Source organism: Pseudomonas migulae NBRC 103157 (assembly GCF_002091715.1).
Taxonomy (GTDB): domain Bacteria; phylum Pseudomonadota; class Gammaproteobacteria; order Pseudomonadales; family Pseudomonadaceae; genus Aquipseudomonas; species Aquipseudomonas migulae_A.
This window is the reverse complement of sequence record NZ_BDAG01000002.1, coordinates 171,928-226,455: the sequence shown is the minus strand read 5'-3', so window position 1 is coordinate 226,455 and position 54,528 is coordinate 171,928. Positions and strand designations below refer to the sequence as shown.

At 58.0% G+C, this 54,528-nt stretch carries 61 protein-coding genes and 5 tRNA genes (2 of these 66 cut by a window edge); 38 read left to right on the top strand and 28 right to left on the bottom strand.

The window, feature by feature from the left end; genetic code table 11:
* The 9 genes from purF to PMI01S_RS03210 all read left to right on the top strand — a co-directional run.
* A protein-coding gene (gene purF, locus PMI01S_RS03250) for an amidophosphoribosyltransferase (protein WP_007935163.1) crosses the window boundary here: on the top strand, positions 1-1,071 show its 3' portion. 435 nt of this gene lie to the left of the window's left edge; only the last 1,071 of its 1,506 coding nucleotides appear in the window; its start codon lies off the left edge, out of view; its stop codon occupies positions 1,069-1,071.
* A gap of 132 nt (positions 1,072-1,203) precedes the next feature.
* Positions 1,204-2,415: an O-succinylhomoserine sulfhydrylase gene (locus PMI01S_RS03245; RefSeq protein WP_084317999.1), complete on the top strand. Its 1,212-nt coding sequence runs from the start codon at positions 1,204-1,206 to the stop codon at positions 2,413-2,415.
* Complete coding sequence (locus PMI01S_RS03240; RefSeq protein ID WP_084317998.1) at positions 2,412-3,188, top strand: SDR family oxidoreductase; 777 nt, start codon at positions 2,412-2,414, stop codon at positions 3,186-3,188. The genes PMI01S_RS03245 and PMI01S_RS03240 overlap by 4 nt, the downstream gene beginning before the upstream one ends.
* 257 nt (positions 3,189-3,445) lie before the next feature.
* Positions 3,446-3,521, top strand: a tRNA-Val gene (locus tag PMI01S_RS03235).
* 54 nt (positions 3,522-3,575) lie between these two features.
* Positions 3,576-3,652, top strand: a tRNA-Asp gene (locus PMI01S_RS03230).
* Between the two features lie 102 nt (positions 3,653-3,754).
* A tRNA-Asp gene (locus PMI01S_RS03225) sits at positions 3,755-3,831 on the top strand.
* A 249-nt stretch (positions 3,832-4,080) separates the two neighbouring features.
* Entirely contained in the window at positions 4,081-4,590 is a 510-nt protein-coding gene (locus PMI01S_RS03220; RefSeq protein ID WP_084317997.1) for a sigma-70 family RNA polymerase sigma factor, read from the top strand.
* Positions 4,587-5,531, top strand: coding sequence for a FecR domain-containing protein (locus tag PMI01S_RS03215; RefSeq protein ID WP_084317996.1), 945 nt, complete (start codon positions 4,587-4,589; stop codon positions 5,529-5,531). The genes PMI01S_RS03220 and PMI01S_RS03215 overlap by 4 nt, the downstream gene beginning before the upstream one ends.
* Positions 5,532-5,598: 67 nt before the next feature.
* A complete protein-coding gene (locus PMI01S_RS03210; RefSeq protein WP_084317995.1) occupies positions 5,599-8,016 on the top strand; it encodes a TonB-dependent receptor in 2,418 nt (805 codons plus the stop codon).
* Positions 8,017-8,187: 171 nt separating this feature from the next.
* On the opposite strand, the gene aldA is transcribed toward PMI01S_RS03210, so the two are convergent.
* Genes aldA through PMI01S_RS03190 form a run of 4 tightly spaced genes read right to left on the bottom strand, consistent with a single transcriptional unit; the run spans position 8,188 to position 12,939 of the window.
* Complete coding sequence (gene aldA, locus PMI01S_RS03205) at positions 8,188-9,612, bottom strand: aldehyde dehydrogenase (protein WP_084317994.1); 1,425 nt, start codon at positions 9,610-9,612, stop codon at positions 8,188-8,190.
* A gap of 14 nt (positions 9,613-9,626) precedes the next feature.
* Positions 9,627-10,427, bottom strand: coding sequence for an aldolase/citrate lyase family protein (locus PMI01S_RS03200; RefSeq protein WP_084317993.1), 801 nt, complete (start codon positions 10,425-10,427; stop codon positions 9,627-9,629).
* A gap of 14 nt (positions 10,428-10,441) precedes the next feature.
* Positions 10,442-11,626: an L-rhamnonate dehydratase gene (gene rhmD, locus PMI01S_RS03195; RefSeq protein ID WP_084317992.1), complete on the bottom strand. Its 1,185-nt coding sequence runs from the start codon at positions 11,624-11,626 to the stop codon at positions 10,442-10,444.
* Positions 11,627-11,643: 17 nt separating this feature from the next.
* Entirely contained in the window at positions 11,644-12,939 is a 1,296-nt protein-coding gene (locus tag PMI01S_RS03190; RefSeq protein WP_084317991.1) for an MFS transporter, read from the bottom strand.
* 125 nt (positions 12,940-13,064) lie between these two features.
* On the opposite strand from PMI01S_RS03190, the gene PMI01S_RS03185 reads away from it, so the two are divergent.
* The gene (locus PMI01S_RS03185) at positions 13,065-14,006 is read left to right on the top strand and encodes a LysR family transcriptional regulator (RefSeq protein ID WP_084317990.1); all 942 of its coding nucleotides are present in this window, start codon (positions 13,065-13,067) and stop codon (positions 14,004-14,006) included.
* A 132-nt stretch (positions 14,007-14,138) separates the two neighbouring features.
* On the opposite strand, the gene PMI01S_RS03180 is transcribed toward PMI01S_RS03185, so the two are convergent.
* Positions 14,139-15,422 carry an NAD(P)/FAD-dependent oxidoreductase gene (locus PMI01S_RS03180; protein WP_084317989.1) on the bottom strand — a complete coding sequence of 428 codons (1,284 nt, stop codon included), beginning with the start codon at positions 15,420-15,422 and terminating at the stop codon, positions 14,139-14,141.
* Between the two features lie 183 nt (positions 15,423-15,605).
* Between PMI01S_RS03180 and PMI01S_RS03175 the strand changes: the two genes are divergently transcribed.
* From PMI01S_RS03175 to PMI01S_RS03165, 3 genes are all read left to right on the top strand, one after another.
* A tRNA-Val gene (locus tag PMI01S_RS03175) sits at positions 15,606-15,682 on the top strand.
* Positions 15,683-16,255: 573 nt separating this feature from the next.
* A complete protein-coding gene (locus PMI01S_RS03170) occupies positions 16,256-16,828 on the top strand; it encodes a TetR/AcrR family transcriptional regulator (RefSeq protein ID WP_084317988.1) in 573 nt (190 codons plus the stop codon).
* A complete protein-coding gene (locus tag PMI01S_RS03165; protein ID WP_084317987.1) occupies positions 16,825-17,802 on the top strand; it encodes a DMT family transporter in 978 nt (325 codons plus the stop codon). Before PMI01S_RS03170 ends, PMI01S_RS03165 begins: the two co-directional genes overlap by 4 nt.
* 160 nt (positions 17,803-17,962) lie before the next feature.
* On the opposite strand, the gene PMI01S_RS03160 is transcribed toward PMI01S_RS03165, so the two are convergent.
* From PMI01S_RS03160 to PMI01S_RS03135, 6 genes are all read right to left on the bottom strand, one after another.
* Complete coding sequence (locus tag PMI01S_RS03160; protein WP_084317986.1) at positions 17,963-18,145, bottom strand: DUF2256 domain-containing protein; 183 nt, start codon at positions 18,143-18,145, stop codon at positions 17,963-17,965.
* The gene (locus tag PMI01S_RS03155; RefSeq protein ID WP_084317985.1) at positions 18,142-19,680 is read right to left on the bottom strand and encodes a cryptochrome/photolyase family protein; all 1,539 of its coding nucleotides are present in this window, start codon (positions 19,678-19,680) and stop codon (positions 18,142-18,144) included. The genes PMI01S_RS03160 and PMI01S_RS03155 overlap by 4 nt, the downstream gene beginning before the upstream one ends.
* 25 nt (positions 19,681-19,705) lie before the next feature.
* Entirely contained in the window at positions 19,706-20,011 is a 306-nt protein-coding gene (locus PMI01S_RS03150) for a DUF6482 family protein (protein ID WP_084317984.1), read from the bottom strand.
* Between the two features lie 14 nt (positions 20,012-20,025).
* A complete protein-coding gene (locus PMI01S_RS03145) occupies positions 20,026-20,736 on the bottom strand; it encodes an SDR family oxidoreductase (RefSeq protein ID WP_084317983.1) in 711 nt (236 codons plus the stop codon).
* Between the two features lie 33 nt (positions 20,737-20,769).
* Positions 20,770-21,327, bottom strand: coding sequence for a GTP cyclohydrolase I FolE (gene folE, locus PMI01S_RS03140; RefSeq protein ID WP_090473967.1), 558 nt, complete (start codon positions 21,325-21,327; stop codon positions 20,770-20,772).
* A gap of 79 nt (positions 21,328-21,406) precedes the next feature.
* Positions 21,407-21,853, bottom strand: coding sequence for a thiol-disulfide oxidoreductase DCC family protein (locus PMI01S_RS03135; RefSeq protein ID WP_084317981.1), 447 nt, complete (start codon positions 21,851-21,853; stop codon positions 21,407-21,409).
* Between the two features lie 215 nt (positions 21,854-22,068).
* On the opposite strand from PMI01S_RS03135, the gene PMI01S_RS32315 reads away from it, so the two are divergent.
* From PMI01S_RS32315 to PMI01S_RS03120, 4 genes are all read left to right on the top strand, one after another.
* Complete coding sequence (locus tag PMI01S_RS32315) at positions 22,069-22,188, top strand: MarR family transcriptional regulator (RefSeq protein WP_139273003.1); 120 nt, start codon at positions 22,069-22,071, stop codon at positions 22,186-22,188.
* Between the two features lie 357 nt (positions 22,189-22,545).
* Entirely contained in the window at positions 22,546-23,091 is a 546-nt protein-coding gene (locus PMI01S_RS03130) for a chalcone isomerase family protein (RefSeq protein WP_084317980.1), read from the top strand.
* A gap of 19 nt (positions 23,092-23,110) precedes the next feature.
* Positions 23,111-23,635, top strand: coding sequence for a DUF3833 domain-containing protein (locus tag PMI01S_RS03125; protein ID WP_084317979.1), 525 nt, complete (start codon positions 23,111-23,113; stop codon positions 23,633-23,635).
* 552 nt (positions 23,636-24,187) lie between these two features.
* Positions 24,188-24,559, top strand: coding sequence for a hypothetical protein (locus tag PMI01S_RS03120; protein ID WP_084317978.1), 372 nt, complete (start codon positions 24,188-24,190; stop codon positions 24,557-24,559).
* A gap of 53 nt (positions 24,560-24,612) precedes the next feature.
* Here PMI01S_RS03120 and PMI01S_RS03115 read toward each other — a convergent pair whose 3' ends face one another.
* Entirely contained in the window at positions 24,613-25,329 is a 717-nt protein-coding gene (locus PMI01S_RS03115) for an alpha/beta fold hydrolase (RefSeq protein WP_084318056.1), read from the bottom strand.
* 88 nt (positions 25,330-25,417) lie between these two features.
* Between PMI01S_RS03115 and PMI01S_RS03110 the strand changes: the two genes are divergently transcribed.
* A complete protein-coding gene (locus tag PMI01S_RS03110; RefSeq protein ID WP_084317977.1) occupies positions 25,418-25,873 on the top strand; it encodes a DUF2214 family protein in 456 nt (151 codons plus the stop codon).
* A gap of 181 nt (positions 25,874-26,054) precedes the next feature.
* Here the strand turns inward: PMI01S_RS03110 and csrA are convergent, their stop codons facing one another.
* On the bottom strand, positions 26,055-26,246 hold the full coding sequence (csrA, locus tag PMI01S_RS03105) for a carbon storage regulator CsrA (protein WP_008028241.1): 192 nt from the start codon (positions 26,244-26,246) through the stop codon (positions 26,055-26,057).
* Positions 26,247-26,496: 250 nt separating this feature from the next.
* Between csrA and PMI01S_RS03100 the strand changes: the two genes are divergently transcribed.
* Positions 26,497-26,862, top strand: a complete 366-nt coding sequence (locus PMI01S_RS03100) for an SPOR domain-containing protein (RefSeq protein WP_084317976.1) — start codon at positions 26,497-26,499, stop codon at positions 26,860-26,862.
* Between the two features lie 92 nt (positions 26,863-26,954).
* Here PMI01S_RS03100 and PMI01S_RS03095 read toward each other — a convergent pair whose 3' ends face one another.
* The 3 genes from PMI01S_RS03095 to PMI01S_RS03085 all read right to left on the bottom strand — a co-directional run bounded on the left by PMI01S_RS03095 (position 26,955) and on the right by PMI01S_RS03085 (position 29,185).
* The gene (locus PMI01S_RS03095; protein WP_084317975.1) at positions 26,955-27,644 is read right to left on the bottom strand and encodes an endonuclease; all 690 of its coding nucleotides are present in this window, start codon (positions 27,642-27,644) and stop codon (positions 26,955-26,957) included.
* Positions 27,645-27,648: 4 nt separating this feature from the next.
* Complete coding sequence (locus tag PMI01S_RS03090; RefSeq protein ID WP_084317974.1) at positions 27,649-27,939, bottom strand: DUF1654 domain-containing protein; 291 nt, start codon at positions 27,937-27,939, stop codon at positions 27,649-27,651.
* Positions 27,940-28,096: 157 nt separating this feature from the next.
* On the bottom strand, positions 28,097-29,185 hold the full coding sequence (locus tag PMI01S_RS03085) for an asparaginase (RefSeq protein ID WP_084317973.1): 1,089 nt from the start codon (positions 29,183-29,185) through the stop codon (positions 28,097-28,099).
* Between the two features lie 346 nt (positions 29,186-29,531).
* Here PMI01S_RS03085 and PMI01S_RS03080 point away from each other — a divergent pair, with 346 nt between their 5' ends.
* From PMI01S_RS03080 to PMI01S_RS03045, 8 genes are all read left to right on the top strand, one after another.
* Positions 29,532-29,981: a hypothetical protein gene (locus PMI01S_RS03080; RefSeq protein ID WP_084317972.1), complete on the top strand. Its 450-nt coding sequence runs from the start codon at positions 29,532-29,534 to the stop codon at positions 29,979-29,981.
* Between the two features lie 185 nt (positions 29,982-30,166).
* Positions 30,167-31,123, top strand: coding sequence for a sugar ABC transporter substrate-binding protein (locus tag PMI01S_RS03075; RefSeq protein ID WP_084317971.1), 957 nt, complete (start codon positions 30,167-30,169; stop codon positions 31,121-31,123).
* A 55-nt stretch (positions 31,124-31,178) separates the two neighbouring features.
* A complete protein-coding gene (locus PMI01S_RS03070; RefSeq protein ID WP_084317970.1) occupies positions 31,179-32,732 on the top strand; it encodes a sugar ABC transporter ATP-binding protein in 1,554 nt (517 codons plus the stop codon).
* Positions 32,729-33,706, top strand: coding sequence for an ABC transporter permease (locus PMI01S_RS03065; protein ID WP_084317969.1), 978 nt, complete (start codon positions 32,729-32,731; stop codon positions 33,704-33,706). Before PMI01S_RS03070 ends, PMI01S_RS03065 begins: the two co-directional genes overlap by 4 nt.
* Before the next feature lie 3 nt (positions 33,707-33,709).
* Positions 33,710-34,729 (top strand): LacI family DNA-binding transcriptional regulator, encoded by a 1,020-nt coding sequence (locus tag PMI01S_RS03060; RefSeq protein ID WP_084317968.1) that lies wholly within the window; start codon positions 33,710-33,712, stop codon positions 34,727-34,729.
* A 58-nt stretch (positions 34,730-34,787) separates the two neighbouring features.
* Positions 34,788-35,705, top strand: coding sequence for a ribokinase (gene rbsK, locus PMI01S_RS03055; RefSeq protein ID WP_084317967.1), 918 nt, complete (start codon positions 34,788-34,790; stop codon positions 35,703-35,705).
* Positions 35,702-36,106, top strand: a complete 405-nt coding sequence (gene rbsD, locus PMI01S_RS03050; RefSeq protein ID WP_084317966.1) for a D-ribose pyranase — start codon at positions 35,702-35,704, stop codon at positions 36,104-36,106. Before rbsK ends, rbsD begins: the two co-directional genes overlap by 4 nt.
* Before the next feature lie 43 nt (positions 36,107-36,149).
* Positions 36,150-37,178, top strand: coding sequence for a nucleoside hydrolase (locus PMI01S_RS03045; protein WP_084317965.1), 1,029 nt, complete (start codon positions 36,150-36,152; stop codon positions 37,176-37,178).
* A 32-nt stretch (positions 37,179-37,210) separates the two neighbouring features.
* On the opposite strand, the gene PMI01S_RS03040 is transcribed toward PMI01S_RS03045, so the two are convergent.
* Positions 37,211-37,423, bottom strand: a complete 213-nt coding sequence (locus tag PMI01S_RS03040) for a hypothetical protein (RefSeq protein ID WP_033061806.1) — start codon at positions 37,421-37,423, stop codon at positions 37,211-37,213.
* 132 nt (positions 37,424-37,555) lie between these two features.
* Here PMI01S_RS03040 and PMI01S_RS03035 point away from each other — a divergent pair, with 132 nt between their 5' ends.
* Positions 37,556-37,861 carry a hypothetical protein gene (locus PMI01S_RS03035; protein WP_084318055.1) on the top strand — a complete coding sequence of 102 codons (306 nt, stop codon included), beginning with the start codon at positions 37,556-37,558 and terminating at the stop codon, positions 37,859-37,861.
* A gap of 165 nt (positions 37,862-38,026) precedes the next feature.
* Positions 38,027-38,347, top strand: a complete 321-nt coding sequence (locus tag PMI01S_RS03030; RefSeq protein WP_084317964.1) for an I78 family peptidase inhibitor — start codon at positions 38,027-38,029, stop codon at positions 38,345-38,347.
* Between the two features lie 72 nt (positions 38,348-38,419).
* Here the strand turns inward: PMI01S_RS03030 and PMI01S_RS03025 are convergent, their stop codons facing one another.
* Entirely contained in the window at positions 38,420-38,632 is a 213-nt protein-coding gene (locus tag PMI01S_RS03025) for a cold-shock protein (protein WP_003179963.1), read from the bottom strand.
* A 291-nt stretch (positions 38,633-38,923) separates the two neighbouring features.
* Positions 38,924-39,226, bottom strand: coding sequence for a hypothetical protein (locus PMI01S_RS03020; RefSeq protein WP_084317963.1), 303 nt, complete (start codon positions 39,224-39,226; stop codon positions 38,924-38,926).
* Positions 39,227-39,599: 373 nt separating this feature from the next.
* Here PMI01S_RS03020 and thrS point away from each other — a divergent pair, with 373 nt between their 5' ends.
* The 9 genes from thrS (at position 39,600) to PMI01S_RS02975 (ending at position 47,056) form a co-directional block, all read left to right on the top strand.
* Positions 39,600-41,522 carry a threonine--tRNA ligase gene (gene thrS, locus PMI01S_RS03015; protein WP_008023971.1) on the top strand — a complete coding sequence of 641 codons (1,923 nt, stop codon included), beginning with the start codon at positions 39,600-39,602 and terminating at the stop codon, positions 41,520-41,522.
* Positions 41,522-42,073, top strand: coding sequence for a translation initiation factor IF-3 (gene infC / locus PMI01S_RS03010; protein ID WP_172435341.1), 552 nt, complete (start codon positions 41,522-41,524; stop codon positions 42,071-42,073). Before thrS ends, infC begins: the two co-directional genes overlap by 1 nt.
* 60 nt (positions 42,074-42,133) lie before the next feature.
* The gene (rpmI, locus tag PMI01S_RS03005; RefSeq protein WP_002553160.1) at positions 42,134-42,328 is read left to right on the top strand and encodes a 50S ribosomal protein L35; all 195 of its coding nucleotides are present in this window, start codon (positions 42,134-42,136) and stop codon (positions 42,326-42,328) included.
* Positions 42,329-42,356: 28 nt separating this feature from the next.
* Positions 42,357-42,713, top strand: a complete 357-nt coding sequence (gene rplT, locus PMI01S_RS03000; protein ID WP_007905879.1) for a 50S ribosomal protein L20 — start codon at positions 42,357-42,359, stop codon at positions 42,711-42,713.
* Between the two features lie 109 nt (positions 42,714-42,822).
* On the top strand, positions 42,823-43,839 hold the full coding sequence (pheS, locus tag PMI01S_RS02995) for a phenylalanine--tRNA ligase subunit alpha (protein ID WP_007905876.1): 1,017 nt from the start codon (positions 42,823-42,825) through the stop codon (positions 43,837-43,839).
* A 26-nt stretch (positions 43,840-43,865) separates the two neighbouring features.
* Complete coding sequence (gene pheT / locus PMI01S_RS02990) at positions 43,866-46,247, top strand: phenylalanine--tRNA ligase subunit beta (protein WP_084317962.1); 2,382 nt, start codon at positions 43,866-43,868, stop codon at positions 46,245-46,247.
* A gap of 3 nt (positions 46,248-46,250) precedes the next feature.
* Positions 46,251-46,553, top strand: coding sequence for an integration host factor subunit alpha (gene ihfA, locus PMI01S_RS02985; RefSeq protein ID WP_002553164.1), 303 nt, complete (start codon positions 46,251-46,253; stop codon positions 46,551-46,553).
* Positions 46,534-46,890, top strand: coding sequence for a MerR family transcriptional regulator (locus PMI01S_RS02980; RefSeq protein ID WP_003179985.1), 357 nt, complete (start codon positions 46,534-46,536; stop codon positions 46,888-46,890). The genes ihfA and PMI01S_RS02980 overlap by 20 nt, the downstream gene beginning before the upstream one ends.
* 89 nt (positions 46,891-46,979) lie before the next feature.
* Positions 46,980-47,056, top strand: a tRNA-Pro gene (locus tag PMI01S_RS02975).
* Positions 47,057-47,242: 186 nt separating this feature from the next.
* Here the strand turns inward: PMI01S_RS02975 and PMI01S_RS02970 are convergent.
* From PMI01S_RS02970 to PMI01S_RS02930, 9 genes are all read right to left on the bottom strand, one after another.
* Complete coding sequence (locus tag PMI01S_RS02970; protein ID WP_084317961.1) at positions 47,243-48,025, bottom strand: tyrosine-protein phosphatase; 783 nt, start codon at positions 48,023-48,025, stop codon at positions 47,243-47,245.
* Between the two features lie 29 nt (positions 48,026-48,054).
* Positions 48,055-48,540 carry a MaoC family dehydratase gene (locus PMI01S_RS02965; protein WP_084317960.1) on the bottom strand — a complete coding sequence of 162 codons (486 nt, stop codon included), beginning with the start codon at positions 48,538-48,540 and terminating at the stop codon, positions 48,055-48,057.
* A gap of 186 nt (positions 48,541-48,726) precedes the next feature.
* Positions 48,727-49,488: an SDR family NAD(P)-dependent oxidoreductase gene (locus tag PMI01S_RS02960; protein WP_084317959.1), complete on the bottom strand. Its 762-nt coding sequence runs from the start codon at positions 49,486-49,488 to the stop codon at positions 48,727-48,729.
* Between the two features lie 320 nt (positions 49,489-49,808).
* Positions 49,809-50,429, bottom strand: a complete 621-nt coding sequence (locus PMI01S_RS02955; RefSeq protein WP_159439521.1) for a TetR/AcrR family transcriptional regulator — start codon at positions 50,427-50,429, stop codon at positions 49,809-49,811.
* A 124-nt stretch (positions 50,430-50,553) separates the two neighbouring features.
* Positions 50,554-51,531: a DUF7064 domain-containing protein gene (locus PMI01S_RS02950; RefSeq protein ID WP_084317957.1), complete on the bottom strand. Its 978-nt coding sequence runs from the start codon at positions 51,529-51,531 to the stop codon at positions 50,554-50,556.
* Between the two features lie 25 nt (positions 51,532-51,556).
* Positions 51,557-53,056, bottom strand: a complete 1,500-nt coding sequence (locus PMI01S_RS02945) for a phosphotransferase family protein (protein WP_084317956.1) — start codon at positions 53,054-53,056, stop codon at positions 51,557-51,559.
* 35 nt (positions 53,057-53,091) lie between these two features.
* On the bottom strand, positions 53,092-53,379 hold the full coding sequence (locus PMI01S_RS02940) for a cytochrome C oxidase subunit IV family protein (protein ID WP_084317955.1): 288 nt from the start codon (positions 53,377-53,379) through the stop codon (positions 53,092-53,094).
* A 4-nt stretch (positions 53,380-53,383) separates the two neighbouring features.
* Positions 53,384-53,983 (bottom strand): cytochrome c oxidase subunit 3 family protein, encoded by a 600-nt coding sequence (locus PMI01S_RS02935; RefSeq protein WP_159439522.1) that lies wholly within the window; start codon positions 53,981-53,983, stop codon positions 53,384-53,386.
* A gap of 105 nt (positions 53,984-54,088) precedes the next feature.
* Positions 54,089-54,528, bottom strand: the 3' portion of a protein-coding gene (locus tag PMI01S_RS02930; protein WP_084317953.1) for a hypothetical protein. 388 nt of this gene lie beyond the right edge of the window; the window shows 440 of its 828 coding nt (coding positions 389-828); the start codon falls outside the window, past its right edge; its stop codon occupies positions 54,089-54,091.

Genomic DNA, 54,528 nt, shown 5'->3' with positions numbered 1-54,528 from the left:
CAGCCGACCGAAGAAGACGTGTTCGCCGCCGTGACCGACGTGCACAACCGTTGCGTGGGTGGTTACGCCGTTGTTGCGATGGTGACCGGCTACGGCATCGTCGGTTTCCGCGACCCGCACGGCATTCGCCCGATCGTCTTCGGCCAGCGTCATACCGACGAAGGCGTCGAGTACATGATCGCCTCCGAAAGCGTGTCCCTGGACGTGCTCGGCTTCACCCTTATTCGCGACCTGGCGCCGGGCGAAGCGGTCTACATCACTGAAGACGGCAAGCTGCATACCCGTCAGTGCGCAACCAACCCGTCCCTGACTCCGTGCATCTTCGAACACGTCTACCTGGCGCGTCCGGACTCGATCATCGATGGCGTCTCGGTTTATAAAGCCCGTCTGCGCATGGGCGAGAAGCTCGCCGAGAAGATCCTGCGCGAGCGTCCGGATCACGACATCGACGTGGTCATCCCGATTCCGGACACCAGCCGCACCGCGGCGCTGGAGCTGGCGAACCACCTGGGCGTCAAGTTCCGCGAAGGCTTCGTGAAGAACCGCTACATCGGCCGGACCTTCATCATGCCGGGCCAGGCCGCACGGAAAAAGTCCGTACGCCAGAAGCTCAACGCCATCGAACTGGAATTCCGCGGCAAGAACGTGATGCTGGTGGACGACTCGATCGTTCGCGGCACCACTTGCAAGCAGATCATCCAGATGGCCCGCGAAGCCGGCGCGAAAAACGTCTACTTCTGCTCCGCGGCACCGGCCGTTCGCTACCCGAACGTCTACGGCATCGACATGCCGAGCGCCCATGAGCTGATCGCTCACAATCGTTCGACTCAGGATGTGGCTGATCTGATCGGCGCAGACTGGCTGATCTATCAGGACTTGCCTGACTTGATCGAAGCGGTGGGTGGCGGCAAGATCAAGATCGACAAGTTCGATTGCGCGGTGTTTGATGGCCAGTACGTCACCGGCGACGTCGACGAGGCTTACCTGAACAAGATCGAGCAGGCACGTAACGATGCCTCCAAGGTCAAGACGCAGGCAGTCAGCGCGATCATCGATCTGTACAACAACTGAGTAAACGACCGGCCTGTAGGAGCATGGCTTGCCCGCGAAGCTTTTGGCGTTCCCAAAGGCCCCTTCGCGGGCAAGGCATACTCCTACAGGCCGGTTTCGTGTCTATTACCGAGTAGGGCAAGGAGTGACAGCATGAGTCAGGATTGGGATGCCGGTCGGCTGGACAGCGACCTCGAAGGCGTAGCGTTCGATACCCTGGCCGTACGCGCCGGTCAGCACCGTACGCCGGAAGGCGAACACGGTGATCCGATGTTCTTCACTTCCAGCTACGTATTCCGTACCGCCGCCGACGCGGCCGCGCGTTTCGCCGGGGAAGTGCCGGGTAATGTTTACTCGCGCTACACCAACCCGACCGTGCGCGCGTTCGAAGAGCGCATTGCCGCGCTGGAAAGCGCTGAGCAAGCGGTGGCCACCGCCACAGGCATGGCCGCGATCATGGCGGTGGTAATGAGCCTGTGCAGCGCCGGCGACCATGTGCTGGTGTCGCGCAGCGTGTTCGGTTCGACCATCAGCCTGTTCGAGAAGTACTTCAAGCGCTTCGGCATCGAAGTCGATTACGTGCCTCTGGCGGATCTGTCCGGCTGGGATGCGGCGATCAAGGCCAACACCAAATTGCTGTTCGTCGAGTCGCCGTCCAACCCGCTGGCCGAGCTGGTGGATATCGCTGAGCTGGCGAAAATCGCTCACGCCAAAGGCGCGATGCTGGTGGTGGACAACTGCTTCTGCACGCCTGCGTTGCAGCAGCCGCTGAAGATGGGTGCGGACATCGTCGTGCACTCGGCAACAAAGTTCATCGACGGCCAGGGCCGTTGCATGGGCGGTGTTGTCGCCGGTCGTAGCGAGCAGATGAAAGAAGTGGTCGGTTTCCTGCGCACTGCCGGGCCAACCTTGAGCCCGTTCAATGCCTGGATTTTCCTCAAGGGCCTCGAAACCCTGGGCCTGCGCATGAAGGCGCATTGTGCCAACGCGCAGCAACTGGCCGAGTGGCTGGAGCAGCAGGACGGTATCGAGAAAGTCCATTACGCCGGCCTGAAAAGCCACCCGCAGCACGAGTTGGCCCAGCGTCAGCAGAAAGGCTTCGGCGCCGTGGTGAGTTTCGAGGTCAAGGGTGGCAAAGAGGGCGCCTGGCGCTTTATCGATGCGACCCGGTTGATTTCGATCACCGCCAACCTCGGTGACAGTAAAACCACCATCACCCACCCGAGCACCACCTCTCACGGCCGTCTGGCGCCACAGGAACGTGAGGCGGCGGGTATTCGTGACAGCCTGATCCGCATTGCGGTCGGTCTGGAAGACGTGGCCGACCTGCAGGCCGATCTGGCGCGCGGGTTGGCTGCCTTGTGATCGAGTTGTCCATCCCGACAACCGGTTCCAATGGCCGCGTTGCACTGGTAACCGGTGCTGCGCGGGGCATCGGTCTGGGGATCGCAGCCTGGCTGATCAGCGAAGGCTGGCAGGTGGTGTTGACGGACCTGGACCGTGTGCGTGGTTCGAAAGTGGCGAAGGTGCTGGGTGAGAACGCCTGGTTCATCGCCATGGACGTCTCGAATGAGGGGCAGGTCGCGCTGGGCGTTGCCGAAGTGCTGGGGCAGTTCGGGCGTCTGGATGCGTTGGTGTGCAACGCGGCAGTGGCCGATCCGCACAACATCACCCTGGAAAGCCTTGATCTGGCTTACTGGAATCGGGTGCTGGCGGTGAATCTCAGCGGGCCGATGTTATTGGCCAAGCACTGTGCGCCGTACCTGCGTGCTCACAGCGGGGCAATCGTCAATCTGGCCTCGACCCGTGCCGGGCAGTCAGAACCCGACACAGAGGCTTACGCGGCGAGCAAGGGCGGGCTGCTGGCCCTGACTCACGCGTTGGCGATCAGCCTGGGTCCGGAAATTCGCGTCAATGCCGTCAGTCCTGGCTGGATCGATGCGCGAGATCCTTCCGTGCGGCGTGCCGAGCCACTCACCAAAGCCGACCATGCGCAGCATCCGGCGGGCAGGGTAGGGACGGTCGAGGACGTGGCGGCGATGGTTGCCTGGCTGCTGTCGAAGAATGCGGGTTTCGTCACGGGCCAGGAGTTTGTGGTCGATGGCGGCATGACCAAGAAGATGATTTACAGCGAGTAATTCGGACAGGGGCGATTTTTTTCAGCATTTATGTTGAATGTACCGCTGCTTTCGCGAGCAAGCCCGCTCCCACAGTAGATCTCGGGCTGCCTGGAGAAATGCGGTCTACTGTGGGAGCGGGCTTGCTCGCGAAGGCGGTCTCACTGTTGCCAACGTCGCCCCGAATGACACGATTTTGTCTTTTTCAGAAAAACTTCAAGCAGGCTATTGACTTAGCTTCGTTAGATGCGTAAATTTCGCGGCCTCAGAGAAGCAAAGGGTGATTAGCTCAGCTGGGAGAGCGTCTGCCTTACAAGCAGAATGTCGGCGGTTCGATCCCGTCATCACCCACCACTTCTTGAGAGTCTTGCGAAAGCAAGATGGAAGCTGAAAAGCCTCCACCGACGCGCAGCGGTAGTTCAGTCGGTTAGAATACCGGCCTGTCACGCCGGGGGTCGCGGGTTCGAGTCCCGTCCGCTGCGCCATATTTTCCGAGTCAGGTTTATCCCTGATTCGAGATTGAAAGAGAGATTGAAAAGTCTCGAAACTTCAATCAGACGAGTTAGGACGCAAGTCCAAAGCGATACGCAGCGGTAGTTCAGTCGGTTAGAATACCGGCCTGTCACGCCGGGGGTCGCGGGTTCGAGTCCCGTCCGCTGCGCCATATCTGCCTCAAGGCCCACTGAACGCCTTGGAGCTACGAAGAAAGCCACTGGTTTATCTTCGCGTCGATAGCAAAAACCCTGGTCGAAAGACCGGGGTTTTTTGTGTCTGAAATTTGGCTTTTATGCCACTCCAGTCTTTCCAGGACCAACTTTCTGCCCGTGCGATGCATAAAGGACTTGGTTCACAGTGCTGACATTAATTAGAATCACTCTCATTTACGATAACTCCTGGCACAGGGCTTCTTGAAATGAGTGATGCAGCGCTGCCGAAGGAGCAAACCCTTCACGACCTGTACCGCGATCACCGTGGCTGGCTTGAAAGCTGGTTGAGAAGACGTATGGGCAACGGCTGTGATGCGGCGGACCTGAGCCAGGATACGTTCCTGCGTTTGCTGGCCAGCTCCCAGCGGATCGCCGACTTGAAAGAGCCCCGTGCCTATCTGCTGACCGTGGGAAAACGCCTGCTGAGCAATTTCTATCAGCGTCGCAGTCTGGAGCAGGCTTACCTGGCCGCATTGGCGTCGATGCCCGCAGCGTGCGCGCCATCACCGGAACAGCGCTGGCTGCTGCTGGAAACCCTGCAAGCGCTGGATGAGCTGCTCGATGGACTGCCGAGGGCCGTGCGACGGGCGTTTCTCTGGAGTCAGCTCGAAGGCTTGAATTACCAGCAAATTGCCGAGCGCCTGGAAGTGTCCGAGCGCACGATCAAGCGCTACATGGCGCAAGCCTACGAGCACTGCCTGTTGGTGGACCTGTGAACAGTCAAACGTCCGATGCCCATCAGGCTGTCCGTGCTGCGGCGCAGTGGCTTGCGTTGCTGGAATCTGGCGGTGCCAATGAGCAGGATCGAGTGAATTTACAGCGTTGGCTTGATACTTGTGCCACTCACCAGCATGCCTGGCAGAAGGCGCAAGCCTTGCGTCAGCGTTTCGCCGATCTGCCTTCAGGGTTGGCGTTGAGCAGTCTGGATCGTCCTGATCCGGGGCGGCGCGTGGTGCTCAAGCGCGCATTGGGCGCCGTGGCGTTGGTGCCGACGGCCTGGCTGATCAGCCGACAATTACCGCTGGATGCCTGGCGTGCCGACCTGCACACCGCCACTGGCGAGCGCAAAAAAGTGCAGCTCACCGATGGCAGTTCCTTGCAACTCAACACCGCCAGCGCCGTCGATGTGGATATGCAGAACCGCCGGGTGAAATTGATCGAGGGCGAACTGTCGCTGAAGGTGACGAGTACAACGCCGCTGACGATTCAGACTAAATTCGGAAATGTCATCGTCAGTCAAAGCGAAGTCTGCGTTCGCCAGCACGCGCAAGGCTGTCGAGTGTCGGTGTTCAATGGCTCCGTACAGTTGCAGCCCTTGCAGGGGCCAGTGCTGGCGGTGCGCGGCGGTCAGCAGGTCAGCCTTCAAGCGGTGGGTGCCGGAGCGATCACGCCATTCGATGCGCTTGCTCCCGGTTGGCGCGAAGGTGTGCTGATGGCGAAGAACCAGCCGCTGGGCGATTTCCTGCGCGAGCTCGGCACTTACCGAGCGGGCGTTCTGCGCTGGGAGCCGGAGCTGGAAACATTGCACGTCACCGGCAGTTTCCTGCTGGACGACACTGATCGCGTCCTCGCGCTGCTCGCGGCCAGTCTGCCGCTGGAGGTGCATTCCCGAACCCGTTACTGGGTCACGTTGCTGCCGCGCAAAAATAGTGTGTGAAGCCTGTCCCCTTTTTTTGGCTCGCTTGTCATTCAAGGCATGTGAACGAATCAAGAGAGCCATTTCAATGTCTGCAACCTGCCATCCACGCCCGGCTTCTTTGCGCCTGCGTCCGTTGTTGCACCTGAGCCTGCTGTTGGGCCTGAGTGCCAATCCATTGTTCATGAACGCAAGCTGGGCCGAAGACAGTGCCCGGCGCAGTTATCAGGTGCCTGCCGGCAGCCTGAGCGATGCGCTGACCCGTTTCGCCGGGTTGGCTGGTGTCAATCTCTCGGTAGACCCGGCGTTGGTGAGCGGTCGCAACAGCGCCGGTCTGTCCGGTGAATTCGCCGTGGAGGAGGGCTTTGCCCGGCTGTTGCAGGGTTCCGGTCTGCAACTGCAGCCAGTGGGCGAACAGGCTTACATCCTGACTCCAGCACCAGAAGGCAGCAGCCTGCAACTGGCCCCCACCTCGATTCTCGGTGCCACTGGCGGGGCGGACGGCGAGGTGTATGCCGGTGGTCAGGTCGCGCGCCGCGGTTCGCAAGGCTTGCTGGGGTCGAAAGACTTCATGGAAACGCCGTTCAGCATGACCACCTACACCAGCGAGGCGGTCAAGAACCTGCAGGCGCGTACCCTGGGCGAGTTGATCGCCAGTGATCCTTCGGTTCGCGCCACCAACCCGGCGGGTGGGCGTTATGAGCAGTTCACCATTCGCGGGTTCAGCCTGTTCAACAGTGATGTAGCTTACAACGGGCTCTACGGCGTCCTGCCGACCTATACGATCGACATGGAAATGGCCGACCGCGTCGACATTCTCAAAGGCCCGAGCCAGCTCATCAACGGCATCTCGCCGCGAGGTGCCGTGGGGGGCGGGATCAACGTGGTGCCCAAGCGCGCGACCGACAAGCCTATCACTTCGTTTACCGGCAACTACGCGTCCGACAGCCAGACCGGCGGTGCCGTGGATATCGGCCGGCGCTTCGGTGAAGACAACAAGTTCGGGATTCGTTTCAACGGTGTGAAGCAGTCCGGCGACACCGAATGGGATCACCAGAATGTCGACCGCGAGATGGCCGTGCTGGGCCTGGATTTTCGCGGTGAACGCCTGCGGCTCTCGACCGACCTCGGGCGCACCGAGCGTGATACCGACGCGCCGCAAGAGCGCGTGCAGGTTGGCGCCAATGCGCAGGTTCCGCATGCCAGCGATGTACGTCACAACTACGCGCAACCCTGGAGCAAGGCGAGTACCAACGACACGTTCGGCACGGTGAACGGCGAATTCGATGTCAGCGATAACGTCATGTTGTACGGCGGTGTGGGTGCGCGCGAAAGCAATCATGACTTCCTTCGTCATGCCGTTTCGGTCACCAACAACCGGGGCGACTTCGTTGTTCAACCCCGTGATTTCACCCGTGACGAAAGTGTCCGGACGGCTACCGCCGGGGTGCGCAACTGGTTCCACACCGGCCCCGTGAGCCATGAGGTCAACCTGGCCGCCAGCTATTTCTACATGGACTTCGAAAATGGCGGCGCCCGTTATGCCAATGGCAACAGCAACCTCTACAACCCCGTGGAAACACGTACGCCAGTCAGGCCCACTCGACTCGATTCGAAGGTCTACACAGAGAACCGCTCCACCGGTGTGGCGTTGTCCGACACCCTGGGTTTCTTTGATGACCGACTGCTGCTGACCCTCGGCGCCCGCTGGCAGCGCGTGAAGGTTGACGACTGGACCGATAACGTCAGAGGCGACACCGCCTACGACGAGGAAAAGGTCTCGCCGTCGGGCGGCATCCTGTTCAAGGCGACCGACAAGCTGTCGCTGTATGCCAACTACATGGAAGGCCTGAGCCAGGGCAAGATCGCCCCGTCGACCTCGATCAACGAGGACGAAATCTTCCCGCCGTTCGTCAGTCGCCAGGTCGAGGTCGGCGCCAAGTACGACGCGGGTCAGTTTGCGGTGACCGCCGCAGTGTTCCGGATCAAGCAGCCGGCCTACGAGACCAACGCCACGACTCGCGTATTCGGCCCCAATGGCAAACGTCAGAACGACGGTGTGGAACTGAGTGTGTTTGGTGAGCCGCTCAAAGGTTTCCGCTTGCTCGGCGGTGTCATGTACATCGACAGCGAGTTGACCAACACCACCAATGGCACCTTTGACGGCAATCGCGCGCCGGCCACGCCCAAGTACAACGTCAACCTGGGCGCCGAGTGGGACGTGCCGACCGTACAGGGCTTGACCCTGACCAGCCGCGGCATCTATTCCAGCTCGCAGTTCCTGGACCAGTCCAACAACAAGGAAATCGATTCGTGGGAGCGTTTCGACGTGGGTGCACGCTATGCGTTCAAGGTCGAGGACAAGAACATCACCCTGCGCGCCAATGTCGAGAACGTGGCGGACAAGCGCTACTGGAGTTCGGCCGGGGCCTCGGATGACAGCGAGCCTGGGTTGACGCTGTCGACGCCGCGCACTTACCTGCTTTCGGCTACCGTCGACTTTTAAATCGATGTGCCCGAGCTGACGCCATCGCGAGCAAGTCGGATCGCCGCACCGCCGCTCTCACATTTGATCTCTGTTGGCCACGAATTTTGTGAACGACACAGATCCAGTGTGGGAGCGGCGGTGCGGCGATCCGACTTGCTCGCGATGGCGGCATCAGCAACACCGCCAGGTTCAGCCTTGCAAATACACCGCATGCGTATGCGTGTACTCATACAACCCATGCTTGCCATCCGCCCCACCAATCCCGGATTTACGCACCCCGGCATGGAAGCCCTGCATGGCTTCAAAGTTCTCGCGATTCACGTAGGTTTCACCAAAATCCAGTTCGCGCATCGCGTGCATCGTTTTGCTCAGGTCGCGGGTGTAGATCGACGAGGTCAGGCCGTATTCACAGTCGTTGGCCAGGGCGATGGCTTCGTCGAGGTCATCGATGATCTGAATCGGCAGCACCGGGCCGAAAATCTCTTCGCGCATGATTTCCATGTCCGCCCGGCAGCCGGCCAGCACGGTGGGCTGGAAGTGGAAACCATTCGGCAGATCGGCAATCTGCCCGCCGCTGATCAAATTCGCCCCCTGACTCAACGCCGTGCGGACTTTACGGTTGACGCTGTCCAGGCCCTGGCGGTTGATCAGCGGCCCCATTTCGATATCGGGTTGGGCAATCGGGTCGCCGAAGCGGGTAGCGCTCATGGCCGCCGCAATACGTTCGATGAACTGGTCGGCGACCTTGCGCTCGACATACACCCGCTCGGCGCAGTTGCACACCTGACCGCTGTTGATAATCCGCGAATCGCGAATGGCCTTCACCGCTAGATCCAGATCGGCATCCGCCAACACAATCGCCGGCGCCTTGCCGCCCAGTTCCAGATTGAGTTTGGTGATGTTCGGCGCGGCGGCGGCCATGATGCGCGAGCCGGTATCCACGCTGCCGGTGAAACTGATCATGTCCACGCCTGTGTGCGCGCTGAGCGCCGCGCCGACTCGGCCATCGCCGCAGACCACATTGAACACGCCGGGCGGCAGATCGGTTTCCGCTACCAGTCGGGCAAATTCGAAGCAGTTGTTCGGGGTTTCTTCGCTGGGCTTGATCACGATCGTGTTGCCGGTCAGCAGCGCCGGCGCCATTTTGCGAGCGATGAGGAAGAACGGGAAATTCCACGGCAGAATCCCGGCCACCACCCCCAGTGGTTTTCGGAACAGAAAGATGTTTTCGTTCTGGCGGTCACTGGTGATGATTTCGCCTTCGATGCGCCTTGCCCATTCGGCCATGTAGTCGAGGTAATCGGCGGTGAAGTTGACTTCGACCTCCGCCAGGCCACTGATCTTGCCTTGTTCCAGAGTGATGGTGCGCGCCAGGTGCGCGACGTTTTCCCGCAGCTTGGCGGCGATGCGACGCAAATGCCCGGCGCGTTCGATCGCCGGTTTGCGTGACCAGTCTTTTTGCGCGCCGCGGGCGGCGGCAAGGGCACGATCAAGGTCTTCGGCAGTCGAGGCCGGGACTTTTGACAGCACGGCGCCGGTGGCCGGGTTGATCACGTCGATATGAGCGGCGCTGGCCACAAACTGGCCATTGATGAAGTTTTCGTAAACAGGCATGGACGACTCCTTGATCAGTAAGTTCGCGATGGCGCTTGGGCGGTGGCCGGTGTGCGATAACGCGCAAGGGTGTTTACGGCGCTCTGACGCAACAGGCTGATATCGATGGCCACCGCTATGAACTGACAACCCCACCTCTGATAGCGGCGCGCGTCTTCTTCGTTCGGCGCCAGAATGCCGCAGGCCTTGCCGGCCGCGAGCGTTGCGTTGACCGCGTGTTGAATTCGTTCCTGGACTTGCGGGTGACCGGGATTGCCGGCATGACCCAGTCCGATGGACAGATCCGCCGGGCCGATAAACACCGCATCGACGCCTTCGACGGCCGCGATCGCTTCGACGTTTTCAACACCCGTGCGCGATTCCACCTGAACGATCAGGCACAGTTGCTCATGGGCGGTGTTCAGGTAATCCGGCACGCCATCCCAACGCGTAGCTCGGGTCAGGCCGCCACCGACGCCACGAATACCGTGCGGCGGATAACGCATGGCGCGCACCAGGGCCGCCGCCTGTTCGGCGGTTTCGACCATCGGGATCATCAGCGTCTGCGCGCCGATATCCAGCAATTGCTTGATCAGGTTGGCGTCGCCCGTCACCGCACGCACCACCGGCGCGGTGGCGTAGGGCGCCACCGCCTGCAGTTGCGCGAGTACGCCGGGCACGGTGTTCGGCGCGTGTTCACCGTCGATCAGCATCCAGTCGTAACCGGTGGTGGCGACGATCTCGGCGGCGTAGCCCGTGGCGAAACCGGCCCAGATGCCGTATTGGGTCGCCGGGTTTTTCAGAGCAGACTTGAAAGCGTTGTGAGGCATGTTCATGACGGTGTCCTTTCTCAGCGGTTGTACGGCCGATGCAGTTGGCATTCCGGGTTGAGCGTCACGCCGAAGCCCGGTTGATCGAGTGCCGACAGGCGCATGCGGCCGTTCACCGGTACGGGTTCGCCGAGCAATTGCGGATGGAACATCGGCACCACTTCGTCAGCCTTCGGCGCCATCATCAGGAACTCGGCAAACGGGCTGTTATGCCGGGTGGCGACGAAGTGATAGCTGTAAACCGACGAGCCGTGAGGAATGACCAGCGCGTTGTGAGCGTCGGCCAGGGCGGAAATTTTCACCAGTTCAGTGATCCCGCCGCACCAGCCGACATCCGGCTGGATGATGTCGCAGCAACCCATCTCCAGCAGCATGCGAAAGCCCCAGCGCGTGGCTTCGTGTTCGCCTGTGGTCACCAACATGCCTTTGGGCACGTTGTTGCGCAGTGCGGCATAGCCCCAGTAATCGTCCGGCGGCAGGGCTTCTTCAATCCACTTCAGGCCATATTCGTGGGCGCCGACTGCGAGTTTGGTGGCGTAGTTGAGGTCCAGGCTCATCCAGCAATCGAGCATCAGCCAGAAGTCCGGGCCGACCCGTTCGCGCATGGTTGCCAGTTCTTCGAGGTTCTTGCGCAGGCCTTCCTCGCCTTCCGTCGGGCCGTGGTGCAACGGCATCTTGCCGCCGATGAAACCCATTTTCTGCGCCAGGTCGGGGCGAGCGCCGGTGGCGTAGAACTGCAACTCATCGCGTACCGCGCCGCCGAGCAATTGGTGCACCGGCTCCTGGCGGATCTTGCCGAGCAGGTCCCAAAGCGCCAGGTCAACGCCGGAGAGAGTGTTGATAACGATGCCTTTGCGCCCGTAATACAGAGTCGACTGGTACATCTGGTCCCAGATTTTCTCGATGTCGGTGACCCGTGCGCCTTCGAGGAAACGCGCCAGGTGTTTCTCGACGATGTAGGCAGCAGGCTCGCCGCCAGTGGTCACGGCAAAACCGACAGTGCCGTCGCTGGCTTCGATCTCCACCACCAGCGTGCCGAGTACGTTGATGCCGAAGGTGCGGCGGCTCTGGCGGTACTCTGGGTATTTGCTCATCGGTGTGGCAATGTGATCGTCGATCCAGTGGCCGTCCGCCTGATCGTGATAATCCGCGCCACCGCCTCTCAATGTAAAAGCGCGGACGTGTTTAATGGTTGGAATGCCCATGGTGTGACTCCTCAGGTTTAAACGGTGGCCGGTTTGTTCGAAGCTTTATGGCCGGGCGAACGCACGCCCAGCACCAGCAACGCGGCGATGACGGTGGTGCCGGCCAGCACGTACAAACCTGTGGCCGGTGAATGGAAGGCGCCTTCGGCCCAGTTTTTCAGCACCGGGGCGATGAAGCCGCCGAGGGCGCCGAACGAGTTGATCAGGGCGATACCGGCCGCCGCGGCACTGCCGGCGAGGTAACTGGAAGGGAAGGTCCAGAACACTGGTTGCACAGCGATGAAGCCGGAAGCGGCGAAGCACAGGGCGACGATGCCGAGGAACGGACTGCTGAAGGTCACCGAGCAGGCGATCCCGGCGGCGGCCATCAACAAGGTCAGGCAGGCGATGCGACGACGTTCGCCCGTGCGGTCGCTGTAACCGGGAATCAAGTAAGCGGCCACCAATGCACAGATCCATGGGATCGCCGTGACCAGCCCGACCATCAGCCCGACTTTGGTGCCCAGCAACCCGCCGACCTGAGTTGGCAGGTAAAACACCACGCCATAAACGCTGGCCTGAATCAGCAGATAAATCAGGCACAGGTACAGTACCGAGGGTTGGCACAGCACATTGAGCAGGCTGCGACCGTGGTTCTGTTTGTGGCTGTCTTCCTGATCGAGCAAGGTCTGCACTTGCTGGCGCTCCTCGACGGTCAGCCACTTGGCGTCGGCCGGGCGATTGTCCAGGTACCAGTAGGCCCAGACGCCCACCGCCGTGGCCATCAAGCCTTCAACGGCAAACAGCCACTGCCAGCCGTGGACGCCGGCAAAACCATCCAGCTCAAGCAACAGGCCGGACAGCGGGCTGCCAAAGATGAACGCCAGCGGCGCGCCGAAATAGAAGAAACCCATGGCCTTGCCGCGTACCGCGTTGGGGAACCAGTAGGTGAGGTAAAGGATGACGCCGGGGAAGAAACCGGCTTCGGCCACGCCCAGCAAGAAGCGCAGGACGTAGAAGCTGGTTTCGGTGTGGGCGAAGACCATCGCGGCGGAGACCAGGCCCCAGGTGACCATGATCCGGCACATCCACAGACGGGCGCCGACACGGTGCAGGATCAGGTTGCTTGGTACTTCGAGCAGTGCGTAACCGACGAAGAACACCCCGGCGCCGAAGGCGAACGCGGCATCGCTGATATTAGTGTCGGCTTGAAAGGCTTGCTTGGCGAACCCGACGTTGGCGCGGTCGAGGAAGGCCATGATGTACATCAGCAGGAGAAACGGGAGCAGCCGCCAGGAAATTTTGGCGAGCAGAGGCGCGGGTAAAGTCTTCATCGCAGTTTTCCTTTGGTAGGGCATTTGTTCTTATGGAGAAGACTGTACGGTTGCGGATCGATGCGTTACAAATCGAATCTAGCTAACAACTGATACCTTCAGGGTATCGATAAAAAAGGCTTCTCATGACTACGCCAAGCGTTTCCCGCAGCCTGCTCAACCGTTTGCGCTACAAACATCTGCACATGCTGGTGGCGCTCAGTAGCAGTCTGAACCTGCACCGCGCCTCGCAAAGCCTCAACATGTCGCAACCGGCCGCCACCCGCATGCTGCATGAGATTGAAGACATGTTCGGCTGCGACCTGTTCGAGCGCCTGCCACGCGGGATGCGGCCGACGGCATTGGGCGCCGAGTTGATTCGCTTCGCCGAGTCAGCCATCAGCGGCCTCGATCGCTGCGCCGAAGACCTGATCGCACGGCAGCAGGGCGGCTATGGCTATCTCTCCATCGGCACGATCATGGGCGCCGCGCCGGATCTGGTGATGGATTCGATTGCCGAGATCAAGGCGCTCAATCCGCAACTGCGAATCCGCATCATGGGCGACACGAGCGATCAGGTGATCCAGTTGCTGGAGCAGGGCCGTATCGACCTCGCCATCGCTCGACGCAATGCCGCCACTGACAGCGAGCACTACACGTTCGAGCAATTGGGCAATGAACGATTGCTGGTGGTGGTGCACGCCGGCCATCCACTGGCCAAACGCAAAAAACTAGAGCTGTCGGAACTGGTCAGCGGCTGGCCGTGGATTCTGCAACCGGAGACCAGTCCGGCGCGCATCGGTCTGGATCAGGCCTTGCAGCGCCTGGCCTTGCCGACACCTGCCGACATCATCGAGTGCAGCTCGGTGTATTCCATGCAGCAGCTCATCCAGCTGACCGACGCAATCATGGTGCTGTCGGAAACCGCGTTGCGCGACTACCTGAAAATGGGGCTGGTGGTGGCGCTGCCGGTAGAGCTGGATGTGCAACTGGCGCCGTTCGGGCTGCTGTTGCGCAAGGGCGGACACATCAGTCGGGAGTTGGGTTTGTTCATAGATTTGCTGCGCCGCAAAGCAGCGGTTTTTTGATTGTTTGGCCCACGCAATCGGCTCTGACACACCCCTTGCAGGAGCCGGCTTGCTGACGATAGCGCTGCGCCTGCCCAACTGTTTGTTGACTGCATAGGCGTCATCGCCAGCAAGCCGGCACCTACAAGTCCGTCAATAGCCGAGCTTATCCCGCAACCCGTAATACCACGCCCCCAACGCCGCAAACGGGGTCCGCAGCAGTTGGCCGCCGGGGAATGGGTAGTGCGGCAAGCCAGCAAACGCATCAAAACGCTCGGCTTGACCGCGCAACGCCTCGGCCAGCACCTTGCCCGCCAGATGCGTGTACGTCACACCGTGACCGCTGCAACCCTGGGAATAGTAGATGTTGTCGCCCAGGCGCCCGACCTGAGGAAGTCGCGACAGGGTCAGCAGGAAATTGCCGGTCCACGCGTAGTCGATTTTCACGTCTTTGAGTTGCGGGAACGCCTTGAGCATCTTCGGCCGGATGATCGCCTCGATGTTCGCCGGATCCCGCGCGCCGTACACCACGCCGCCACCGAAAATCAGGCGTTTGTCACCGCTCAGGCGATAGTAGTCGAGCAGGTAATTGCAGTCTTCGACGCAATAATCCTGTGGCAGCAGGCTTTTCGCCAATTCATCGTTCAAGGGTTCGGTGGTGATTACCTGAGTGCCGCAAGGCATCGACTTGGCCGCAAGCTCTGGCACCAGATTGCCGAGATAAGCGTTGCCCGCCACGATGATGAACTTGGCCCTGACCTTGCCCTGAGGGGTATGCACCACCGGGTTCGCGCCGCGCTCGATGCGCACCGCCGGCGATTGCTCATAAATAGTGCCGCCCAATGACTCGACTGCCGCCGCTTCGCCGAGCGCCAGGTTCAGCGGATGAATGTGCCCGCCGCTCATGTCGAGCATGCCGCCGATGTATTGATCGCAGTTCACCACTTCACGAATGCGTTTCTGATCCATCAGCTCAAGTTGCGTGTGACCGAAACGCTCCCACAGGCGCTTCTGCGATTCCAGATGGCCCATCTGCTTGGCGGTGATCGCGGCGAACACGCCACCGTCCTTCAGGTCGCACTGAATATTATATTTGGCGACCCGCTCACGAATGATCCGCCCGCCCTCGAACGCCATCTGCCCAAGCAACTGTGCCTGCTTGGGGCCAACGGTGCGTTCGATCACATCGATGTCGCGGCTGTAGCTGTTAACAATCTGGCCGCCGTTGCGACCAGAAGCGCCGAAGCCGACCTTGGCGGCTTCCAGCACCGTGACCTTGAAACCGTTCTCCAACAGAAACAGGGCAGAGGACAGACCGGTATAACCGGCACCGATCACACAGACATCAGTCTCTACGTCACCCTGCAAGGCCGGGCGCGGCGGAACCGCATTGGCCGATGCGGCGTAATAGGACTCTGGGTAGGGAGTGTTCGCCATCCTGCAGCCTCTGTTTAATATATTTTACGAGTGCGCCGATCCTACCCGAGTTAAAAATCGACCGCCAGCCACCGCAAAATCTTCTTTGCAGCGGCGAAATTAAATATTTTGCATATTCATAGGCTTAGCTCGAAAAAAGGTGTTGACACCCCTCCGGAATTCCGTAGAATGCCGCCTCACAGCAGGCACGTAGCTCAGTTGGTTAGAGCACCACCTTGACATGGTGGGGGTCGTTGGTTCGAGTCCAATCGCGCCTACCAAACAAAATCCGCTCTGCTGGGCGGTCTAGAAGGGCCCACCGAAAGGTGAGCCCTTTTTTGTGCTTCGGATTTCTTGCATGGCGTTCACAAAATATTGGGTTCGTTCACGCTGGGCAATGTGAACGCCGAAAAAGATGTTGTTCAACAGGATTGATGCCCACCCGAACCTTAGCGAAAACCTGCGGGTGAAGTTAAACCCCGCGACCAGGCCTCTACTGGCCCGCAGGTATAGGTACAAACAGGTGGTGGCCGCCACATGAAAACTGTAAACCCGGCGCGAGGGCCGGGTTTGGATAATCGTTACCAGTTACGCTTGCAGCGGATATCGCCCAGGCTCTTCTCCCTTTTTGGGGGGGCTTCCCGTTACCAGGGAGAGCTTGGCCTAACCAAGCGGGGGCAGGGGACGCTTACCTAGCGTAGCGAACTTCTTGATTGGTCAAATCCTAAGCCTTACTGCTGAGTTGGCATGCAGCGGTCTGTGTCGTAACGGCCATGACTCAGGTCGTATTTGGACGCACTACAATCTTACCGGTCAGTATAGTCAGCTCCGTCCCGATGCCGGAGTGCCTTAATATGGACAATACCCGCGAGCGCTTGATTGACTCAGCGCTGAAGCTGTTTCTGTCACAAGGTATATACATTACGGGTGTGATGGCCATCGCCGCGATGGCGGGTGTTACCAAGATGACGCTCTACAGCCATTTCCCCTCCAAGGATGCGCTGATAGTGGCTTGCCTTGAGGAGCGTGACCGACGCTGGCGTGAAGAGGTGGCGCGCACCTTGGCAGGGTATCCTGACCCGGTCAGCGGCATGCTCGCGTTTTTCGATTTGTATCAACGCTTTCTTTTGCAAGATAGCGAGCGCGGGTGCCTGTTCGTCAACAGTGCGGCTGAATTCCCCCAGTTTAGCCACCCTGTGCATTTGGCAGTGAGCAGGCATAAGCAAGGGATACGCGAAAACCTTGCCGCCTTGGCCATGAGCGCAGGTATAAGCGACCCTGACGCAGTTGCTGAGGGGCTGTTTATCTTGCTGGAGGGCAGTTTTGTCAGCGGCGCCTTGGGCCAGGATGTAAGGGTATTTGACACTGCCCGCCACGTAGCTCATTGCTGGATCCGCAAACAGGCCCAACAGGAGCAGAGCGTATGACGCTGGGCCTATTAGCGGCCATTGCCGCCACTTTTTCCTGGTCACTGCTCTACATCTTTCCGGGGTTGGTCGGCGACTACAGCCTTTTTGATCTGGCTGTGGTGAGCTATGCCTTTGCCGGTTTAGGTAGCCTGCTTGTGCTGTTCGTTTACCGTAGCGAAGTGCGGCAATTGCGACTCAGCGACTGGGCCAGCGCCGCATTGCTGGGTTTCTTAGGTTACATCGGCTACTTCTTCCTGATCACTACTGCGGTCTTGGCAGCTGGGCCGGTGATTCCTCCGGTAATGATGGGGTCAGTACCGATCGTGCTCGCGATTGCCGGCAACATGCGAAGCTCCAGCGTGCCCTGGCGCGCCATTGCCGGGCCGCTGTTGGTCGCGGCTTTGGGCATAAGTCTGGTCAACCTGAGTGTGTTTGATTTTAGCAGCGCAACGGTGGAGCTCCCGACCCATTCGATACTGCTTGGGCTGCTCGCATCGTTAATGGCAATTGGGTTTTGGACTGGTTTTGGATTGTTAAATGAAAGTGCTTTGGCTCAACGCCCAAGCATGTCTCCCATGTTGTGGTCAGCCATGCTGATCTTCATGTGCAGCGTGGAAATGCTGGCTTTCATCCCCGTTGGTCTGTACTTGAACCTGTCCCACTTCGCTAGCCATCCGAGCGGGTTGGCAGGTACTCAGGCGCTAATAGTCTGTGGGTTGATTCAGGGGTTAGGGGCCACCCTTGCAGGTGCCTGGGCATGGTCAATCGCAACTCGACGTCTACCTCTGGCTCTAAGCGGGCAATTGATCGCCAGCGGAACCATTTATGCAACTACGATGGGCCTGCTCATCAATCAACGCTGGCCCTCTCCTATGGAAGCGCTTGGGACAGGGTTGCTATTCGTCGGCGTGGTATGGGCTATTCACGCCTTTTATCGCAGGCAACCACGCCTCGTGACACGTGGTGGGATAACAGGCCTTGGCCAAAACTAATTCGACTGCGCCCGTATGGGCATTTGAGGTGTCCACTTTGGATTGATTTGGCATCATTGTGCTAAGTGCTGGGATCGGGAAGGTGTGTTTGGCGGACGGTTACGTTTATCCAATGTTTTGTAGCTATAAGGCACCGTGCCAAACGACCTGAATTCGAGGTTTATAAGCGTGCAGCACTTAGTCTTATATCTGGCATAAATACTCGGTTTTCAATGCGTCTGTGCCGCCGGCAACGCTCCGAGCAGTAGCGCACCTCGGCCCAGCAGCGCGCCCATTTTTTGCGCCAGGCGAAGGGCAATCCGCAGATCGCACAGGTTTTGATCGGGAGTTCACTCTTCTTCAAAACGACTCCCCGGCATCCAGTTTGGCGAGCAGTTTCTGGCCGCGATCCCATAGCGCTTGCTGCTTTGATTCAGTCATACGATCGAGGTTTTTGTAGACCATGCCCATGCGCTGATTGCCGCGCAAAAGGTCGCCGTGACGCATCAGAAAATGCCAGTAAAGCGAATTGAAAGGGCAGGCGTCGTCCGTCGTGCTTTCACCGACTTTGTACGCGCAATTACGGCAGTAGTCGGACATGCGCTTTATGTATTGGCCACTGGCGCAGTAAGGCTTGGAGCCCAGGTAACCACCATCGGCGTGCATGACCATGCCCAATGTATTGGGTAGTTCGACCCAGTCGAATGCGTCCATATAGATCGCCAGGTACCAGTCGCAAATCTGGGTCGGCGCGATGCCGGCCAGCAGTGCAAAGTTTCCGGTTACCATCAGCCGCTGGATATGGTGGGCATAGGCATGTTTCAAGCTTTGCCCGATCGCTTGGCTCATGCAATTCATCCTGGTATCGCCCGTCCAATAGAACTCTGGAAGCGGTCTGTCGTTGCCAAACAGATTGCCGTCGGCGTAGTCGGGCATCTTCAGCCAGTAGACCCCCCGAACGTATTCACGCCAGCCGATGAGTTGGCGGATAAAGCCTTCGGCTGCATTCAGCGCAATGCTGCCTGAGCAATAGGCGCCCTCCACATCGCTGCACAGCTGACGCAGATCCAGCAGGCCAATATTCAGCGCGGCGCTGATCCGCGCATGAAACAGGAAGGGTTCATCACTGGCCATCGCATCTTGGTAGTCGCCGAAGGCTGCCAGACCCCAGTCGAGGAAGTAGTCCCAAAGCGCTTGGGCATCGGCGTGGGTTACCGGGTAGTCAAAGGTGTCAACGGCACCGTAGTGGCCGGAGAAGTTTTTTGCGACCAGCGCCAGCACGTCCTGGGTTATCGCATCGGCCGAAAAGCGCATGGGCGAGGGGGCTCTTAAGCCTTTGGGAAGTGCCTTCCGGTTTTCAGCATCAAAGTTCCAGGCACCGCCGACCGGGCTACTGTCACCATTGAGCAACAAGCCACTCTTGCGTCGCATCTCTCGGTAGAAGAACTCCATACGCAGCTGTTTTTTGCCTTCGGCCCAAGACGCAAATTCTAGTCGGGTGCAGAGAAAACGAGTATCGGTATGCCACTGGATTGCCAAGCCACAATCTTTGAGCGACTGCTCCAGGCGCCAGTCACCACATTCTGTAAGGTGCAACTCATCCGGCGCTAGCAATGCGTGCCAGCGCCTCAACTCACCCGACACTGAACCGCTGTTCTGCGGATCATCGAGAGTCACGTACTGCACGCGAATGCCGCGCTGCTGCAACGCATCGGCAAAGTGGCGCATGGCGCTGAAGATGAATGTGATTTTTTGTGGGTGATGGGGCACATGGCTGGCTTCCTCCATCACCTCGACCAGCAACACCGTATCGTGCTCGGCGTCCAGGCCCTGCAAAGAGGCAAGGTCAAACGATAACTGGTCGCCCAGAACCAGACGAAGGCGGTGGGTGTTTTTCATGCGCGATGGTCCAGATGCATACGACTCACAACGGCGCCGTAAGTGAAAAGGGAATGCGCAACGAATCTATGGGGCCTTCACGTACGCCGCACATTTCATCGTGCACGCACTGCTGCACCAGCACGCAGGGAAAGGGTGGAGCCAGTTGCAGTAATTCACGCAGGTGACTGACGGAACGAAGGTGCAGTGGTTTCGCGGCATCGTTGAGCAGCGTGAACTGACCGTGATCCTGCGTGACGCGCGCGACATAAAAACCACCCTCCAGCGACAGCAACTCCAGCTCACGGATTTCGCCCTTCGAAGCTAACTCGATCAACGCTTGCAGATTCAAGGTGTACTCCTTGCCTACCAGGGTAGGCGTTCTCCGGTGTAAGCAAAGAAATGGCCGCTGTCGGCTGGCGCCAAGCGGTCAATCAGTGACAACAATTCTCGGGCCGCAGTGCTTGCAGGCCTGGCAGCAGAGGCGCCCCGAAAGGGCTGTGACAGGCTTGAAATAACAGTGCCAGGATGAAGGCTCAGCAAGCGGGTCTGAGGGCGGGTGCGTGCCAGTTCGATTGCCGCTGTTTTAATCAGCATGTTCAACGCTGCCTTGGAGGCGCGATAGGCATACCATCCGCCCAGCCGGTTATCGCCAATGCTGCCGACCTTGGCGGAGAGCACCGCCATCGCGCCTTGTGTATCAAGCAAGGGAAGGAAGTGGCGCAACACAAGAGCAGGCCCGAATGTGTTGACTTGGAAGACAGCCTGAAACGCATCCACTTCAATCGCGCAATAACTTTTTTCAGGCTTGATTTCGTCGCGGTGGAGCAGGCCAGCGGCGTGCACAATCAACTGATAGGGTGCTTCGGTCGCTAATTCGATAGCGGCTCTGGCGATACTTTCAGGCTCTTCCAGATCCAATCCAGGAACACTTTTGCGCCCCAGCTCACGAACGCCTGCACAGCTTGGATCTGCCTTTAGCCATTCACAAAAAGCGGCGCCGAGTGCTCCGCTGGCGCCGATCACCAAGGCTCGGTAGCCATCGCCAAGCGAGTTCATCGTGAAAGAATTGTTCATTAGCCTCTCCCACAGAAAAGCGCGATTGCGTTGCTAGCGGCGCCCGATCAATTGCAGAAATTCCTGACGCGTGGTGGATGACTCGCGAAAGGCGCCCAGCATCACCGAGGAGGTCATCACCGAGTTTTGCTTCTCTATGCCGCGCATCATCATGCACATGTGCTGTGCTTCGATGACCACAGCCACCCCGGCGGAATCGGTGATGTGCTGGATGGCGTCGGCAATCTGCTTTGTCAGGTTTTCCTGAATCTGTAAGCGGCGGGCGAACATTTCGACTACTCGCGCAACCTTCGACAGGCCCAGGACACGTCCGGTGGGGATGTATGCCACATGCGCCTTGCCGATGAAGGGCAGCATGTGGTGCTCGCACAATGAATACAGTTCTATGTCGCGCACGATGACCATTTCATCGTTTTGTGACTCGAACAGTGCGCCGTTGATCAGCTCTTCCAGATTCATCGTGTAGCCATTGCACAGGTACTGCATGGCTTTGGCTGCGCGTTTTGGCGTGTCCAGCAGTCCTTCTCGCTCAGGGTTCTCGCCGACGCCGACGAGAATTTCACGGTAATGCTCGGATAGAGATGGGTCCACGTTGATGTTCTCAGTGATGCTGCATTTCATGAAAGGGAAATCCCTGGCAGCAGGGGCGTGCAGGTCACTTCAGTTTTTTTCACAGCCGGCGGTTCGTGGGCTCTGGTGCTGGCGGCTTCACCGCACAGCGGTAATCGCGACAGCGGCGGCTGCCATCCGGATGAGGCAACCATGCCAAATACGGGCGTACGCGGCAGAACAGGCGATATCCGACGGTAAGTAGCGGCCGGATCGCAGGCCAGGTCAGCGGTGTGGCCCAAAAGCCCAGACCGGCTGCTCGCCAGCTCCACAGCGTGGCGTCCAGGCCCTTCATCCAGCGACCATCCGCGAATCGGGCATGCAGGGATGACTGCATTTGCTCGAACGTGAACCCTAAGGCCGTTGAGTCGAAATCAGCCTCGTTGATGTCAACAAATCGCAGGCGGGTGTCTAAGGCTCGCTGGTTGAGGAATTTGATTTCCCGGGCGCAGAGTGGGCATTCGCCGTCAAAGTAAAGTGTGAGTGGCCACTGATTTTTATTGTGCATGTCTGTCAGGCTTGTATAGGTTTTGTATAAGATAGGCCGAAAAACCCCGACTGACAATGGCCGTCATTTAGGCGCTTATTGGACACTGACTCACCCTGCAAATTGAATTGACCCAGAGTGGATCGTTGATTTATGCATCAGAAATTTTGGATAGGCACAGAAGCGGTGCCCCGGCGACAGATGCGATAAGCCTTGCCGTATACAGGCGGCAGAGGATGATCAAATCAAGGATGTGTCTTGAGTCGAGCATCCTTGCGCAGCTAGTGAAGCATCTGGAAAGCGCCAGCGTGATTAACCGTTGCCGAGATCCGAAAGATGAGCGCCAGTGCGAGTGAAGCTGTCGGATAAGGGCAGGGCGTTTAAGTCTCTAGTGCTTGATGATGGTTTGATTACGGTGGATTTTTCTGCCCATCGCGTCGACTGCAGTGAGCAACTGCGCGACGAGTGTGCGCAGCTCGTCAGGTGTCAGTTCGTCGGGATTGGGCGAGGGGTTCATGCCGCTGATTGTGCCAGAGCAGTCGGTTATCGCTTGGTGAGGAGTTTTTAGGTGCTTGGCAATTGCGTTATTTGAACGGGGCGTTGGTGTACGTTTTTGTGGGGCAGTCCCATTTGAGGCATTAGCTGTACAAGATTTGTATTTGGTATAGCTTTTAACGGCATCCTTTGAGTCTTACCGAGGTCTTTGTGTGACTATGCAGACGGACCGCTTAATCCGCCACGCAATCTGTCTTCTTCTGATGCTCCAGAGTGCAGAACTATTGGCGGATTGGCGCGAGGCTGTACCCGATGCTCGTCGGTTGGGCAGTGGGGAGATGCGCGTCCTTGGTTTTTCCATCTACAGCGCGCAGTTCTGGAGCCCACGCCTGATTGCCGGTGGGCCGCTGGATGCGGATGTTCCTTTTGCGCTGGAGTTGACTTATAGCCGCGCTGTAAGTCGCGATGATCTGGTTGAGGCCAGCATCAAAGAAATCCGTCGCCTATCGCCCAACTCCGTGAACTCAGAGCTGATGGCCCGCTGGGAGTGGGAGATGCAGCAGGCATTTGTTGATGTGCGCGCCGGTGACCGCATCACCGGAGTCTATATCCCTAAAGAGGGCGCTCGTTTTTACGTCGGCGAGAAACTGCGGCATGTAGTGAAAGGTGATGCGTTCGCCAAAGCCTTTTTCGCCATTTGGCTTGACCCCCGAACACGCAACCCGGAGCTGCGCGCTCAATTGCTGGGTGCAGCTAAACCCTGAGACCGTTGAGGAAATGCACATGTTGAGGATAGGGATATTGCTACTTTGCATTGGCCTTGCAAGTTGCAGCCGGGTGGATGTGCAGACCTACAGCCAGGAGACGCCCACGCTTGAGTTGCGCGAATTCTTCGAGGGCCGCGTCGAAGCCTGGGGTATGTTTCAAAAACGTTCAGGCGAGGTCACCAAGCGCTTTCACGTGGAGATCAATGGCCATTCCGAAGGTAGCAGGCTGATCCTCGACGAGTCATTTACGTACAGCGACGGTACTAAGCAAAAACGGGTGTGGACGCTTACCCCAGTTGGTTCTAGTCAATGGCGCGGAACCGCCGGCGACGTGGTGGGCGAGGCGCGTGGTGAGGTGGCGGGTAATGCACTGCGTTGGCGATATGTGCTGAGCCTCCCGGTGGATGGCAAAGAGTATGAGGTCGAGTTAGACGACTGGATGTACCTGATGGACAAGAACACCCTGATCAATCGCTCGTTCATGACCAAATTCGGGGTGGAAGTCGGCCAGATTACCTTGTTCTTCCGCAAGCAGCCTTGAGTCAACGTGCAGGCTGTCCGGCACATCCAGTGCAATGCCTGGCTTCAACATCGCCCATATCAATGTGTGGAGTGACAACGAAGAGCAGGTTATTGGGGGTGGACGCTTGACGGTGGCCCATAACTGGGCGGGTTCAAGAGTTTCAACGGCACGGTAGGTGAGGGGAATGGATCGTGTGCCATTCTTTCCGTCGATCACGTCTTGAGGTGCAGGCAGTCTTTTGTCAGCTTCAGGATTTCAGCGCCGTATGGCCGTCTCATACGCCAGCTCGACCACGATTTTCAGTGCATGGGCGTTCTGTGAAATCCAGGAGCAGCAGGGCTAGGCTTGACAGGTGGGGGGCGTTGGTTCGAGTCCAATCGCGCCTACCCAACAAAATCCGCTCTGCTGGGCGGTCTGGAAGGGCTCACCGAAAGGTGAGCCCTTTTTTGTTGCTTGCGATTTGGGCGTCCTACGGAACGGGATACGACTTTATAGATGATGGCAGTTTGGCATTGCCCAGATTTACGGGTATCGTAGCGCCCAATCTTTTACAAGCAATGGACGGCGGTAATGACAACAGGGACTTCAATCGTTACGAAGCAAGAGACGTTCTCTGGTTACGAAATCCTGGTGGCTACCGTCGGGCCAATCAAAACAAAACCAGACGAACCTGAAAATCTGCAAACGCATCACAAGGCAAAGATTTCGATTTGGTTCGACGGCAAAGAAGAGGCCAGTGAAGCACTTTCGATGTTTTTTGTGTCGCGCGAAGATGCCGCTGAGTTTGGTTTCGAAGTCGGTCGAATGATTGTCTCGCAGCGTCGCAAATCAATTGCTTTCCAGCTGGTTGATCGTGCGTTCGAACTCTTCAAGTTGCCGCGACTGCTGTTGCGTGATCAAGATTTCAGGTCGCGACAGCGTCGCGAAGCGGGTGGGCTCTGATCCTTTTGGCTGAGATTTCCGTGCGCGTTGAGTGCCGTAACGCTGTGAAGTAATCATTCAACTGCCGGGATGACACGCCCCATGAAGTCCCGTATAGCGCGGGCGGACTCCATCGGAGATGCCTGAAGCAGGCAATGTGGTGCGTCCAGAACGACTTCCGTAACCTTGAAATTTGCCTTCAATACTTGCATTGAGGCGCTTTCCGGTACCACCCAATCCTGGCGGGCGCGAAGGTACAGCGTCGTGATGTCGACACGGGCAAGTTGTGCCAACACATCCACTTCCACTACTGATCGAAGCCGTGAGCGCATCACCGAGGGCGTGACTTGGGTGATTGCCTCATTCAGTGCTGCGCGCAAGCTTGCGGTAGAAAATCGACCCAGCAAGATTTTACTGAGCCATTGGGTGGGGAAAAGTTCGATGGGCAGCAGGGGGATCAAGTGTTTGAGTGACTTGAATGCCGGTCGCGGGTTTTGGATAAAGGTGCTGCACAGGATCAAGCCAATCTGTTGAGGCAAATGCAGGGCCGTCAGTGAAATGGCAATGGGGCCGGAAAAGGACTCTCCGAGCAAGATAAAGGGGCGATCCGTGGGCAATGACTTTCGCGCTATCGCTTCCAGCTCTTCGTAGCTCAATGAAACGTCGTACGGGTAGTGGACAACAATCGTTTCGACATCTGGCCCTAGAGCGGAGACCAAGGGGCTGAAAAGTTGGCCGGTACCATCCATTCCTGGTAGCAGTACGAGCGTTGGCAGTTCTGAGCGATTCACGTCTTCCATCCTTGGGCGCAGGCAGACTCCTGCTTTTTGGGCTACTACTTCAGGCCACTCTGAATGTTGGCCTGACGGGAGTATATCGATGCTTGTGCACTGGTTTCTTGCTGCGATCCATCTCTTGGCGTTTGCCTTGGGTTTCTGGGCAGTCCTGTCCCGCGGTACGGCTTTTCGGCGCCTGGCCAAGGGCGTAGGGGATGCTCGCAGCGTATTGAGCGCGGATAACCTGTGGGGGATTTCTGCAGTCGTCCTGCTGGTGACTGGTGGGATGCGAGCCTTTGGCGGGTACGAAAAGGGCACTGACTACTATCTGCATCAGCCGCTGTTTCACCTCAAGATGACGCTTTTCGTTCTTATCCTGCTGCTTGAAGTTCCACCGATGGTGACGCTGATCAAATGGCGAATCGCGCAGGCGCGGGGCGCAGCCATCAATACCGGCCGTGCAACGCTGTTCGCACGGATCAGTCATGTCGAAGCGCTGCTGGTGCTGCTGATGGTCATCGCGGCTACGGGCATGGCGCGGGGTGTGACGTTTGGTTAGGCGAGTGCGATTGCGCACTTCCCCAGGATTTATCCGAAACGTCCGACAGCCATGACGTGAGACATGCCGCTAGTATCGGCTTCACGTTCTGGGAGGGGCACTGCGCTGGTGGTAGCGACACAAGAATCTTAGCCAGCCGTGGTTCCGGGGCGAACGGGCTGGCTACTGACTGCAGCAGGATTCAGGATTGTGGCTTGTCCGGAGCTGTCAGGCCGGCCTGAATGCGCTGATAAATTTCTTCGCGGTGCACCGCAACGTCTTTCGGGGCGTTGATGCCGATTCTGACTTGCTGGCCGCTTACGCCCAGAATAGTGATCGTAATGTCATCGCCAATGTTTATGCTTTCACCGACTTTGCGGGTGAGTATCAGCATGGTCTTCTCCTTGATTGCTTTATGGGGCACCTGATTCGGACAGTGCAGAGGTCGGTGGTATGTATAGATTAGTGCTAAGTCTCACGGTTTGGGTGCCTCTTTCTGACGCGCAGATGCTGCATTAATTCCCAAGGCGTAACTATACAGAGGCCGCATCCATCATTCTCGTTGTTTTGAGCCCATTTTGCGGCACTCGGGAAGTATTCATGGGTGTTAAAATCCCCGTTTTCAGCATTCAGAGGGAAGCGTTGTGCGCAAAATGGCCTTGGTAATCGCAGTACTGGCATTGGCGGGATGTGGTGAAGGCAAGCGCGTAGATGCGCAAAAGCCGCAGCCGGCTGCGACTGCCGCGCCGGTGGTGGCCTCCGCACCTCAGTGGGATCTGGAGGTGCGAGGTGAAATAACCCAGGCTGTCAGCGACCTCAGCGGCTGGCTGATCGAGCACAGTTTCGTTTCCAGCGTGGTCAAGGACAATGGCAAGACCCGCATCCTGATGGGGCCCTACAATTCGAAAGCCGAGGCTGAAGCCAAGCAGGCAGAGGTGCGTGCGGCGCTGACCCGCGCGAAAAAACAGAACATCGAATTGCTGGTCATCGAGCATTCGGTGACTCAGTAACGATGGTTGACCGCCCTGGTAAAACGAGCGCGGTTAAAACAAAAAAGGCCTTGGGCATTCAACCCAAGGCCTTTTTTGCGTTCGGTCAGCGTTTAGCCGCACGCTTTCATGTCAATCGGCCCGACAAACTCGTTACCGCGTCCCATCACGCACGCCACACTTTGGTTGCGTTGGCGTTCCCAGGCTTGCACCGGGTAGGTTTTGTCCCAGGCTTCGTACAGTTGCCGATCCTGCTTCGACAGGCGCAAACCGTACTGCTTGCTCATGTAGAAGTAAGTCCGGGCGATCATGCCGCGAATGGAAGGGCGGGGCATGACCTTCTTCGCCTTGAAATCAACCTGGGTCAGGCACGAGCCGTATTGTCCGGATTGCTCCGGCAGCCAGCCAAAACTGAAGTTGCTGCGATCACCGTTTACCTCGCCGATGCTCGGCACCAGGTTATGTAAATCGGCCTCGGCTTTCTGATAGGTCGGGTCGTAACGCGTGCAGTTCTTGCGTCCGCCTTCCTGCCAGCACTGACGCTGGTGGCCGAACTGCCAGGCAGGGACGATGTGCTCCCATTCGATGCGGGAAGCGCGCTTGGCATTTTTGCGCGGTACATAACCGCAGGCGGAGAGGTTCACCTTATTGCCGGTGTACTTGCACCCGCAGTAGAACTCGGTGGATTGCGGCGCATACAACTTCCAGGCGACTTTCTTGGCTTCGCTGAAGGTGCGCGGGGCGTCAGCCTGGGCACCCATCGCAAAGAGCAGAAACAGCAAAGCAAAACAACGGACACTCATTGACTCAATCTTCCTTCGGCACAACCCAGAAAATCTGCACACCGCCATCGTCGCGATAGGCGAGGGTAACGTTGTCGTTCTCGTCGATTTCTTCGAGCAACTGTTCCCACTCGTCCACGGGCTCGTCCGGAAGACGAAAGATCAGCGCAGCTTTGGCTTTCTGGGCGGTGGGAGAATTGATGATTTTCTGAACGCGCATGCCCATGCGTTCATAGGCGTCAGGAGAGGAGGAGGTGGTGGCCACGGAATTATCCTTATTAAGCTGTACGTGCATACAGTATTTAACTGTAGGCATTTTCGCAACTGCTTAAAATTCAAGAAAATCCTCTGACAGCGATATTTTCCGTTTGGTGTAGGAAGAGGGAAATTTTTTTATCGGATATGAGACCACTCGCCAGAGATGGCGAGTGGTGACAGCGGTGCCCGACCGGAACCGGTCGGGCGAGGGCGAATCAGTATTCCCAGAACATCCGCTGCAGCTCTTTGCTGTCATTGGTCTTGGTCAGCGCGACCATGGCCAGGATGCGTGCTTTCTGTGGATTCAAGTCATGCGCAACGACCCAGTCGTACTTGTCGTCAGGTTGTTCAGCGTTACGCAGAACGAAACCACCGGCGTTGACGTGGGAGGACCGGATGATTTGCACGCCGTCCTTGCGCAGGGCCTGCAAAGCTGGAACCACACGCGAAGACACCGAGCCATTGCCGGTACCGGCGTGGATGATGGCTTTGGCGCCGGATTGAGCCAGCGCTTTGTAGGCGGTATCACTCACGTTGCCGTAGGAGTAGGCGATTTCGACGTCAGGCAGACTCTTGATGTTCTTGATGTCGAATTCCGAATCCATGGTGTGGCGCTTGGCTGGCAGGCGGAACCAGTAGGATTTGCCTTCGACCACCATGCCGAGTGGACCCCAGGCACTTTTAAACGCCTCGGTCTTGATGTTGATCATCTTGCTGACGTCGCGACCGGACTGGATTTCATCGTTCATGGTCACCAGCACGCCTTTGCCGCGAGCGTCTTTGCTACTGGCTACGGCGACGGCGTTGTACAGGTTCAGCATGCCGTCGGCGGACATCGCGGTGCCCGGGCGCATGGAGCCTACGACGATGATCGGCTTGTCGGTTTTTTCCACCAGGTTCAGGAAGTAGGCAGTCTCTTCCAGGGTGTCGGTGCCGTGGGTGATGACGATGCCATCGACGTCCTTGCTGTCGGCCAGTTCGGCAACGCGACGGCCCAGTTGCAGCAGGTTGTCGTTGGTGATGCTTTCTGAAGCGATTTGCATGACTTGTTCGCCGCGAACGTTAGCCAGTTGGCTCAGTTCCGGAACCCCGGCGATCAATTGTTCGATGCCGACTTTCGCCGCTTGGTACGTCGCGCTGTTGGCGGCGCTGGCGCCCGCGCCGGCAATGGTGCCGCCCGTGGCGAGGATCACCACGTTCGCCAGTTTTTGTTGGGTTTCGGCTTCTTTTGCCTGTAGGGCTGTCGGAAGGAGCAGCAAGAGGGCCAAAGCGCCCGGAACGAAAGTCTTGAAAGCAGATGTCATTATTTTTCTCTCTAGTAGTGTGCTGATGCAGGTTCATCTAGATGCGCCACAGGCTGATCTGAACGCCTGGGGTGGAGTAGAGGGAGCAGGATCTGTACCAGTCATATCCAGAATTGAAAAAATGCCTTTAACCTCATGATTTGTATCAATTATGTGGTTTTTGTCAGATGGGCCTTCAACAGCTTGTTGTCCGGGTTTCCGAATATGTTTGGCATTTACGTTCGGCTCTCCGAAAAGGACTACGGCTCCTGTCGAGCAAGTCGTCTTGCCAGATGGCAAATAGGTACTAAAGAAAATCGTTCGCAGGTCGATGGCCTTCAAAGGATCTTTTTCTCCAGGAGTTCACATGTCATTTTCGGTTGGCTTTCCCAATGCAGGCGCAATCACCATTGGTGGCAAGTCCACGGCGACGATCAACGCTTTGAACGATTCGACTTCCGAAGCGTCGGCGCTGGCGTTGGGTAACGAGGAATCGGCTGACAAAACCAAGGTTCGCACCGGTGGCGGCACCCCGGCCGAAGCCAAAGCAGAAAGCGGCAGCGACCAAAGCATCGCAGTAAAGATGTTGCTCAAACGCATGCAGGAGCTGCAGCAGCAACTGCGCGAGCAACAGCAGCAATTGGCGGCAGCCCAGACTGCAACCTACCCGACACCGGAAGCCAAGGCCGCAGTGGTCATGTCGATTCAGGGACAGGTCGCCGCCACCAACGGGGCACTGTTGGAAGTAACCGGCAATCTGGTCAAGGAGCTGGCCAAGGGTTCCAGCGCGGGTGGTATTGTCAGTACCACGGCGTAAAAAGAGACACCCGCCGTAGTACAAAACGGTTTTTTCGGTCGTTGACAAATGACGACAGGGTTCGCATAGTTCGGTCTACGCAAACGTTTGCGCGGCTCCGCCGATGGCTTGTTCCTCGGCGAATCCGGTGAAGCTTATGCCCGCGCAAGCATTGCTCAGAATAATCATAAGATCGGAGTGAACCCATGAAGCTGCCATTCGCTGGACGTCTTCTCGCTGTCGCTATGCTGGCTGCCGCATCCGCCGCGTTGCCTGTCTCCTCGGCTTTCGCCGAATCCCCTGAAAAACCTAAAGTCGCGCTGGTCATGAAATCCCTGGCCAACGAATTCTTCCTGACCATGGAAGACGGCGCCAAGGCCTACCAGAAAGACCACTCCGGCGATTTCGAACTGATCTCCAACGGCATCAAGGACGAAACGGACACGGCCAACCAGATCCGCATCGTCGAGCAGATGATCGTCTCCAAGGTCAATGCGCTGGTCATCGCGCCAGCTGACTCCAAGGCCATGGTGCCAGTGATCAAGAAAGCGGTGGATGCTGGCATCACCGTGATCAACATCGATAACCAGCTGGATCCAGCTGTCGTCAAAAGCAAGAACATCACCGTTCCGTTTGTAGGTCCGGACAACCGTAAAGGCGCGAGGCTGGTGGGCGAATACCTGGCCAAGCAACTGAAGGCCGGTGACGAAGTCGGCATCATCGAAGGCGTGTCCACCACCACCAACGCCCAGGCCCGCACTGCAGGCTTCAAGGATGCGATGGAAGCGGCCCAGATCAAGGTCGTATCCCTGCAATCCGGCGATTGGGAAATCAACAAGGGCAACCAGGTTGCCTCTTCCATGCTCAGCGAATACCCGAACATCAAAGCCCTGCTGGCCGGCAACGACAGCATGGCCGTCGGCGCCGTGTCCGCCGTGCGTGCCGCGGGCAAGGCGGGCAAGGTGCAAGTGGTCGGCTACGACAACATCAACGCCATCAAACCGATGCTCAAGGACGGCCGTGTCCTGGCCACCGCTGACCAGTTCGCCGCCAGGCAAGCCGTGTTCGGTATCGAGACGGCGCTGAAAATCATCAAGGGCGAGAAGGTCGACAGCGGCACCAACGGCGTCATCGAAACTCCGGTTGAGCTGGTTACCAAGTAGTCCTTCTGGCGACACAACGGTGCTCGTCCGTCCGGGCGAGCACATGGAGATTTTTATGTCAGTTTCCGCTCCGATCGCTGTCCTCTCGGTCAGCGGTATCGGTAAGACCTATGCGCAGCCTGTTCTTGCCGGCATCGACCTGACGTTGATGCGCGGTGAAGTGCTGGCGCTGACCGGCGAGAACGGCGCCGGCAAAAGCACGCTGTCGAAAATCATCGGCGGGCTGGTCACGCCGACCACCGGGCAGATGCAATTCCAGGGTCAGGACTATCGCCCCGGCAGCCGTACCCAGGCTGAAGATCTGGGCATTCGCATGGTCATGCAAGAGCTTAATCTGCTGCCGACCCTGTCGGTGGCGGAAAACCTGTTTCTCGACAACCTGCCCAGCAACGCGGGCTGGATCAGTCGCAAGAAACTTCGAAAGGCCGCGATCGAGGCCATGGCCCAGGTCGGGCTCGACGCGATCGACCCGGACACCCTGGTCGGCGAGCTGGGTATCGGTCACCAGCAAATGGTCGAAATCGCCCGCAACCTGATCGGCGATTGTCATGTGCTGATCCTCGATGAACCGACCGCGATGCTGACGGCCCGTGAAGTCGAAATGCTGTTCGAGCAGATCACGCGCCTGCAGGCTCGCGGTGTGTCGATCATCTATATCTCGCACCGCCTCGAAGAGTTGGCCCGTGTCGCCCAGCGCATTGCGGTGTTGCGCGACGGCAATCTGGTCTGCGTCGAGCCGATGGCCAATTACAACAGCGAGCAACTGGTGACCCTGATGGTCGGCCGTGAACTCGGTGAACACATCGACATGGGCCCTCGCAAGATTGGCGCTCCGGCGTTGACGGTAAAGGGGCTGACCCGCTCGGACAAGGTGCGCGACGTGTCCTTCGAAGTGCGCGCCGGTGAGATTTTCGGGATTTCCGGTTTGATCGGGGCAGGGCGTACCGAGTTGCTGCGCCTGATCTTCGGCGCCGACACGGCGGACAGCGGCACGGTTGCACTGGGTTCGCCAGCACAGGTCGTGAGTATTCGTTCACCGGTTGACGCCGTCGCGCACGGCATTGCCCTGATTACTGAAGACCGCAAGGGTGAAGGTTTGCTCCTGACCCAATCGATCAGCGCGAACATTGCCCTGGGCAACATGCCGGAGATTTCCAGTGGCGGTTTCGTCAACACGGGTGACGAGATGTCCCTGGCCCAGCGTCAGATCGACGCCATGCGCATCCGCAGTTCCAGCCCGACACAACGGGTGTCGGAATTGTCCGGCGGCAATCAGCAGAAAGTCGTGATCGGCCGTTGGCTGGAACGCGATTGTTCAGTATTGCTGTTCGACGAGCCGACTCGCGGCATCGACGTCGGCGCCAAATTCGACATCTATGCACTGCTCGGCGAGCTGACCCGTCAGGGCAAGGCGCTGGTGGTGGTGTCCAGCGACCTGCGCGAACTGATGCTGATCTGCGACCGCATCGGCGTGCTGTCGGCGGGGCGTCTGATCGAGACGTTCGAACGCGATAGCTGGACCCAGGATGACTTGCTTGCCGCCGCTTTTGCCGGCTACCAAAAACGTGATGCGTTGCTCAATGAAGCAGCGCCTAGGGATCCTCAATGAAAACTGCAACGTCTGCCGGTAAACGTAGTGGCAATTTTTACGGCCTCGGCACCTATCTGGGTCTGGCCGGTGCCTTGCTGGCGATGGTCGTGCTGTTCTCGGTCCTGAGCAGCCATTTCTTGTCTTACGACACCTTCAGCACCCTGGCCAACCAGATTCCGGATTTGATGGTGCTCGCGGTCGGTATGACGTTCGTGCTGATCATCGGCGGCATCGACCTGTCGGTTGGCTCGGTGCTGGCACTCGCAGCATCGACGGTCAGCGTGGCGATTCTCGGCTGGGGCTGGAGCGTATTGCCGGCGGCACTGCTCGGCATGGCGGCAGCAGCGCTGGCCGGGACCGTCACCGGTTCGATCACCGTGGCCTGGCGGATCCCGTCGTTCATCGTGTCCCTCGGTGTGCTGGAAATGGCGCGCGGCGTGGCGTATCAGATGACCGGTTCGCGCACGGCCTACATCGGTGATGCCTTTGCCTGGCTGTCCAACCCGATCGCCTTCGGCATCTCGCCATCGTTCATCATTGCCTTGCTGATCATCTTCATTGCTCAGGCGGTGTTGACCCGCACGGTGTTCGGTCGTTACCTGATCGGCATCGGCACCAACGAAGAGGCGGTACGTCTGGCAGGGATCAATCCAAAGCCCTACAAGATTCTGGTGTTCAGTCTGATGGGACTGCTGGCCGGTATCGCCGCGCTGTTCCAGATTTCTCGTCTGGAGGCGGCGGACCCGAACGCCGGGTCGGGCCTGGAACTGCAAGTGATCGCCGCCGTGGTGATCGGCGGAACCAGCCTGATGGGCGGTCGCGGTTCGGTCATCAGCACCTTTTTCGGGGTCCTGATCATTTCCGTGCTGGCGGCCGGTCTGGCGCAGATCGGCGCAACCGAGCCGACCAAACGCATCATCACCGGCGCAGTCATCGTGGTGGCGGTGGTGCTTGATACCTATCGCAGTCAGCGCGCAAGCCGGCGGACCTGAGTCATGGCAACAATCAAGGATGTGGCAGCCCTCGCGGGGATTTCCTACACCACGGTGTCCCACGTGGTGAACAAGACCCGGCCGGTCAGTGAGGAAGTGCGGATCAAGGTCGAGGCCGCGATCAAAAGTCTCGACTACGTGCCCAGCGCCGTGGCCCGCTCATTGAAGGCCAAGACCACGGCGACCATCGGTCTGCTGGTGCCCAACAGTCTGAACCCGTACTTCGCCGAACTGGCTCGCGGCATCGAGGATTACTGCGAGCGTAATGGCTATTGCGTGATCCTCTGCAACTCCGACGACAACCCGGAAAAACAGCGCAGCTACCTGCGCGTGTTGCTGGAAAAACGCATCGACGGGCTGATCGTGGCCTCGGCCGGTGGTGATGCGGGACTGGCTGAAGGCCTGGCGGGCGTGCGCACGCCGATGGTCATCGTCGACCGCGGGCTGGAAGGCGTGAATGCCGATCTGGTGCGCATCGATCATGAGTACGGCGCTTATCTGGCGACCCGGCACCTTCTGGAGCTGGGGCATCGCGACATCGCCACCATTGGCGGGCCGGCAAGTACCAGCGTGGCGCAGATGCGTATGGCCGGTTATTGCCGTGCGCTGAAAGAGGCGGGTGTCGAAGTGCCTCGCGAGCGCATGCTGGAAAGCGATTTCACCAGCACCGGTGGTTACAGCGCCGCCGCGATCCTGTTGGAGAAAAACCCGCCGAGCGCGATTTTTGCCGGCAACGACATGATCGGCATCGGCGTGCTGCGAGCCGCCGCCGAGCGCAATATTCGAGTGCCGAGCGAGCTGTCGGTGATCGGCTTCGACGATATCCAGATGAGCCGTTATGTCTATCCGGCGCTGACCACCGTGGGCCAGTCGATCCTGCAACTCGGCGAGATGGCGGCCGGCGTGCTTTTACGCAGGATCGCCACACCGGACAGGGCCACCGATCAACGGATCGTGACGCCCAGTATTGTCCTGCGGGAATCGACTGCGCCGTTGGCCGGTGTGTTTGACCACTTCCGTTGAAGATGGAAACCCGTTAAATCAAAAGCACCACTGAAACAGAATTGATGAGTAGCAATGTATGTCAGCAAAAGTAGTGGTGATAGGCAGCCTGAACATGGACCTGGTGACCCGCGCATCGCGGTTGCCCCGTGGCGGTGAAACGCTGATCGGCGAGTCGTTTGCCACGGTCTCCGGTGGCAAGGGCGCCAATCAGGCGGTTGCTGCGGCGCGGCTGGGTGCGCAGGTGTCGATGGTCGGTTGCGTAGGCAGCGACGCCTATGGCGAAGAGCTGCGCGGGGCGTTGTTGGCCGACCGCATCGATTGCCAGGCGGTCAGCACTGTCGACGGTGCCAGCGGCGTGGCATTGATCGTGGTGGATGACAACAGCCAGAACTCGATCATCATCGTCGCCGGTGCCAATGGCGCACTGACGCCAGAAGTGATCGATCGTTTCGACGCGGTATTGCAGGCGGCAGATGTGATCATCTGTCAGTTGGAAGTGCCAGATGCCACGGTTGGACATGCGCTCAAGCGCGGTCGTGAACTGGGCAAAACCGTGATTCTCAACCCGGCGCCAGCCAGTCGTCCATTGCCGGCAGACTGGTATGCCGCCATCGATTACCTGATCCCGAACGAAAGCGAAGCCTCGGCATTGAGCGGTTTGCCGGTGGACTCCCTGGCAACCGCCGAAACCGCAGCGACCCGGCTGATTGCGATGGGGGCGGGCAAGGTCATCATCACCCTGGGTGCCCAGGGCTCGCTGTTTGCCAATGGCAAAAGTTTCGAACACTTTCCGGCGCCGAAGGTAAAAGCGGTCGATACCACGGCGGCTGGCGACACCTTTGTCGGTGGTTTCGCCGCTGCATTGGCGACCGGCAAAAACGAGGGCGACGCGATCCGTTTCGGCCAGGTGGCCGCCGCGCTGTCAGTGACCCGTGCTGGCGCGCAACCCTCGATTCCCGATTTGTCCGATGTACAGGCCTTTAAAGCACCATGAAGAAAACACCACTGCTCAACGTCGCGTTGTCGCGACTGATCGCTTCCCTGGGCCACGGCGACATGGTCGTGATTGGCGATGCCGGTTTGCCGGTGCCTCCGGGCGTCGAACTGATCGATCTGGCCCTGACCCACGGCATTCCGGATTTCATCAGCACATTGAAAGTCGTGCTCAGCGAAATGCAGGTCGAAAGCCATGTGTTGGCGCGGGAGATCCTGGACAAGCAACCGTCGTCGCTGGCGACGCTCGACGAACTGAATGCCGAAGGTTCGCTGGGGCAGCGTGAGTTGCTCGGTCATGATCAATTCAAGGTCTTGAGCCGACAGGCACGGGCGATTGTTCGTACCGGCGAATGTCAGCCGTACTGCAACATCGTGCTGGTGGCCGGGGTTACGTTTTGATTCGCCATTGTCATTCTGCTTTCCCACGCACAAGGAGTGCGCTATGCACCGCTATGCCCAGAAACTGCACCACCTGCTTCGGAGTCTGCTGCTTTTGTCTCTGATTACCGCAACAAGCGCCCAAGCGGCGGAAAAGATCGACTTGATCATCGACACTGATCCGGGGGCCGATGACGTGGTGGCCTTGCTGTTTGCCCTGGCATCGCCGGAAGAATTGAACATCCGCGCGCTGACCACCGTCGCCGGTAACGTGCGTCTGGACAAGACTTCGCGTAATGCGCGGCTGGCCCGCGAGTGGGCAGGGCGCGAAGAGGTGCCGGTGTATGCCGGTGCGCCGAAGCCACTGATGCGCACGCCGATCTATGCCGAGAACATTCATGGCAAGGAGGGCCTGTCGGGCGTTGCCGTACATGAACCGAAGAAAGGCCTGGCCAGCGGCAATGCGGTCAATTACCTGATAGATACCTTGAAAACCGCCAAGCCTCACAGCATCACCATCGCCATGCTCGGTCCACAGACCAACCTGGCCCTGGCGCTGATCCAGGAACCTGAAATCGTTCAGGGCATCAAGGAAGTGGTGATCATGGGTGGTGCGCACTTCAATGGCGGCAACATCACTCCGGTGGCGGAGTTCAACCTGTTCGCTGACCCGCAAGCGGCGAAAGTGGTGTTGAACAGTGGCGTCAAACTGACCTATCTACCATTGGACGTGACCCATAAAATCCTTACCAGCGAGGCGCGTCTGAAGCAGATCGCCGCGCTGGACAACAACGCCAGCAAGCTGGTGGGCGACATTCTCAACGAATACGTCAAAGGTGACATGGAGCACTACGGTCTTCCGGGAGGTCCGGTGCATGACGCTACGGTCATTGCCTACCTGCTCAAGCCGGAGCTGTTCACCGGCCGTTCGGTCAATGTGGTGGTTGATAGCCGCGAGGGCCCGACGTTCGGTCAAACCATCGTCGACTGGTATGACGGCCTGAAAGCGCCGAAGAACGCTTTCTGGGTTGAAAGCGGCGACGCTCAGGGGTTCTTCGACCTGCTGACCCAGCGCCTGGCGCGTCTGAAGTAAGTTTCACGCCCGCAGGTGCCAGCCTGCGGGTTTCACTCCCTTTCGTTGTATTCGGCGCCCTTGTAATCGGCCGGGTACTTCTCGAACACCTGCGCGATGAAGGATTGCGCCGCTTCAGTCCCCAGCTCCTTGACCAATAGATCGATACCAATGATCGCCAACTCTTCCGGGCTGCCCGGGCTGTAAGAGCTATGACCTTGCGGCCATTTGGCTTTGATGTCGGCGTCGATGCTTACGGTGGTCATGATGGGGCTCGTGAATTCGGGAAAGTCTGGCTGTGAGTTAACCATTTTGCCGGACGTTTGGCACTCCGACTTAGGCATGAGAGGAGGGCTATGCGACACTGGGTCTTTGATGAATTTTTCAAGGACAGCGCTGTGCAGATCGATTTGAACACTCCTGACGGCTTGACCCTTGAAGCGGTGCGTCAATTGCTGGCCAGTGCCAGCGATGATGAGCACACTCAGTTGCGGGTCACCAAGGGCGGCATCGCTTACATTTCATCAGGCGTCGTGGGTGGTACCGACATCGACGGTTTGCTGTTTCGTCTGGAAACGTGGGCCAAGGGGTCCGGGTATGTGGGCTTGGTCGCGGCGAGTGACGAGGTTTGGGTCATGCAGATCTTTAATGCGCTGAAGGAGAATTGGCCTACACCACCGTTCGACTACATCGACATTTATTGAGTGCTGTTCATATTCAGTCACGATTGAGGGATGAACGGCCGGGAATGCTCAGGCAAACTCGCCGATTGTCCGGATCGAGGGTAGTGTGAGAGCGCTGCCTGTGAAACCAAATACCAGATTGGCGGTCGCACGATCTCAGCTCAACTATTGAAAAAAGGAGGCTTCATGCCTTGGAAGCTCGCGTCATTGGGTACTTTGTTGGCCGCTAGTCTGCTGGCGGGTTGCAGCAGTACGTCCACCGAATCGGCAACAGACCCCGTCACGACGACTGATACCGGTCACAGCCGTTGCGAAGCAAAGGCTGCCGAATTCACCATTGGCAAAAAGGCTTCGCCTGAACTGCTGGAACAGGCACGCATTCGCGCTGGCGCGCAAAATGCCCGTATCCTCAAGCCCAACGATATGGTGACCCTGGAGTACCGCTCCGATCGCCTGAACCTGAACACCGATAACAACCTGGTGATCACGCGCATCAACTGCGGCTGACACCGTCAGGCTTTTTCTTCACCCATAAAAAACCCCGTCACATGGACGGGGTTTTTTTAGTGCGCCTGGAAATTACTCTGGGCGAACTTGAGCAGCTTGCATACCCTTTTGGCCTTTCTCAGCCACGAAGGAAACGGTCTGGCCTTCTTTCAGGCTTTTGAAACCGTCGCTTTCGATAGCTTTGAAGTGTACGAACAGGTCGTCACCGCCACCTTGAGGAGTGATGAAGCCGAAGCCTTTTTCATCGTTGAACCATTTAACGGTGCCGGTTTGGCGATTAGACATGGTGTATCTCCAAGAAACATATATTTTCAGTAGTACTGTGCTGCTCAGGCCAACTGGGCACACCGGGGTATCATAGTCGAAATGTTCGCTTTGGGAGCCCCCCGGACGTGTTGTTTGCCCTGCAGTCACGCATTCTTTGTTGCTTGATGTGGCTGAAAGCCCCGTTTTAAAAGGCTTTCGGCCGAAAGTAAAGACGATAAAAAAAGCTGTAAAACCTGCATAAATTGTCGGAAAAAGCGGTTTTTAAGACCTTTTCACCGTCGGAAAACCGAATGCGGGGTTCGTTCGGGCTTATTTTTTGACCGGATTACTGGCCTTGCATTTAGCGATCTGGCCCAGCGCTTTCTGTTGCAGTTCCGGGCTGGCTTTGTTGTCCATCAACGATTGAAGATCGCTGGCTGGGTACGATTTGATCGCATCGGCGCCGCAAGCGCAGTGGGCTTTGGCCGCCGCTGCGCCAATCTGGGGAGTCGCTGCCTGGGTGCACTGAGCCATGTATTTCTCGCGCTCGCCCTTCGGCCAATCGGCGTGGGCGGCCAGCGGCAGCAACAGGACGATGGGGGCGACTACTGCGAACAAACGATTCAGACGCATGCTGGGATGCTCCTTTTGGGTCAATGTCTTGTTATCTGAGGGGGAAAGCAGGCTTCAAGTTCAGCACTCTGGCATAAAAACACCTGATTTGCCCTCGTAGAAAACCCGGAGCCGCGACGACCGTTCATCTGTGCTAGCATGCCCCGCTCGGGTATTTGCAAGCTTCGGATGACCTTCAGTCCCGGCGGCGGCAGATGTTCGAATAACCCTGATTTGAATCCCAGTCACTCTGGTTCGGTTTTCCGGTTGGCCGCAAGGCTCCTGCCGCTGTAAGGCAGGCGTTCGTCATTGAATGGCCTGGATCGGATCTTGTACTGGCTCATCCCAACCCACGTGACCTTTGGTAGGGGTCACCACTAGGAGAGGAGGCGCCATGCCAACTATTACTCTTCCCGACGGCAGTCAACGTTCATTCGATCACCCGGTTTCCGTAGCCGAGGTCGCCGCATCCATCGGTGCAGGTCTGGCCAAGGCCACCGTGGCCGGCAAGGTCGATGGCAAGCTGGTCGACGCCAGCGACATCATCAGCGCCGACGCTACGCTGCAAATCATTACGCCTAAGGATGAAGAGGGGCTGGAGATCATTCGCCACTCTTGCGCCCACCTGGTTGGCCATGCGGTCAAGCAGCTGTATCCGACCGCCAAAATGGTCATCGGTCCGGTCATCGACGAAGGCTTCTATTACGACATCGCCTTCGAACGTCCTTTCACTCCGGACGACCTGGCCGCCATCGAACAGCGCATGCAGCAGCTGATCGAAAAAGATTACGACGTGATCAAGAAAGTCACTCCGCGCGCCGAAGTGATCGAAGTGTTCAAGGCCCGTGGCGAAGACTACAAGCTGCGCCTGGTCGAGGACATGCCGAACGAGCAGGCCATGGGCCTGTACTATCACGAAGAATACGTCGACATGTGCCGTGGCCCGCACGTGCCGAACACGCGTTTCCTGAAATCCTTCAAGCTGACCAAGTTGTCCGGCGCCTACTGGCGTGGCGATGCGAAAAACGAGCAATTGCAGCGCGTTTATGGCACCGCCTGGGCTGACAAGAAGCAGCTGGCAGCTTACATCCAGCGCATCGAAGAAGCTGAAAAGCGCGATCACCGCAAGATCGGCAAGCGCCTGGGCCTGTTCCACACCCAGGAAGAGTCGCCGGGTATGGTGTTCTGGCACCCGAACGGCTGGACTCTGTACCAGGTGCTCGAGCAGTACATGCGCAAGGTTCAGCGCGACAACGGCTACCTGGAGATCAAGACGCCGCAAGTCGTTGACCGCAGCCTGTGGGAGAAATCCGGGCACTGGGCCAACTACGCCGACAACATGTTCACCACTCAGTCGGAAAACCGCGACTACGCCATCAAGCCGATGAACTGCCCTTGCCACGTGCAAGTGTTCAATCAGGGCTTGAAAAGCTACCGCGAGTTGCCGATGCGTCTGGCCGAATTCGGTGCCTGTCACCGTAACGAGCCATCGGGTGCGTTGCACGGCATCATGCGTGTGCGTGCATTCACTCAGGATGACGCCCACATCTTCTGCACCGAAGAGCAGATGCAGGCCGAATCCGCCGCGTTCATCAAGCTGACCATGGACGTCTATGCCGACTTCGGCTTTAAAGACGTCGAAATGAAGTTGTCCACTCGTCCGGAAAAACGCGTAGGTTCCGACGAATTGTGGGATCGCGCCGAAGCGGCACTGGCTGCAGCCCTTGACAGCGCTGGCCTGCCGTATGATCTGCAGCCGGGCGAGGGTGCGTTCTACGGTCCGAAGATCGAGTTCTCGCTGAAAGATTGCCTCGGTCGCGTCTGGCAGTGTGGTACCCTGCAGCTCGATTTTAACCTGCCTGTCCGTCTGGGAGCCGAATACGTCTCCGAAGACAACAGTCGCAAGCACCCGGTGATGTTGCACCGGGCGATCCTCGGATCCTTCGAACGTTTCGTCGGCATCCTGATCGAGCACTACGAGGGTGCATTCCCTGCGTGGCTGGCTCCGACCCAGGCAGTGATCATGAACATCACTGACAAACAGGCCGATTTTGCCGCCGAGGTTGAAAAAACTCTCAATGAAAGCGGATTTCGTGCCAAGTCTGACTTGAGAAATGAAAAGATCGGCTTTAAAATCCGCGAGCATACTTTGCTCAAGGTTCCCTATCTCTTGGTTATCGGAGATCGGGAAGTCGAGATGCAGACTGTCGCTGTGCGTACTCGTGAAGGTGCTGACCTGGGCTCGATGCCCGTCGCCCAGTTCGCTGAGTTTCTCGCGCAAGCGGTTTCCCGGCGTGGTCGCCCAGATTCGGAGTAATTATTATTAAGCGTGAAATGAGACAAGATAAACGAGCTGCACCGAAAGCCCCGATCAACGAGAATATCTCGGCACGCGAGGTTCGGTTAATTGGGGCTGAAGGTGAACAGCTTGGGATTGTGTCAATTGAAGACGCGCTTCTTAAGGCTGAAGAGGCCAAACTGGATTTGGTGGAAATTTCCGCCGATGCAGTACCCCCTGTTTGCAAACTGATGGACTACGGCAAATCGATCTTCGAGAAGAAGAAGCAGATTGCCGCGGCCAAGAAAAACCAGAAGCAGATTCAGGTTAAAGAAATCAAGTTTCGTCCAGGGACGGAGGAAGGGGATTACCAGGTAAAACTGCGCAACCTGGTACGTTTCCTGAGTGATGGGGACAGGGCCAAGGTATCCTTGCGATTCCGCGGCCGTGAGATGGCCCACCAGGAGCTGGGGATGGAACTCCTCAAGCGAGTTGAAGGTGACTTGCTCGAGTACGGTTCGGTCGAACAGCATCCTAAGATGGAAGGACGCCAGCTGATCATGGTCATCGCCCCGAAAAAGAAGAAGTAATCAACAGGGCACGGCAGGCCTTCTGATTATGTTTATCAACTGAATGCGGAGTATCCGAACATGCCAAAAATGAAAACGAAAAGTGGTGCTGCTAAGCGGTTTCTGAAAACTGCTAACGGTATCAAGCACAAGCACGCTTTCAAGAGCCACATCCTGACTAAAATGTCGACCAAGCGTAAGCGTCAACTGCGCGGTAGCAGCTTGCTGCATCCGTCTGACGTGGCAAAAGTCGAGCGCATGCTGCGCCTTCGTTAATTTTAGTCAAGAATAGAGGAAGTAACTCATGGCTCGTGTAAAGCGTGGCGTCATTGCCCGTAAACGTCACAAAAAAATTCTGAAACTTGCTAAAGGCTACTACGGCGCTCGCTCGCGCGTATTCCGTGTTGCCAAGCAAGCGGTAATCAAGGCAGGCCAATACGCCTACCGTGACCGTCGTCAGAAAAAACGTCAGTTCCGCGCTCTGTGGATCGCTCGTATCAACGCTGGTGCACGTATCAACGGTCTGTCCTACAGCCGTTTCATCGCCGGCCTGAAAAAAGCGTCCATCGAGATCGACCGTAAGGTTCTGGCTGATCTGGCAGTGAACGAAAAAGCGGCGTTTGCTGCGATTGTCGAGAAAGCTAAAGCCACCTTGGCTTAAGTACCCCCGACAGTCACCCGGCCTCACCTCTGTGGGGTCAGGTGTTAAACGTCATAAATAGGGGAAGAGCCTTCAAGCTCTTCCCCTATTTTGTATCTGGAGTCTGTACATGGAAAACCTGGATGCGCTCGTCTCTCAAGCACTAGAGGCTGTGCAAAGCGCTGAAGATATCAATGCCCTGGAGCAAATCCGGGTTCACTACCTTGGCAAAAAGGGTGAATTGACTCAGGTGATGAAGACCCTGGGGAATTTGCCGGCAGAAGAGCGTCCGCAAGTCGGCGCGCTGATCAACGTTGCCAAGGAGCGTGTCACAGAGGTTCTCAATGCCCGCAAGGCACTGTTTGAAGAGGCCGACCTGGCCGCCAAACTGTCTGCCGAGTCCATTGACGTGACCCTGCCTGGCCGTGGCCAGACCTCGGGTGGTCTGCATCCGGTTACTCGTACTCTGGAACGTATCGAACAGTTCTTCACTCACATCGGCTACGGCATCGCCGAAGGCCCTGAAGTCGAAGACGATTATCACAACTTCGAAGCGCTCAACATCCCAGGCCATCACCCGGCCCGGTCGATGCATGACACCTTCTATTTCAATGCCAACATGTTGCTGCGCACCCATACCTCGCCGGTACAGGTCCGCACCATGGAATCGAAACAACCGCCGATCCGCATCGTCTGCCCAGGCCGTGTGTACCGCAGCGACTCCGATATCACCCACTCGCCGATGTTTCACCAGGTCGAAGGCCTGCTGGTCGATCGCGATATCAACTTCGCCGACCTGAAAGGCACCATCGAAGAGTTCCTGCGCGTGTTCTTCGAAAAAGAACTGGCCGTGCGTTTCCGCCCTTCGTACTTCCCGTTCACCGAGCCATCCGCTGAAGTCGACATGGAATGCGTGATGTGCAGCGGTAAAGGCTGCCGAGTCTGCAAACAGACTGGCTGGCTGGAAGTCATGGGCTGCGGCATGGTTCACCCGAACGTGTTGCGCATGTCCGGGATCGACCCGGAAGAGTTTTCGGGCTTTGCCTTCGGCATGGGCGTTGAGCGTCTGGCCATGCTGCGTTACGGCGTGAACGACTTGCGTCTGTTCTTCGACAACGACTTGCGGTTCCTCGCGCAATTTCGCTAGTCGTAACGAATTCTTAGGAGAGCAGGATGAAATTCAGTGAACAATGGCTGCGTGGCTGGGTTAGCCCGCAGGTAAGTCGCGACGAGCTGGTTGCTCGTCTGTCGATGGCCGGCCTTGAGGTCGATAGCGTTACGCCGGCCGCCGGCGAATTCACCGGTGTGGTCGTTGGCGAGGTGTTGAGCACCGAGCAGCACCCGGACGCTGACAAGTTGCGTGTTTGCCAGGTCAGCAATGGCTCGGAGACTTTCCAGGTTGTGTGCGGTGCGCCAAACGTGCGTCCGGGCCTGAAGATCCCGTTCGCCATGATCGGTGCCGAACTGCCGGGCGACTTCAAAATCAAGAAAGCCAAGCTGCGTGGCGTTGAGTCCAACGGCATGCTGTGCTCTCAGGCCGAGCTGCAAATTGGTGAAGGCAACGACGGCCTGATGGAATTGCCGGTCGATGCGCCGGTTGGCCAGGACATTCGCGAATACCTGAGCCTGGACGACGCCAGCATCGAGGTCGACCTGACCCCGAACCGCGGCGATTGCCTGTCCCTGGCCGGTCTGGCCCGTGAAGTCGGCGCGCTGTACGCCGCTGAAGTCACCCGCCCGGTCATTGCCACCGTTCCAGCCGCGCATGATGAAGTGCGTTCGGTTGAAGTGCTGGCGCCAGCCGCTTGCCCGCGTTACCTGGGTCGTGTGATCCGTAACGTTGATCTGACCAAGCCTACGCCGCTGTGGATGGTTGAGCGTCTGCGTCGTGCCGAAGTGCGCAGCATCGATGCGGCCGTCGACATCACCAACTACGTGATGCTGGAGCTGGGTCAGCCGCTGCACGCGTTCGATCTCGCTGAAATCAATGGCGGCATCCGTGTGCGTATGGCTGAAGAAGGCGAGAAGCTTGTCTTGCTCGATGGTCAGGAAGTCAGCCTGCGTAGCGATACGCTGGTGATCGCCGACCACACCCGCGCTTTGGCAATCGCCGGCGTCATGGGGGGCGAGCACAGTGGCGTCAATACCGCGACCACTCGCGATATTTTCCTTGAAAGTGCGTTCTTCGATCAGATTGCCGTTGCTGGCAAGGCTCGTTCCTACGGCCTGCACACCGACGCCTCGCACCGCTACGAGCGTGGCGTAGACTGGCAACTGGCTCGTGAAGCCATGGAGCGTGCCACCGGCCTGCTGCTGGAAATCACAGGTGGTGAAGCTGGCCCGATCATCGAAACCGTCAGCGAACAGCACCTGCCGAAGATCGCACCGGTCACCCTGCGTGCCCAGCGCATCACCCAGATGCTGGGTATGGAAATGGATTCGGCCGAAGTCGAGCGTCTGCTCAACGCTTTGGGCCTGACCGTTTCAGCCGATGGGGCAGGGCAGTGGCGCGTTGAAGTGCCAAGCCATCGCTTCGACATCAGTCTCGAAGTCGACCTGATCGAAGAGCTGGCGCGTCTGTACGGCTACAACCGGCTGCCGGTTCGTTATCCGCAAGCCCGTCTGGCGCCGCAAGCCAAGGCTGAAGCGCGTAGCGAACTGCCTGAGTTGCGTCGTCTGCTGGTAGCCCGTGGTTATCAGGAAGCGATCACCTACAGCTTCATCGATCCGAAACAATTCGAGTTGTTTAATCCGGGTGTCGAGCCGCTGCTGTTGGCCAACCCGATTTCCAACGACATGGCAGCCATGCGCTCGTCCCTGTGGCCAGGTCTGGTCAAGGCGCTTCAGCACAACCTGAATCGTCAACAGGATCGCGTCCGACTGTTCGAAAGCGGCCTGCGTTTCGTCGGTCAGCTGGAAGGCTTGAAGCAAGAGCCGATGCTGGCGGGTGTTGTTTGCGGTAGCCGTCTGCCGGAAGGCTGGGCGCAAGGTCGCGATGTCGTCGACTTCTTCGACGTCAAGGCTGACGTGGAAGCGGTGCTGGGCTTCGCCGGTGCACTGGATTCGTTCACGTTCGTACCGGGTAAACACCCCGCGTTGCACCCGGGTCAAACCGCGCGCATCGAACGCGAAGGTCGTCTGGTAGGTTTCGTTGGTGCAATTCACCCCGAATTGTCGAAAGCCCTCGGTCTCGACCGTCCGGTCTTCGTTTTCGAGCTGGTTCTGGCTGAAGTGGCGTTGGGCAAAATGCCTGAATTCCAGGAGTTATCGCGCTTTCCTGAAGTGCGTCGTGATCTCGCGCTGATTGCCGAAAAAGGCGTCGCGGCTAGCGCCGTACTGGACGTAATCCGTGAAAATGCAGGGGAATGGCTGACGGACCTCAGGCTATTTGACGTATATCAGGGTAAAGGCATTGATCCTGATAGAAAAAGCCTTGCCGTCGGCTTGACCTGGCAGCATCCATCGCGCACTCTTAATGACGATGAGGTGAATACCACGACGCAAAACATCCTCACCTCGCTCGAACAAAGGTTGAACGCCACGTTAAGGAAGTGACGTATGGGGGCTCTGACGAAAGCTGAAATGGCGGAACGTCTGTATGAAGAGCTGGGCCTGAATAAACGGGAGGCCAAGGAATTGGTCGAACTGTTTTTTGAAGAAATCAGGCACGCTCTTGAAGACAACGAACAAGTCAAATTGTCCGGTTTCGGCAATTTCGACCTTCGGGACAAACGCCAGCGGCCTGGCCGCAATCCGAAAACGGGTGAAGAAATCCCGATCACGGCTCGCCGTGTGGTCACCTTTCGTCCAGGGCAGAAGTTGAAGGCCCGAGTTGAGGCTTATGCTGGAACCAAGTCATAACGACGAGCTACCCGTCATCCCAGGCAAACGCTACTTCACCATCGGTGAAGTCAGCGAGCTGTGTGCGGTAAAACCGCACGTGCTGCGCTATTGGGAGCAGGAGTTTCCTCAACTCAACCCCGTCAAACGGCGCGGAAACCGCCGGTATTATCAGCGACAAGACGTGCTGATGATCCGGCAGATCCGCGCGCTTCTTTACGATCAAGGGTTCACCATCGGCGGCGCACGCTTGCGTTTGTCCGGCGATGAAGCCAAAGACGACACCACTCAATACAAGCAGATGATTCGGCAGATGATTGCCGAACTGGAAGATGTGCTGGTGGTGCTCAAGAAATAAATTCATGCGTTTGAATACTTCCAGTTTTCAAAAGCTTGCGATATATTCTTGAGCGTTCTTCGAGGTGAAGAACGAGTTTCACGCCTAGTCGGGGCGTAGCGCAGTCCGGTAGCGCACTAGCATGGGGTGCTAGGGGTCGAGTGTTCGAATCACTCCGTCCCGACCATATTTTTCAAAGGGTTGCGAGATTTTATCTCGCGACCCTTTTTATTTTAAAAGGTTTTACCTCCCACAAAACCACCGGCTCTGGGTGGAATCCTCACGGCATTCGCGTGGGCGGATACAGGCTTTAGCGCTCAAGCATGCAGTAGGAAATGCTCATAGTTAGGCTCGCCGGCCATCATATGTTGGTTCAAATCAGTAGCAACTCTTGTAGACGCTCTCGGGCGAGAAAGTCCAGGCCGATAAGCTGCAGGTAGACCTCAACGTCGCCGTGGTTCTGCTCAATCACCTCAAATGCGGCGTCCAGATACGCCGGGTTGACCTGACACAGGGTTTGAATAACCTCTGGCGCCGGTTCCGTTTCACAGAGCGGCTGCAGGTAGCGGCGTATCGCAATTTCGCTGCGTTCACCTGCCCAGCGTTCGCGGCTGAGTAGGTAGTTGGCATAAATTGCCTCGCGTTCCACGCCCAGGGCACTGAGCAAAATGGCGGCGATGAAGCCGGTGCGGTCTTTGCCAGCGGCGCAGTGGAATATCAGAGGTAGCTGTCCGCCACTGAGGATACGGTCGAACAGTTGCGCCATGCGCAGGGCGAAGGCTTCCGGGAACATACGATAGGTCAACAACATCGCTTGTTCCGCGTGCTCTTTTCCCGGTGTTCCGCTTAGCAGGCGGGTGATGGCCTGATGGCTGGCGCGCAAGTCTGCAGCGATATTCAGGTTGAGAGTGCCGGCGCTGTCAGCCTGCCAGCGGTTGGGGTGTTGGACACGTTCGCTATCGCTGCGTAAATCGCAGACCAACTGCACGCCTAGGCCATCCAGCAGCACCACATCCTCATCGCTGAGGTTGGAGAAGTCTTCCGAGCGATAAAGCAGACCGTAACGCAAGGTTCTGCCGCCGCTCGCGGGCAAGCCGCCCATGTCGCGAAAATTGGGGGCGCTGGTGAGATAGGGGGGCGAGCGGTAGGCAGTCATGTGTGGTTCCTTCACTGCAGCAGTTCGGTTTACTCAGCCGTATCGGGTTTGTGAAACAGTACGGTTTCGGTGAATTCCACGACCTTTTCGCCACGCTGATTTTTGGTCACGTGCAGCAGATCGAGAATGGTAAAGCCGCTACTGCTAATGGCTTTGATCTTGGCTTCGCCTTCCACATGCAAGGTGTCACCAGGGAATGCGGCGGAATGGATGCGTGCCTGCAGCCCAGTCATGCCCGCAAAGGGGCCCACGGTATGGCCTTCGAGGACGTCGGCGACGATCTTCATCAGAATCGGTGAGACCAAGCCCATCGAGTATGAAATGATCATTGGCCCCGGGGCAAAGCGGTTCTGGTGGGCGCCGGACATGTTCGCCTTCAGGTATTCCATGTCGATGAAATAGGGCTCATGAAAGCCCGTGAGGTTGACGAAATTGACGATGTCGGTTTCGGTGATGGTGCGCCGATGGGTGACAAATTTATGGATGGGAAATTCTGCTGCGTTGGTTTCGGACATCGACGGTGCTCCTTCGCTGTTTCAAGAAAGGTCCGCAACGCCCATGCGTCGTGGCCTGGCAGCTATTGTGGAAACAGCAGGGAGCGGCGGTATCGTCGCATCCGACGAATCTGTGGGGGTGGTGTGCTGTGCGCACCAAGGCGATCATGCGAAAACCACCTCGTACGCGCAGACTACCCTACGGTCTTAGATCTTCTCGACCTGATGCACAGTCCACCACAGGGTGTTGGGCATCCAGCGCCGCAGTCGCCAAGACATGGCCGTCATCGGACCGGGGAACACCCACAACTTGTTACCCTTGAGCACACGCTCAATCTTGTTCAGCACCACCTCGGCGGTAATCGGCGGGAACACGTCGAAAATCTTCGGCCATACCGTCGATTTGGCTTGGTCCAGCAGCGGTGTGGCGACGATAGGTGGGCAAACGCAGACGATACGCACGCCGCTGTTACGAGTCTCGTGAAACAGCACTTCGGTGTAGGCGGTGACTGCATGTTTCGCGGCGTTGTAGGCGCCCATGTAGATGATCGGCCAGTGACCCGCCATGGAGGCGTAGCTGACGAACTCACCGCGACCACGGGCGATCATCTTCGGCAATGCGGCCTTCGATAGATTAACCATGCCTCCGAAGTTGATCGCCATGATTTTCTGGATAACCTCGCGGGGTTGCTCCATCAGCAGACCCAGAGGCATGATGGCAGCGGCATTGGTCAGGCGAGTGATGGGCCCCAACTCGGTTTCGCAGCGTTCGACCGCTGCTTCTACGGCGGCGGGGTCGGTGATGTCGACTACCAGTTTCAGCAACCTGTGCGAGTTGCCCAGCTGGTCGAGGCCGGCTGCGTTGACGTCCATGGCCGCTACAGCCCAGCCATCGGCCAGCGCTCGCTTGGCGCTGAGTTGGCCAAGGCCGCTACCGGCACCGGTAATGAACAGAACATTCTGATTCATGGAGCACTCCAGTTGGATGTTCCCGGTTAGCCGCTCCCGGGTTTTTGTTTTGGTTATTTTCCATCGTCACGGCTTGGGGCCTGTCGTCGTTTTCGACGAAATAAAACGCAAGTCCCAGCCGCCCTCCGGCTTCAGTTGTCAGCTGAGGCTACGCAATTACTGGATATTCTGTTGGCTGACAGCCTGGGCAAATGGGTTGAAAAGGCTGAATAGCAGGCACAGGCCTAGGTTGAGCCGCGAGTTGTTATAGGCTTTGCTCATGGCTTCTCGGTGTAAGGCCGGCCCGTTGTTTGGTGTTTTGCGGGTGGCCTTTCAGTCCATCAGTCCGGCTTGGGGCTGCGGTTAGAGGCGACGAAATTCATCACTGAGTTCACCAGCAACTCGCGCATTTGTTCGGGCGCTTTGGCGATAGGTGGCCGGTCCTTGAGGTGACGAATCACCGGCAGCAGGGTGATAAAGCCGAGGATCAAGGAAAAAATTGCGATCGGCGTAATTCCATCACCTATGCCGTCGGAATATTGATTGAGCAAAATCTTCAGCTCATCCATTACGTTCTGCAACGACAGGTCCACCAGAAAAGCCTGATTCTCTTCCCAGCCATCCACCAGATTGCGTTGCAGCAGCTTGAGGTAGTCCTGGTTGGACTCCAGGTGCTCGAACATCACGTGCACAAAGTTGCGCAGGCGCTCTTCGGGCGAAAGGTCGGCTTGCAGTTGCTCCAGCAGCGATTTGGCGTGGGTGGTGTACATCTCGGTTTCCACGGCTTTGAACAGCTCTTCCTTGTTGCCAAAGTGGTGGTAAATCGAGGGCAGGGTGATCTCCGAGGCAGCGGCAATATTGCGCATTGTCACTCCGTCAAAGCCGTGCTTGGCAAACAGCCTGGTGGAGATCTCAAGAATCCGCTGGCGCGAGCTGGCCGGGTTGAGTTCATTTTTTTTCACGGATGGTTTCCTGATGCTTTGTCTGTCCTGCGGTGCAGGGCGGGGCGTTCCTTGAATTCGCCCCAAGGACGCCACGGCAATAGCCAGTTTGCGCCAGGGGCGAATCATACGGGGAAGCAGCGTCTTAGCCCAGTTGGGTCATGCCGTTATCGATAATGCCGTTTAGTGCCAGCTTGGGCCGGTGCGTGCCGCGCAGGGCATTGTTGGTCACTTCGAAGTCGCAAATGCCCTCAACGCCGTTGTGCTCCACACGGCAAATGGTATCGACGCAGGCGATGCCGTGAATCCACGAAACGATGCCTTTTTGCAAGGGGATGCACTCTACCTCGATCACCTCGTCGGTGCTCAGAGTCATTACTACCCTGCCACCGCGGTGGGTCAGGCCGTCGGCTTCCAGATACACCAGGATGTCGACGTACTTGCAGTAGGTGATGGTGTTGTCTTTGATCACGCAGCCAAAGCGCACCAGATTGTCGTCCGAGCTGTGGAACGTCTGAGCGAAGAGCATGGTGCCGTCTTTCAGCGTAGCCGCCATCCAGCGGTGGCCGACAAACACATCCCACTTGCGCGTGCCCCAGCCATGGTCGCGGAAGGCCAGGCCGTTGATAGGGTAATGCTTGCCCTTGATGGTTAGTTCACCGCTGACCTTTCCTGCCACCTCCATATGATTGGGTGCCACATCATCGGCCATGGCGCCTTTTTTCGGGTAAATATCCACAGGGGCGTGGTAGTCCTGCACATGCAGTTCAGCGTGCACATCCTGGTCGTTGATTTTCCATACCGGGTGGTCGGTGTATTCGAAGATGCAGGTGTCGTCGCCGCTATTGAACGTGCGCCCGCTGCGGTCGCCTTCGCGCAGGGGAATTCGGTCGTCGCGCTTGAAAATATGCTCGGGGGAGAACACGTAATTCCATAGGGTTACCTGTGGACCGCCGGCAACATTCAGTTCATGGCCGATGCGGTGCATCCCACCGACCTGGTTTTCCAAATCCCACCAGACCAGCACCACGCTGTCTTGCCAGAACGGGTCGCTGCCTGAGGGTTGCGGGCCTTCCTGCGCTGGGCCGTACTCCAATACGCTACCGCCGCCAGTTACGTTCATTGCTGTACTCCTTGAAGTTAGGTGGTCAGGCGTTGGCCTGGGAACTGGCCAGGGCCATACTCATAAACGATCGGGTAAAACCCAGCTCGACCATTGAATAACGCAGGTCCTGGTTACGCCCGGTTTGCATATTGCTGGTACCGCGGTTGCCCGCCAGGTTGGTGCGCAGCGCCGAGTACACGAAGCCAAAGCCCATAGCCGCCGGGTTAACCGGCAGGCCGCCGTGCGCCAGGTAGTGGTTAACGAAGCGGTCCCAGTCGATGTGTTGAGAAATATGCGGCTTGATATAGGCCAGATCTTGTTCCGGCGCACCAAAGCCCGAGCATTCCCAGTCCAGTACGGCGGTCAGTTGGCCGCGGTCGAAGAGGATGTTGTGAATGTTGAAGTCACCGTGCACCAGGATCGGTCGGCGGGTGTCCTGTGGAATGTTGTTGCGCAGCCAGTGCAGCAGCCAGCGCATATAGGGGGAGGGCAGGTGGTCCTCGCGGGCCATGTATTTGTCCCAGCCTTCGAGGTTGTAGCGGTAGCAGTCCTGCACCGTGCCGGTGAGGATGCGTGGGTCTTCATAGCGCTCTATGTAGTCGCTGAACATCTCCAGAGGAAGGGCGTGTAATTGCCCCAGGCGCTCGGCCAGTTGCATAAACAGGCCTTCATCCACTTCGCCGCTCAAGCCACCGAGGAAGGTGCCCGGAGTGGAACCGGCAATGCGGTCCATTGTGTAGAAGTCGGCATCAACAGTTTTGAAGGCTTTGGCGAAATTCCTGGGTTTTGGTGCGGGGTAGTCGACCTGGCTGATGGTTTTCAGTAGCGCATATTCGCTTTCCAGGTCGCAGGCACCGTGGGTCATGATTGGCGCCGGGTCGGTTTTACGAATCACCAGTTCGGTGGGCTCGGCACCCGGCTGCTGGCGGTAGGAAACAAAGTAGGTTTGTTTGCCAAAACCGCCGGCCAGGGGTTCCAGGCGGGTGACTTCCACAGCGCCCCCGCTGCCGTCCAGGCTGTTGAGAAACGCCTGGGTCAACTGCAGATCCAGCGGCTGCTTGACGTTGCTGATGGTCGGCACCTCTGGCACCGCCAGTTGCGCCTGTTGCTCGTAGTAGGCCAGCTCCCATTCCGCCAGACGCTTGAGCAGGTCGGCGGTCTGCTCCAGCGGCGCAGGCGATTGCGCCAACAAACTGCTCAGGTGGTCGAGGTTGGCGCTGAGGCTTTCATACTGCGCCAGTAGCGCATTGAAAGAGAGGTCCGGGCGGGCGATAACCGCTTCAATTGCTTCACGCCCAGCTTCGCCGCTGGCGTGTTGCAGGTGTAGGACGTCGCTGAGGGTGTCTTGCAGGTCCAACCCTTGGCGAATCATGTTGCGCAGCAGGTCGCCGGTTACGTGTTCGCGCTTGAGCAGCTCGGCCAGTACGCCTTTGATCATGCCCAAGGAGGCCTGTGCATTGCCCGATTGCAGCTCGGGTTGAATGGTGTCAGTCAACGACTTCAGAACGATCGCCAGGTAGCGGTCATTGGAGGTGATTTTCATCGGGCAATGTCCTTGTTTTTATTGAGTAGAAAAAGTCAGGCGGCGGTAAACAACCCGCTTTCCAATACGATAAGCACACTGCCACTGAGCAAAATCCACGCCTCGCAAGGCAGGCGCAGTTGCAGCGGGGCGTGCGCCGTTTCCATAAAATGCATCAGCACCAGACGGGCTTTGATAAAGGCCAGGGCGATGATCACCACGGCCTCGATACGTACGTTTGGCAGCAATTGGCCGTGGCTCCAGGCCAGCAGCCAGGAGCAAAGGGTGATAGTCATCAGCACCAGCCAGACCAGGCTTTCACGGGAGTAGACAAGGGCTCTCATGGTCTTAGCGCACCAGATAGATCAAGGGGAAAATCACGATCCACAGCAGGTCGACCATATGCCAGAAGATCGCGCTGCTCTCGAGGTTGTTAATGGTTTTTCTGTCCAATTTACCCTCGCGTATCACCACGGCGAAGTACACGAGCAGTGGCAACCCTAGCAGCACATGCACGAAGTGCATGCCAGTGATCAGGTAGTAGAAAAGAAAAAAATCGTTGGTCAGGAAGTTGATGCCCAGAGCGGCTTTTTCCTGGTATTCGAACAGTTTGACGACCACGAACCCGCTGCCGCAAAGCACCGCTGGCAGCAAGAACCAACGGCAGGTGTTGGCCATTTGCAGGCGCGCGGCTTTGACCGCGATGACCACAAACCAGGAGCTGGCCAATAGCAGCAGAGTATTGATCGAACCGGTGTGCAGGTTGAGGGCCTGCTGGGCTTCCACGAACAGCGCTGTGTGGTTGCTCTTGGTGTAGGAGTAAAGCGCGAAAAACAGCGCGAAGCAGACCATATCGCCGAGCAGAAAGAGCCAGATCAGTTCGTCGCCGGGAATGCGCTTTTTCTGCTTTTCGGGTACAGGGTGAAGGCTTGTATCAACTGCGTTCATAGCCGCTTCCATTTTTGTCGGGTGGTCTGGGTGGGCGCGCCTGACGGCGTTTGCCCACCCAGCCACACTGGTTATGCGGTACTGCGTCTAGCGTGGAATCGCTGCTTATCGGTAGGCCACTTTCAGGTGTGGCAACGGGTCAGCAGCGTTTTTGGTGCGGGCCACCAGTGCACCGGTAAAACCCACCACGACGATGGAAATCAGTAGCGATAGCAAGGTCAGCAATCGAGTGGCGATCCACGGCATGTCCCAATTCAGCGACATGAAGTATGGCCACGACACCATGCCGTAAGCCGCGCCCATGGCCGTGATCGGCACCAGCACAATGAACCAGCGCTTGAAACCGGTGAGGTAGGGGTTAACCAGCCACAGCAGGAAACCCACCAGCAGCATCGAGGTTCCGTTCATCCAGCCCCATGCCACCGGGAAGCCGAAGATCTTGAAAGAGGCGTCGCCATAGTAGGTGTACGCGCCGGTGGCGGTGCCCGGGATTTCCATGATCACGTCGCTCATGGAAATGATCAGCCAGATCACGAACACGCCTT

Coding starts and splice junctions, on each gene's coding strand:
- PMI01S_RS03245 (WP_084317999.1), top strand. CDS start 1,204: ATGAGTCAGGATTGGGATGCCGGTCGGCTGGACAGCGACCTCGAAGGC.
- PMI01S_RS03220 (WP_084317997.1), top strand. CDS start 4,081: ATGAGTGATGCAGCGCTGCCGAAGGAGCAAACCCTTCACGACCTGTAC.
- PMI01S_RS03210 (WP_084317995.1), top strand. CDS start 5,599: ATGTCTGCAACCTGCCATCCACGCCCGGCTTCTTTGCGCCTGCGTCCG.
- aldA (WP_084317994.1), bottom strand. CDS start 9,612: ATGCCTGTTTACGAAAACTTCATCAATGGCCAGTTTGTGGCCAGCGCC.
- PMI01S_RS03200 (WP_084317993.1), bottom strand. CDS start 10,427: ATGAACATGCCTCACAACGCTTTCAAGTCTGCTCTGAAAAACCCGGCG.
- rhmD (WP_084317992.1), bottom strand. CDS start 11,626: ATGGGCATTCCAACCATTAAACACGTCCGCGCTTTTACATTGAGAGGC.
- PMI01S_RS03190 (WP_084317991.1), bottom strand. CDS start 12,939: ATGAAGACTTTACCCGCGCCTCTGCTCGCCAAAATTTCCTGGCGGCTG.
- PMI01S_RS03185 (WP_084317990.1), top strand. CDS start 13,065: ATGACTACGCCAAGCGTTTCCCGCAGCCTGCTCAACCGTTTGCGCTAC.
- PMI01S_RS03180 (WP_084317989.1), bottom strand. CDS start 15,422: ATGGCGAACACTCCCTACCCAGAGTCCTATTACGCCGCATCGGCCAAT.
- PMI01S_RS03170 (WP_084317988.1), top strand. CDS start 16,256: ATGGACAATACCCGCGAGCGCTTGATTGACTCAGCGCTGAAGCTGTTT.
- PMI01S_RS03165 (WP_084317987.1), top strand. CDS start 16,825: ATGACGCTGGGCCTATTAGCGGCCATTGCCGCCACTTTTTCCTGGTCA.
- PMI01S_RS03155 (WP_084317985.1), bottom strand. CDS start 19,680: ATGAAAAACACCCACCGCCTTCGTCTGGTTCTGGGCGACCAGTTATCG.
- PMI01S_RS03145 (WP_084317983.1), bottom strand. CDS start 20,736: ATGAACAATTCTTTCACGATGAACTCGCTTGGCGATGGCTACCGAGCC.
- PMI01S_RS03135 (WP_084317981.1), bottom strand. CDS start 21,853: ATGCACAATAAAAATCAGTGGCCACTCACACTTTACTTTGACGGCGAA.
- PMI01S_RS32315 (WP_139273003.1), top strand. CDS start 22,069: ATGATCAAATCAAGGATGTGTCTTGAGTCGAGCATCCTTGCGCAGCTA.
- PMI01S_RS03130 (WP_084317980.1), top strand. CDS start 22,546: ATGCAGACGGACCGCTTAATCCGCCACGCAATCTGTCTTCTTCTGATG.
- PMI01S_RS03125 (WP_084317979.1), top strand. CDS start 23,111: ATGTTGAGGATAGGGATATTGCTACTTTGCATTGGCCTTGCAAGTTGC.
- PMI01S_RS03120 (WP_084317978.1), top strand. CDS start 24,188: ATGACAACAGGGACTTCAATCGTTACGAAGCAAGAGACGTTCTCTGGT.
- PMI01S_RS03110 (WP_084317977.1), top strand. CDS start 25,418: ATGCTTGTGCACTGGTTTCTTGCTGCGATCCATCTCTTGGCGTTTGCC.
- csrA (WP_008028241.1), bottom strand. CDS start 26,246: ATGCTGATACTCACCCGCAAAGTCGGTGAAAGCATAAACATTGGCGAT.
- PMI01S_RS03095 (WP_084317975.1), bottom strand. CDS start 27,644: ATGAGTGTCCGTTGTTTTGCTTTGCTGTTTCTGCTCTTTGCGATGGGT.
- PMI01S_RS03090 (WP_084317974.1), bottom strand. CDS start 27,939: ATGCCTACAGTTAAATACTGTATGCACGTACAGCTTAATAAGGATAAT.
- PMI01S_RS03085 (WP_084317973.1), bottom strand. CDS start 29,185: ATGACATCTGCTTTCAAGACTTTCGTTCCGGGCGCTTTGGCCCTCTTG.
- PMI01S_RS03080 (WP_084317972.1), top strand. CDS start 29,532: ATGTCATTTTCGGTTGGCTTTCCCAATGCAGGCGCAATCACCATTGGT.
- PMI01S_RS03075 (WP_084317971.1), top strand. CDS start 30,167: ATGAAGCTGCCATTCGCTGGACGTCTTCTCGCTGTCGCTATGCTGGCT.
- PMI01S_RS03070 (WP_084317970.1), top strand. CDS start 31,179: ATGTCAGTTTCCGCTCCGATCGCTGTCCTCTCGGTCAGCGGTATCGGT.
- PMI01S_RS03065 (WP_084317969.1), top strand. CDS start 32,729: ATGAAAACTGCAACGTCTGCCGGTAAACGTAGTGGCAATTTTTACGGC.
- PMI01S_RS03060 (WP_084317968.1), top strand. CDS start 33,710: ATGGCAACAATCAAGGATGTGGCAGCCCTCGCGGGGATTTCCTACACC.
- rbsK (WP_084317967.1), top strand. CDS start 34,788: ATGTCAGCAAAAGTAGTGGTGATAGGCAGCCTGAACATGGACCTGGTG.
- rbsD (WP_084317966.1), top strand. CDS start 35,702: ATGAAGAAAACACCACTGCTCAACGTCGCGTTGTCGCGACTGATCGCT.
- PMI01S_RS03045 (WP_084317965.1), top strand. CDS start 36,150: ATGCACCGCTATGCCCAGAAACTGCACCACCTGCTTCGGAGTCTGCTG.
- PMI01S_RS03040 (WP_033061806.1), bottom strand. CDS start 37,423: ATGACCACCGTAAGCATCGACGCCGACATCAAAGCCAAATGGCCGCAA.
- PMI01S_RS03030 (WP_084317964.1), top strand. CDS start 38,027: ATGCCTTGGAAGCTCGCGTCATTGGGTACTTTGTTGGCCGCTAGTCTG.
- PMI01S_RS03025 (WP_003179963.1), bottom strand. CDS start 38,632: ATGTCTAATCGCCAAACCGGCACCGTTAAATGGTTCAACGATGAAAAA.
- PMI01S_RS03020 (WP_084317963.1), bottom strand. CDS start 39,226: ATGCGTCTGAATCGTTTGTTCGCAGTAGTCGCCCCCATCGTCCTGTTG.
- thrS (WP_008023971.1), top strand. CDS start 39,600: ATGCCAACTATTACTCTTCCCGACGGCAGTCAACGTTCATTCGATCAC.
- rpmI (WP_002553160.1), top strand. CDS start 42,134: ATGCCAAAAATGAAAACGAAAAGTGGTGCTGCTAAGCGGTTTCTGAAA.
- rplT (WP_007905879.1), top strand. CDS start 42,357: ATGGCTCGTGTAAAGCGTGGCGTCATTGCCCGTAAACGTCACAAAAAA.
- pheS (WP_007905876.1), top strand. CDS start 42,823: ATGGAAAACCTGGATGCGCTCGTCTCTCAAGCACTAGAGGCTGTGCAA.
- pheT (WP_084317962.1), top strand. CDS start 43,866: ATGAAATTCAGTGAACAATGGCTGCGTGGCTGGGTTAGCCCGCAGGTA.
- ihfA (WP_002553164.1), top strand. CDS start 46,251: ATGGGGGCTCTGACGAAAGCTGAAATGGCGGAACGTCTGTATGAAGAG.
- PMI01S_RS02980 (WP_003179985.1), top strand. CDS start 46,534: ATGCTGGAACCAAGTCATAACGACGAGCTACCCGTCATCCCAGGCAAA.
- PMI01S_RS02970 (WP_084317961.1), bottom strand. CDS start 48,025: ATGACTGCCTACCGCTCGCCCCCCTATCTCACCAGCGCCCCCAATTTT.
- PMI01S_RS02965 (WP_084317960.1), bottom strand. CDS start 48,540: ATGTCCGAAACCAACGCAGCAGAATTTCCCATCCATAAATTTGTCACC.
- PMI01S_RS02960 (WP_084317959.1), bottom strand. CDS start 49,488: ATGAATCAGAATGTTCTGTTCATTACCGGTGCCGGTAGCGGCCTTGGC.
- PMI01S_RS02950 (WP_084317957.1), bottom strand. CDS start 51,531: ATGAACGTAACTGGCGGCGGTAGCGTATTGGAGTACGGCCCAGCGCAG.
- PMI01S_RS02945 (WP_084317956.1), bottom strand. CDS start 53,056: ATGAAAATCACCTCCAATGACCGCTACCTGGCGATCGTTCTGAAGTCG.
- PMI01S_RS02940 (WP_084317955.1), bottom strand. CDS start 53,379: ATGAGAGCCCTTGTCTACTCCCGTGAAAGCCTGGTCTGGCTGGTGCTG.
- PMI01S_RS02935 (WP_159439522.1), bottom strand. CDS start 53,983: ATGAACGCAGTTGATACAAGCCTTCACCCTGTACCCGAAAAGCAGAAA.